Annotated in this window: 47 protein-coding genes and 1 tRNA gene (1 of these 48 running past the window's edge); 20 read left to right on the forward strand and 28 right to left on the reverse strand. The window is 44.4% G+C overall.

From position 1 onward, the window contains the following. The first annotated feature begins 79 nt into the window (after positions 1-79). Positions 80-150, forward strand: a tRNA-Cys gene (locus ACYVAA_RS04675). Positions 151-284: 134 nt separating this feature from the next. Then, on the forward strand, positions 285-1,157 hold the full coding sequence (locus ACYVAA_RS04680) for a DUF72 domain-containing protein (protein ID WP_460538945.1): 873 nt from the start codon (positions 285-287) through the stop codon (positions 1,155-1,157). A gap of 110 nt (positions 1,158-1,267) precedes the next feature. On the opposite strand, the gene rpsA is transcribed toward ACYVAA_RS04680, so the two are convergent. The 9 genes from rpsA to tsaD all read right to left on the reverse strand — a co-directional run bounded on the left by rpsA (position 1,268) and on the right by tsaD (position 10,895). Further along, positions 1,268-3,040 (reverse strand): 30S ribosomal protein S1, encoded by a 1,773-nt coding sequence (gene rpsA / locus ACYVAA_RS04685; RefSeq protein WP_460538947.1) that lies wholly within the window; start codon positions 3,038-3,040, stop codon positions 1,268-1,270. Positions 3,041-3,468: 428 nt separating this feature from the next. Next, positions 3,469-4,533: a dipeptidase gene (locus ACYVAA_RS04690; protein ID WP_460538949.1), complete on the reverse strand. Its 1,065-nt coding sequence runs from the start codon at positions 4,531-4,533 to the stop codon at positions 3,469-3,471. 214 nt (positions 4,534-4,747) lie between these two features. Next, complete coding sequence (locus tag ACYVAA_RS04695) at positions 4,748-5,866, reverse strand: D-TA family PLP-dependent enzyme (RefSeq protein WP_460538951.1); 1,119 nt, start codon at positions 5,864-5,866, stop codon at positions 4,748-4,750. 6 nt (positions 5,867-5,872) lie between these two features. Beyond that, positions 5,873-6,334, reverse strand: a complete 462-nt coding sequence (locus ACYVAA_RS04700) for a RidA family protein (protein ID WP_460538953.1) — start codon at positions 6,332-6,334, stop codon at positions 5,873-5,875. Positions 6,335-6,467: 133 nt separating this feature from the next. Beyond that, a complete protein-coding gene (locus tag ACYVAA_RS04705) occupies positions 6,468-7,784 on the reverse strand; it encodes a transporter permease (protein WP_460538955.1) in 1,317 nt (438 codons plus the stop codon). A 328-nt stretch (positions 7,785-8,112) separates the two neighbouring features. Beyond that, positions 8,113-8,628, reverse strand: coding sequence for an HNH endonuclease (locus tag ACYVAA_RS04710; protein ID WP_460538957.1), 516 nt, complete (start codon positions 8,626-8,628; stop codon positions 8,113-8,115). Positions 8,629-8,633: 5 nt separating this feature from the next. Then, a complete protein-coding gene (locus ACYVAA_RS04715) occupies positions 8,634-9,440 on the reverse strand; it encodes a C40 family peptidase (protein ID WP_460538960.1) in 807 nt (268 codons plus the stop codon). Further along, complete coding sequence (smpB, locus tag ACYVAA_RS04720; RefSeq protein WP_460538963.1) at positions 9,406-9,870, reverse strand: SsrA-binding protein; 465 nt, start codon at positions 9,868-9,870, stop codon at positions 9,406-9,408. Before smpB ends, ACYVAA_RS04715 begins: the two co-directional genes overlap by 35 nt. A gap of 14 nt (positions 9,871-9,884) precedes the next feature. Next, on the reverse strand, positions 9,885-10,895 hold the full coding sequence (gene tsaD, locus ACYVAA_RS04725) for a tRNA (adenosine(37)-N6)-threonylcarbamoyltransferase complex transferase subunit TsaD (protein WP_460538965.1): 1,011 nt from the start codon (positions 10,893-10,895) through the stop codon (positions 9,885-9,887). A gap of 57 nt (positions 10,896-10,952) precedes the next feature. Here tsaD and ACYVAA_RS04730 point away from each other — a divergent pair, with 57 nt between their 5' ends. The 4 genes from ACYVAA_RS04730 to ACYVAA_RS04745 are packed head-to-tail and all read left to right on the forward strand — an operon-like array spanning position 10,953 to position 18,658. Beyond that, complete coding sequence (locus ACYVAA_RS04730) at positions 10,953-15,527, forward strand: translocation/assembly module TamB domain-containing protein (protein WP_460538967.1); 4,575 nt, start codon at positions 10,953-10,955, stop codon at positions 15,525-15,527. Between the two features lie 33 nt (positions 15,528-15,560). Next, positions 15,561-16,856 (forward strand): cryptochrome/photolyase family protein, encoded by a 1,296-nt coding sequence (locus ACYVAA_RS04735; RefSeq protein ID WP_460538969.1) that lies wholly within the window; start codon positions 15,561-15,563, stop codon positions 16,854-16,856. Further along, complete coding sequence (locus tag ACYVAA_RS04740; RefSeq protein ID WP_460538971.1) at positions 16,853-17,812, forward strand: Smr/MutS family protein; 960 nt, start codon at positions 16,853-16,855, stop codon at positions 17,810-17,812. Before ACYVAA_RS04735 ends, ACYVAA_RS04740 begins: the two co-directional genes overlap by 4 nt. A gap of 6 nt (positions 17,813-17,818) precedes the next feature. Continuing rightward, positions 17,819-18,658, forward strand: coding sequence for a hypothetical protein (locus ACYVAA_RS04745; RefSeq protein ID WP_460538974.1), 840 nt, complete (start codon positions 17,819-17,821; stop codon positions 18,656-18,658). 34 nt (positions 18,659-18,692) lie between these two features. Here the strand turns inward: ACYVAA_RS04745 and ACYVAA_RS04750 are convergent, their stop codons facing one another. After that, complete coding sequence (locus tag ACYVAA_RS04750; protein ID WP_460538976.1) at positions 18,693-19,838, reverse strand: trans-sulfuration enzyme family protein; 1,146 nt, start codon at positions 19,836-19,838, stop codon at positions 18,693-18,695. A 183-nt stretch (positions 19,839-20,021) separates the two neighbouring features. Here ACYVAA_RS04750 and ACYVAA_RS04755 point away from each other — a divergent pair, with 183 nt between their 5' ends. Beyond that, entirely contained in the window at positions 20,022-20,723 is a 702-nt protein-coding gene (locus ACYVAA_RS04755; RefSeq protein ID WP_460538979.1) for a TVP38/TMEM64 family protein, read from the forward strand. 8 nt (positions 20,724-20,731) lie between these two features. Here the strand turns inward: ACYVAA_RS04755 and ACYVAA_RS04760 are convergent, their stop codons facing one another. From ACYVAA_RS04760 to tilS, 5 genes are all read right to left on the reverse strand, one after another. Next, complete coding sequence (locus ACYVAA_RS04760) at positions 20,732-22,393, reverse strand: mechanosensitive ion channel family protein (protein ID WP_460538981.1); 1,662 nt, start codon at positions 22,391-22,393, stop codon at positions 20,732-20,734. A 65-nt stretch (positions 22,394-22,458) separates the two neighbouring features. Then, entirely contained in the window at positions 22,459-25,182 is a 2,724-nt protein-coding gene (locus tag ACYVAA_RS04765; RefSeq protein ID WP_460538983.1) for an NHL repeat-containing protein, read from the reverse strand. A 136-nt stretch (positions 25,183-25,318) separates the two neighbouring features. Beyond that, positions 25,319-26,257: a malate dehydrogenase gene (gene mdh, locus ACYVAA_RS04770; protein ID WP_460538985.1), complete on the reverse strand. Its 939-nt coding sequence runs from the start codon at positions 26,255-26,257 to the stop codon at positions 25,319-25,321. 190 nt (positions 26,258-26,447) lie between these two features. Then, on the reverse strand, positions 26,448-26,963 hold the full coding sequence (locus ACYVAA_RS04775) for a Crp/Fnr family transcriptional regulator (protein ID WP_460538987.1): 516 nt from the start codon (positions 26,961-26,963) through the stop codon (positions 26,448-26,450). A 5-nt stretch (positions 26,964-26,968) separates the two neighbouring features. After that, the gene (gene tilS, locus ACYVAA_RS04780) at positions 26,969-28,291 is read right to left on the reverse strand and encodes a tRNA lysidine(34) synthetase TilS (protein WP_460538988.1); all 1,323 of its coding nucleotides are present in this window, start codon (positions 28,289-28,291) and stop codon (positions 26,969-26,971) included. A gap of 49 nt (positions 28,292-28,340) precedes the next feature. On the opposite strand from tilS, the gene ACYVAA_RS04785 reads away from it, so the two are divergent. The 8 genes from ACYVAA_RS04785 (at position 28,341) to ACYVAA_RS04820 (ending at position 37,055) form a co-directional block, all read left to right on the forward strand. Continuing rightward, positions 28,341-29,999, forward strand: a complete 1,659-nt coding sequence (locus ACYVAA_RS04785; protein WP_460538990.1) for an OstA-like protein — start codon at positions 28,341-28,343, stop codon at positions 29,997-29,999. A 170-nt stretch (positions 30,000-30,169) separates the two neighbouring features. Then, the gene (locus ACYVAA_RS04790; RefSeq protein WP_460538992.1) at positions 30,170-30,886 is read left to right on the forward strand and encodes a T9SS type A sorting domain-containing protein; all 717 of its coding nucleotides are present in this window, start codon (positions 30,170-30,172) and stop codon (positions 30,884-30,886) included. 70 nt (positions 30,887-30,956) lie between these two features. After that, the gene (locus ACYVAA_RS04795) at positions 30,957-31,901 is read left to right on the forward strand and encodes an outer membrane protein assembly factor BamD (RefSeq protein ID WP_460538994.1); all 945 of its coding nucleotides are present in this window, start codon (positions 30,957-30,959) and stop codon (positions 31,899-31,901) included. A gap of 30 nt (positions 31,902-31,931) precedes the next feature. Next, positions 31,932-32,249 carry a DNA-directed RNA polymerase subunit omega gene (locus tag ACYVAA_RS04800; RefSeq protein WP_460538998.1) on the forward strand — a complete coding sequence of 106 codons (318 nt, stop codon included), beginning with the start codon at positions 31,932-31,934 and terminating at the stop codon, positions 32,247-32,249. A 6-nt stretch (positions 32,250-32,255) separates the two neighbouring features. Beyond that, entirely contained in the window at positions 32,256-33,467 is a 1,212-nt protein-coding gene (gene coaBC / locus ACYVAA_RS04805) for a bifunctional phosphopantothenoylcysteine decarboxylase/phosphopantothenate synthase (RefSeq protein ID WP_460539000.1), read from the forward strand. A 43-nt stretch (positions 33,468-33,510) separates the two neighbouring features. After that, positions 33,511-34,413 (forward strand): DUF4835 family protein, encoded by a 903-nt coding sequence (gene porD, locus ACYVAA_RS04810; protein ID WP_460539002.1) that lies wholly within the window; start codon positions 33,511-33,513, stop codon positions 34,411-34,413. Positions 34,414-34,463: 50 nt separating this feature from the next. Then, positions 34,464-36,113 (forward strand): DNA repair protein RecN, encoded by a 1,650-nt coding sequence (gene recN, locus ACYVAA_RS04815; RefSeq protein ID WP_460539004.1) that lies wholly within the window; start codon positions 34,464-34,466, stop codon positions 36,111-36,113. A gap of 123 nt (positions 36,114-36,236) precedes the next feature. Beyond that, positions 36,237-37,055: an enoyl-ACP reductase FabI gene (locus ACYVAA_RS04820; RefSeq protein ID WP_460539006.1), complete on the forward strand. Its 819-nt coding sequence runs from the start codon at positions 36,237-36,239 to the stop codon at positions 37,053-37,055. A 27-nt stretch (positions 37,056-37,082) separates the two neighbouring features. Here the strand turns inward: ACYVAA_RS04820 and ACYVAA_RS04825 are convergent, their stop codons facing one another. The 9 genes from ACYVAA_RS04825 to ilvD all read right to left on the reverse strand — a co-directional run bounded on the left by ACYVAA_RS04825 (position 37,083) and on the right by ilvD (position 47,989). Further along, complete coding sequence (locus tag ACYVAA_RS04825; protein ID WP_460539008.1) at positions 37,083-37,610, reverse strand: dihydrofolate reductase family protein; 528 nt, start codon at positions 37,608-37,610, stop codon at positions 37,083-37,085. A 450-nt stretch (positions 37,611-38,060) separates the two neighbouring features. Beyond that, positions 38,061-39,143, reverse strand: a complete 1,083-nt coding sequence (gene leuB / locus ACYVAA_RS04830; protein WP_460539010.1) for a 3-isopropylmalate dehydrogenase — start codon at positions 39,141-39,143, stop codon at positions 38,061-38,063. Beyond that, complete coding sequence (locus ACYVAA_RS04835; protein WP_460539012.1) at positions 39,112-40,695, reverse strand: alpha-isopropylmalate synthase regulatory domain-containing protein; 1,584 nt, start codon at positions 40,693-40,695, stop codon at positions 39,112-39,114. Before ACYVAA_RS04835 ends, leuB begins: the two co-directional genes overlap by 32 nt. A 106-nt stretch (positions 40,696-40,801) precedes the next feature. Beyond that, on the reverse strand, positions 40,802-41,395 hold the full coding sequence (leuD, locus tag ACYVAA_RS04840; RefSeq protein ID WP_460539014.1) for a 3-isopropylmalate dehydratase small subunit: 594 nt from the start codon (positions 41,393-41,395) through the stop codon (positions 40,802-40,804). A 17-nt stretch (positions 41,396-41,412) separates the two neighbouring features. Next, entirely contained in the window at positions 41,413-42,810 is a 1,398-nt protein-coding gene (gene leuC / locus ACYVAA_RS04845) for a 3-isopropylmalate dehydratase large subunit (protein ID WP_460539016.1), read from the reverse strand. 163 nt (positions 42,811-42,973) lie between these two features. Further along, complete coding sequence (gene ilvC / locus ACYVAA_RS04850; protein ID WP_460539018.1) at positions 42,974-44,017, reverse strand: ketol-acid reductoisomerase; 1,044 nt, start codon at positions 44,015-44,017, stop codon at positions 42,974-42,976. An 11-nt stretch (positions 44,018-44,028) separates the two neighbouring features. Beyond that, complete coding sequence (gene ilvN, locus ACYVAA_RS04855; RefSeq protein WP_460539020.1) at positions 44,029-44,532, reverse strand: acetolactate synthase small subunit; 504 nt, start codon at positions 44,530-44,532, stop codon at positions 44,029-44,031. 10 nt (positions 44,533-44,542) lie between these two features. Further along, the gene (gene ilvB, locus ACYVAA_RS04860) at positions 44,543-46,237 is read right to left on the reverse strand and encodes a thiamine pyrophosphate-binding protein (RefSeq protein ID WP_460539022.1); all 1,695 of its coding nucleotides are present in this window, start codon (positions 46,235-46,237) and stop codon (positions 44,543-44,545) included. A gap of 69 nt (positions 46,238-46,306) precedes the next feature. Then, complete coding sequence (gene ilvD / locus ACYVAA_RS04865; protein WP_460539024.1) at positions 46,307-47,989, reverse strand: dihydroxy-acid dehydratase; 1,683 nt, start codon at positions 47,987-47,989, stop codon at positions 46,307-46,309. Between the two features lie 569 nt (positions 47,990-48,558). Between ilvD and ispE the strand changes: the two genes are divergently transcribed. Then, entirely contained in the window at positions 48,559-49,368 is an 810-nt protein-coding gene (ispE, locus tag ACYVAA_RS04870) for a 4-(cytidine 5'-diphospho)-2-C-methyl-D-erythritol kinase (RefSeq protein WP_460539026.1), read from the forward strand. Between the two features lie 356 nt (positions 49,369-49,724). Here ispE and ACYVAA_RS04875 read toward each other — a convergent pair whose 3' ends face one another. Genes ACYVAA_RS04875 through tgt form a run of 3 tightly spaced genes read right to left on the reverse strand, consistent with a single transcriptional unit; the run spans position 49,725 to position 52,859 of the window. Continuing rightward, positions 49,725-50,645 (reverse strand): DMT family transporter, encoded by a 921-nt coding sequence (locus tag ACYVAA_RS04875; protein ID WP_460539028.1) that lies wholly within the window; start codon positions 50,643-50,645, stop codon positions 49,725-49,727. A 5-nt stretch (positions 50,646-50,650) separates the two neighbouring features. After that, a complete protein-coding gene (locus tag ACYVAA_RS04880) occupies positions 50,651-51,724 on the reverse strand; it encodes an LptF/LptG family permease (RefSeq protein ID WP_460539030.1) in 1,074 nt (357 codons plus the stop codon). A 4-nt stretch (positions 51,725-51,728) separates the two neighbouring features. Further along, the gene (tgt, locus tag ACYVAA_RS04885; protein WP_460539032.1) at positions 51,729-52,859 is read right to left on the reverse strand and encodes a tRNA guanosine(34) transglycosylase Tgt; all 1,131 of its coding nucleotides are present in this window, start codon (positions 52,857-52,859) and stop codon (positions 51,729-51,731) included. Between the two features lie 132 nt (positions 52,860-52,991). Between tgt and ACYVAA_RS04890 the strand changes: the two genes are divergently transcribed. Together ACYVAA_RS04890 and ACYVAA_RS04895 are read left to right on the forward strand one after the other, a co-directional pair. After that, on the forward strand, positions 52,992-54,122 hold the full coding sequence (locus ACYVAA_RS04890; protein ID WP_460539034.1) for a glycosyltransferase family protein: 1,131 nt from the start codon (positions 52,992-52,994) through the stop codon (positions 54,120-54,122). Beyond that, the gene (locus ACYVAA_RS04895) at positions 54,113-54,724 is read left to right on the forward strand and encodes an RNA polymerase sigma factor (protein WP_460539036.1); all 612 of its coding nucleotides are present in this window, start codon (positions 54,113-54,115) and stop codon (positions 54,722-54,724) included. Before ACYVAA_RS04890 ends, ACYVAA_RS04895 begins: the two co-directional genes overlap by 10 nt. 192 nt (positions 54,725-54,916) lie before the next feature. On the opposite strand, the gene ACYVAA_RS04900 is transcribed toward ACYVAA_RS04895, so the two are convergent. Beyond that, positions 54,917-55,558, reverse strand: coding sequence for a hypothetical protein (locus ACYVAA_RS04900; RefSeq protein ID WP_460539038.1), 642 nt, complete (start codon positions 55,556-55,558; stop codon positions 54,917-54,919). Positions 55,559-56,140: 582 nt separating this feature from the next. Between ACYVAA_RS04900 and rsmG the strand changes: the two genes are divergently transcribed. Together rsmG and ACYVAA_RS04910 are read left to right on the forward strand one after the other, a co-directional pair. Continuing rightward, entirely contained in the window at positions 56,141-56,785 is a 645-nt protein-coding gene (gene rsmG / locus ACYVAA_RS04905; protein ID WP_460539040.1) for a 16S rRNA (guanine(527)-N(7))-methyltransferase RsmG, read from the forward strand. Between the two features lie 334 nt (positions 56,786-57,119). Next, on the forward strand, positions 57,120-57,671 hold the 5' portion of the coding sequence (locus tag ACYVAA_RS04910; RefSeq protein ID WP_460539042.1) for a glycoside hydrolase family 15 protein. Its footprint extends 1,239 nt past the window's final position; only the first 552 of its 1,791 coding nucleotides appear in the window; its start codon is at positions 57,120-57,122; the stop codon falls past the right edge of the window.

The following is a 57,671-nucleotide window of genomic DNA, read 5'->3' on the forward strand; positions in this document are numbered from 1 at the left end:
TGCGGAAAATTAAAAAATAATAAACGTAGGTTATTTTGCATAAAATAAGATAATCTATACATTTGCACTCGATTCAAATGGTCGAGTGGCCGAGTGGCTAGGCAGAGGTCTGCAAAACCTTGTACAGCGGTTCGAATCCGCTCTCGACCTCGATAAAGAAAAGCATCCAGAAATGGATGCTTTTCTTTTTTTACAATGGCGTAACTTTTCTCCCCTTTTGCCGTTTTAGTTTCTCACATTATTACGTAACTTTTATTTTTTCATAACAAGAGAAACCATATACTATGAAATTTGGAAGCGTTCCCGACCCCTCATCTGTAGACTTCACCCTACCGGAAGATCATCCCGAAACCAAGAAAGTCCTCAATAAGCAGAAGTCAGACCAGCCTTTTGAAGTCTATGTTGGCTGTGCCAAATGGAATAGATCTGACCTGAAAGGTTTTTACCCTAGGGGCACCAAAGACGAGCTCAGTTATTATTCCACCCAGTTCAACTCGATTGAGCTGAACGCCACCTTTTACAGCTCTCCAAGCATCGAACAGGTAAAAACATGGGCAGGCAAAACCCCGGAAGGCTTTAAATTCTTCCCTAAAATCCCCAATTCCGTCAGTCATTTCAAAAGATTGATCAATGTACAAGAGCCTGTAACGGCCTTCGCCGATGCTATCGCCAATTTCGAAGACAAATTGGGCATGGCCTTTCTACAAATGCATGACAATTTTAAACCCAAGGATTTTGACCGAATAGAAAAGTTCATCGAAGAATTCCCAAAAGAAATCCCTTTGGCACTGGAACTCCGCAACGAAGAGTGGTTCTCCAATGAGGAGGTACTGGACAACTACTGTAAGCTCTTGGCAGAAAACGAACGGACCAATATCATCGTAGACACTGCCGGCAGAAGAGATATGCTCCATATGCGTCTCACCAGTGACACCGCATTCATACGATATGTTGGAGCCAATGCAGAAAGTGACTATTCCAGGCTGGACGACTGGCTTGAAAGGATCATTACTTGGAGAAAGCAGGGACTGCAGAAACTCTACTTCTTTGTCCACCAAAACATTGAAAAGGAATCCCCGCTGCTTTCTGCCTATCTCATAAAAAAGCTCAACAAGGAATTTGACCTTGCCCTTAAAACACCCAATGAAGATCAATAACTATTCATGCCATGACTCAAAGTCATGGCATGAATCATCTCCTTACAAACAAAAAAAGCACCCCGATTTCTCGGGATGCTTTTTATATTTTAGTGAGATAAAGCTAACGCTTATTTCTTATCTCCACCTTCCATTTTCTCTTTCAATGCAGAAAGTGCATCCAAATCTCCTAAAGTAGATTTCTCAGGAGCATCTGTACCTGTCGCCTTCTTCTTGGCACCACCAGTTTTCTTGGCTGGTTTAGCTGGCATAGCTTCTTCTCTGAAAGTAGCTGTATGAGAAAGTACGATACGCTTGTCATCTTTAGAGAATTCAGTAACCACAAAGTCAACTGCGTCACCAACCTCTACCTGAGAACCATCTTCTTTTTCAAGGTTCTTGATGGTAGCAAATCCTTCCAATCCGTAAGGCAGCTCCAATACAGCACCTTTGTCATTTTTAGAAACAACAGTACACTTGTGAGTAGAACCTACTGGGAATACTCCTTCAAAAGTATCCCAAGGATTTTCTTCAAGTTGCTTATGACCTAGTGCCAATCTTCTGTTGTCTACATCAAGCTCAAGAACAACTACTTCTAGTTCATCCCCTACCTTCACGTACTCAGAAGGGTGCTTGATTTTCTTAGTCCAAGAAAGATCAGAAACGTGTACAAGACCGTCGATACCTTCTTCAAGTTCAAGGAACAATCCGAAGTTAGTCAAGTTTCTTACCACACCTTTATGCTTGGTACTTACAGCATATTTGGTCACCATGTCTTGCTTAGTCCATGGATCTTCAGTCAACTGCTTGATACCAAGAGACATTTTTCTGTCCTCTTTGTCCAACGTAAGTACAACTGCTTCGATTTCGTCTCCTACTTTCACGAAGTCAGCAGGGTTTCTCAAGTGCTGAGACCAAGACATCTCAGAAACGTGGATCAAACCTTCAACGCCTGGAGCCAACTCAAGGAATGCACCATAGTCAGCAACGTTAACGATTTTACCTTTCACTTTAGAACCAACTTCAAGCTCAGCAGAAAGAGAATCCCAAGGATGAGCAGTAAGCTGCTTCATACCCAAAGAGATACGTTTCTTGTCATCATCGAAGTCAAGTACCACCACCTGAACTTTGTCGTCAAGGTTAAGCACTTCTTCTGGATGGTTGATACGTCCCCAAGAGATGTCGGTGATGTGAAGTAGACCGTCTACACCACCCAAGTCGATGAATACACCGAAGTTGGTCATGTTTTTGATCACACCTTCCAATACCTGACCTTTCTCCAGGTTGTTTAGGATTTCTGCTTTTTGCTTCTCGAGGTCTTTCTCGATCAAGACTTTGTGAGAAACTACTACGTTATCGTTAGCGTGGTTGATCTTCACCACTTTCACTTCCATCTTCTTACCTACATAGACATCAAAGTCCCTGATAGGCTTCACGTCAATTTGAGAACCTGGCAAGAAGGCTTCTACACCGTAGATATCTACGATCAAACCACCTTTGGTTCTTCTCTTAACAAGACCTTCGATCACATTGTCGTACTCAAGCGCATCTTCGATGTCCTGCCATGCACGAACCATTTTGGCTTTCTTTCTAGAAAGTACCAATTGACCCAAAGCATTTTCTTGCTCTTCAATGAAAAGTTCTACTTCATCTCCGATTTTCAGATCAGGAAGGTCCCGGAACTCAGTTCTAGGCACTAGACCATCTGACTTGAATCCGATGTTGATGATTACATCTTTATCATTGATACCTACTACAGTACCTTTGATAACCTCCTTCTCACTAATTTCGGTCAAAGTCTGGTCATACAGCTTTTCCATCTCTGCTCTCTCTGCAGAAGTGTAGCCTTCACCAAAACCTTTGGTTTCGAACTTGTCCCAGTTAAAATCTTCGTTATTAGACATATTAGTAAAATGACTCTGATTTTCAACAGCCCTAGAGTCATTGGGCTGAGGTTTTTAGTTAAGATTTTTTCCTCCCTGTCTCTCAACAAGTTAGAAACCATTCACCCGAACGGACTGCAAAAGTACTGATTTTTTACCACTTTAAACAATTTCAGCCAAAAAATTAAAACCGAAACACTTGTTGACTATCAAGTATTTATAAACGGAAAAAATCAACAGGCGAAAACACTGATGAAGCCATTCGTGTTGTCTCCCCTATCATTGGTTATCAAGTTATTTGTTATTCAGTTATTGAGTTATTCAACCTCCTGCCTTCTTAGACCATTCTTATTTCGGCATTGGACATTCATCATTCTTTATTCCATTTACACTTCGCACCTTCGTACTTTGTACTTCGTACTTGCTACTTGATACTTCGTACTTCAAACTCACCTCCAAGCATTCCTCAAAAACCTGAGCCAGTTGCCGTGCATGACTTTTTCAATATCTTCTTCCAAAAAGCCTCTTTTCCTCAACAGGTCAGGAATATTTTTTAAGTCTGCAATAGTCTCTAGATCATACGGACACTGCTCCTTGCCAAAAGCCCCGTCCAGGTCTGAACCAATCCCTATATGATCCGCATTGCCCGCTATTTGACAGATATGATCCAGGTGATCAATCATTTTTTCAAGGTTACAGCCCATCTCCTTGGGAGTGGATTTACCCCTTTCCCAGTTCGGCACCATCATCCAGGCGTCTAAGGCACCGCCAATTACCGCTCCACGATCGATCAAAGCCTTGATCTGATCATCGCTGAACTGCCGGTTATGCTCCACCAGGGTCCTGCAGTTATTGTGACTTGCCCATACAGGCCCATTGAAATGATCCAATGCCTCCCAAAAACTGTCATCACAGAGATGAGTGGCATCCAGAATAATATTAAGCCGCTCCATTTCCTTAAGCAACTCGCGGCCCTTATCCCCTAGAAAACCTGTCGCATCAGTCCCTTGGGCATACCTTCCAGGACCATAATGCGCCGGACCTAAAGCGCGAAGCCCTTGCTGATAAGCTTTTTCCAAATATGATAAATTCACGATCGAATCAGCCCCTTCAAGGGAGAGAATATAACCTATGGCTTTATCGCCATTACTCCACTGCCAGTTTTCCAAATGGGTTTCCAGTCCTCCTAAATCCTTGATCTGAACCATCTCCCCGGCATCCTCCATCGCTCTGTACCACGCCAGTTGCCCTTGGGTTTGCGCCCAGGCCTGTTCTGGCGAATACCAGCCCGGCAAAGGATTATCCTGCCCCACGTATCTTGCAATCTGTGTAGCCACCACAAGGCCAATGTTCCCCTCCCGCAAAGCAGACAATGATACAGTGGCTTTTCCTCGGTCGGGCTTATCCTTCATCCCTGCCTCCCCAGCGTTTATGGCGGCAACTGACTGGGTCAAATCCCGGTTCCACTCCATGGCATTCATACTCAGGTCCAAATGGGCATCGATTGTAAACATTATTGATTTGGTTATTGGTTAATGGTTATTGGTTATTGAGACTTCGCACTTCCTACTTAGTATTCCGTTCTTTCTAAGTTCATTCGACATTCATCATTCTAAATTCCGCTTACACTTACTTCGTCCTCCGTACTTCCCACTTCGTACCTCCCACTCCGTACTTCCCACTTCCCACTTCCCACTTCGGTCTTCAAACTTCGTACTTCGAACCTCCTTAAATATTAATCTTCCTTCTCCGCGCCACGGTATTCCATTGACCGGTTATGCGGTAGTTTTCCACGGTCAACACCTTATCGTACATGGCCACAGTAGGACAGATATGATAAGGGATCACGTAGACTTCCTCCCCTACTTTCATCTCATCGGCTCCTACCTCCACAACCATGTGCTCCTCACTGTGGCTTTTCACTTTCCAATCGGGATGCTCTATAAACCAAGCTCTTTTTCCCATATCCCCTTCAGAGGCGATGGACTTATAGCCCAGATCCAGACATATCAGGTCTGGAGCCGGTTTGGAAACCACCCTGGACAATAATACCGCCCCATAATCGAATGATTGCTCGAGCAAACTGTCATGATACCCTTTGTCCCAATAGGCAAAAGTGCCCGGACTACATATTACGCCTTCTCTCATACAGTGTATTGGGAAAGTGGGTGAGCCACCTGCAATGACCTTAAAATCATTACCGAACTTTTGGCTTATTTTAGTTATCAGCTCCTGAACAGGCCTAAAGGCATCATCGCATGCTTCCTTTCGCTCTTCCAGATCATATTGCCTAAAATGTCCATCATACACGTGCAGCCCCATGGTAATCAGATGACTGGTATCCTTGCAAAAATCATACAGATCCATCGCCTCACAGTCTGGGACAATCCCTGTTCGGTCAGTGCCCACGTTCAAGTCCACAAAAACCCGCAGAAAAACATCGGCTTGATAAGTGTGATCAGAGAGGTGCTGGGCTTGCTCAGGGCAGTCCACCAAACAGGAAAACTGCGTATCTTGATAGGCCAACATCAGTTTGATCATTCTATTTACCTTGGGCCCCACCATGGGGTAGGCAATCAAAACTTCCTTTGCCCCTGCCATCGCAAGCATCTCTGCCTCTGCAATGGTAGCACATTTAAATTTATGGATTCCCTCTTCCATCAGCAGCCCTGCCACTTCCTTACACTTATAGGTCTTTATATGCGGCTGCAATAAAGACAGGTCCTTTACCATTGACTTCAGTAGCCGGATATTGACCTTCACCCTTTCAGGATACACCAGCAGGGAGGGGGAATCCACTTTCCTCACTCCCTTCACCACATACCAATCCAGTTTGTTTTTTGACATCTTACTTTAGTGTAGTTCAAACAATGCCTCCACTTCCACGGGGATATTGTCCGGCAAAGAACCGAACCCAACTGCACTCCTTACACCTATTCCATTTTCCTCACCCCACACCGCTGCAAAGAGCTCGCTACAACCATTGATGACATAGGGATGTCTTTGAAATTCCGGCACACAGTTGACCATTCCCAATACTTTGATCACTCTCTTTACTTTGTTAAGGCTGCCCAAATTGGCGCGAATGGTAGAAAGCATGGCCAAGCCTACCTGGCGAGCGGCCAGCTTCCCTTCTTCAACACCCAACTCCTGCCCTATCCGCCCGACGATTAAAGTCCCATCGTCCTTAACTGTACCATGTCCCGATAGGTATAGGTATTTCCCATCAATCAAGCAGGGCTTGTAAACACCCGCAGGCTTTGGCGCAGGGGGGAGGTTTAATTTTAGTTTGGTGAAATTCTCTTCAGCTGACATATTTTTAAATAGTTATTGAGTAATCAAGTTATTGAGTTATTTATTATTGGTTATTGGGAAACAGTTTACAGTTGGAAACTTGCTGTAGGATCATTTCCTATACACCTTCCAACATTAAAACCTTTAAACCTCCCTACCCTAAGACCCCATCCAGCACCATCACTCCCAACAAGCCCACCACTGCCACTATGGTTTCCATAACAGACCAAGACTTAATGGTGTCCCTGATGCTGACGTTGAAAAACTCTTTGTACATCCAAAACCCAGCATCGTTAAAGTGGGAAAACATCAGACTTCCGGCCCCTATGGCCAATACCACTAAATTTGGGTCCACACCTGCCCCCTCTATTAAGGGCGCTATGATCCCGGCAGTAGTCAGTCCCGCCACCGTCGCTGACCCCACGCACACCCTTATTACCGCAGTAATGGTCCAAGCCAAAATCAGTGGATGTACATTCCAGCCCTCCAAGGCGTCTGCTATTTCCAGGCTTACCCCGCTATCCAACAGTACCTGCTTTAATGCACCGGCTCCTGCGACGATCAAAATAATCATACTTACGTCCTTGACCGCCACCACATAAATCCCCATCAGCTTATCCATGGATAGCTTTCTTCCTATGCCTAGGGTAAATGTAGCCACTAGCAGGGAGAATAGCATCACCATTCCCGGATCAGCTATGAATTTCATAACACCATAGAATCCATGTTCTTCGCTAATTTGGAACGACATCATGGTCGTCCCTACCAAAAGCAACACGGGTAAGAGCGCCGAGAAAAAACTATTAAAGGTCCCCGGCAAAGCTTCAGACGGCCTGGTCTCGGCCATGAAAGTCTCCAAAGGCTTGGAGGGGATTTTTTTCAAAAACCGGGCAAACCAGGGGCCTGCTATAATTATGGTGGGCACCGCTATGATCATACCATACAGCAAGGTCAGCCCCATATTGGCCTCAAACTGGGCCACCAGTGCCGCCGGGGAGGGATGGGGAGGCAAAAAACCGTGGGTCACCGAAAGGGAGGCCAAAAGCGGGATCCCTACAAAAACCGCCGGAAGACGAAATTGATAGGCAACAGTAAACACCAGTGGAACAAGCAAAATAAAGCCTACATTATAAAATAAGGGGATTCCCACCACCAAGCCGGTTAACATCATGGCCCAGTGGATATATCTTTTCCCGAAAACCTTCATCAGGACATCGGCAATGCGCTGGGCAGCTCCGCTTTCTGCGACCAGCTTCCCCAGCATAGCCCCCATGGTAATGATTATAATCAGGTCGCCCAATAAACCCCCGATACCTGTCTGCACAGAACTGGCAAGCTGTTCGGGAGGGATTCCCAATAAAAATCCGGCAGTAATGGAGGTGAGCAGAAAAGCTAAAAAGGGGTTCAGCTTTGCCCAGACAATGAGCAGCACTAAAAGCAAAATGCTCAGCAGAACAAATAGAATGGTCATTAGGTTGGGGTTTCGTTAAAAACCTAATATAAAAATTTATCCCCAAACCTCTCTATTATCCTTTCCTTATCTAGGACATGCTAAAATTCATGGAAGCAGAAAAATCAGTGAAAAAGTGGACGTAAATGGAATGACACCTCTATGACTTGCTTAGAAATGCACCCATTGATGTGTATAGGAATCATGGTGATCTTGGACAGCTATGCTGCTTTTTATCACCTTTCTTGATCTGTAGTCACCCGCCTTCTCCATGCTTAGCTAGACGATTTCCACAGAGGGAGGAAGGCAATATCGCCTTATTCCTTCATCAACAACCTGCCCTGAAGCATCAGCTAGCCTGATAAGTCCTTAGATCCAAATAAGGGATCCACTCCTCCGCATTTCTTTCAGCATATTCAACCAAAAAATAGGACAAGGAAGGTTTAAACGGCTTCCTTTTTATCAATAAGCCTGCTTCTTCCAGCGATTTATCTCCTTTCTGCACATTGCAGCGATGACAGGCAGTGATCAGGTTTGTCCAGTTGGTCTTCCCTCCCTTGGAGCGGGGAACCACATGGTCTATGGTCAAATGTTTTTGGGAGCCACAGTATTGGCATTCATTATTATCCCTCCTAAACAAATTGGTTCGGTTTAGTAGCACACCCCGGTAAGGAACACTTTTGTATTCATCAAGCCTCACCACTGCAGGATATTTATATTCCCTGGTGACGGTACGGATACTTAAAAATTGGTAATCGGCCAACACGCTCACTTTCTCAAGGAAAGTAAGCACCATTGCCTTTTGAGCCGTTACCACGGCAATAGGCGTATGGTCTAAGTTGAGCACGAGAACCTTCTTTTCCATTACATCTATATTAAACTCCTGATTTGCAAAACACGATGCAAAGCAGAATTGTTTTTTCCTGTTCTGGTTCCATCAAGTTTCACTTGGTCCACCTTTACTTTGCCCCGGACATGAATCACCTGACTATCACCTATATATATTCCTGCATGATGGGGAATATCTTTGGAATTTCCAAATATCACGATATCGCCCAGTTGAATTTCTTGAAACGGCACTTCTTTTCCTACGTCCAAAAACTGGGAGATGAACTTTGGCGCATAATATCCGCCCATCTTATAAACCAACTGAATAAAACTCCCTGAGCCTATACCAAAAAAACCCCTTCCGCCGGACAGAAAGGGTACATCAATGAACATTTGACTCAATTCGACAAGCTCCTTGCGCTTGGCCTTATCTTTAAAATTCCTGGATTGCCCCTTAAAATCCATCGTGCCATCCATGCTAAAAAGTTCTGAAGCCCCCACATGAAGATTGCTACCGGGCAATAGATACAATAGATGATCCCTAAACTTCAGGGTAGAAAGAGGGGAAACAACTACTTGAAAGTCCTCCTCATTACAAGACTCATAATCACTCTCGGACAAGCCCTCATGTTGCGCATGCAGCATCCATCCAGTCACCCCGTCTTTGGTATTTACCTTAAGCCACTTTTCATCCGGGGTAACTTCCAAGACCACATAGGTCTCTCCAAATAGTACTTGGGTCAAAAGTCCTGCCCCAGGGCGGGCTTCCTGGTAGACACTGATTAAACTTAGCCTGCATATTCCGTATTTATGTTCAATAGGCCATCCTGTCGAGTTCTCGTTTTGCATCTTTCTTCTTTATATCCTGACGTTTGTCATGCAGTTTTTTACCTCTCCCCAGGGCAATTTCCAATTTAGCCAATCCCCTGTCGTTAATAAATATACGAACAGGAATGATAGAAAGCCCTTTCTCATTCAATTTACTTTCTAATTTATCAAGCTCTCTTCTATTAAGCAAGAGCTTCCGCTCACGGACTGCATCATGATTATAATGGGCCGCCAGGGAATAGGGGGCAATATGCATCTGTTTCACAAAAAGCTCTCCCCTTTTAAAATAACAGTAAGCCTCCTTTAGCGACACTTTCCCTTCCCGAATGGACTTGATCTCCGTTCCGGTAAGCCGGATACCCGCCACCAGCGTCTCCAAAAACTCGTATTCAAAACTTGCTTTCCTGTTTTTGATATTGATTATCTTACTAAACCTGCTTTCCTTAGCCATTGTAATTTCACTTTTTAACCTAACTTCATTTTGGCCATGGGACTGATGTCCAAGCCACAAAACTCACCCTTTAAATATTTGTAATGGGCGGCCATCGCTATCATTGCTGCATTGTCGGTGCAATATTCGAACTTCGGAACATAAACCTTCCAACGGAGTTCCTTCGCCAGTTCCTCCAGCTCCCTACGGAGACCTGAATTGGCCGATACCCCTCCAGCAATGGCTATTTCCTTGACTTTATATTCCCTTGCGGCCCTTTTGAGCTTTTGCATAAGCATCTTGATCAGCGTATGCTGAACTGAAGCACATATATCGGCCATATTTTCTTCGACAAAATTCGCATTTTGCTTTACTTGGTCCCTCAAAAAGTAAAGGACCGCAGTTTTTATCCCGCTGAATGAATAATTCAGGCCCGGCATCTCGGACAAGGGAAAGGCAAAGGCTTTTGGATCTCCCTCTCCCGCGTATTGATCGACCAAAGGTCCCCCCGGATAGGGCAAGCCCAATAATTTAGCCGTTTTGTCAAACGCTTCCCCCACAGCATCATCCAGTGTCTCTCCTATCACTTCCATATCAAGATAGTCTCTGACCAGCACCAACTGGGTATGTCCTCCACTGACAGTGAGACAGATAAAAGGGAAGTTCGGCTTAGGCTCATCTATAAAATGGGCCAGAATATGTGCCTGCATGTGATTTACATCTATCAAGGGAATACCCAGGGAATAAGCAAAGGACTTAGCAAAAGAAACCCCCACCATCAAAGATCCCATCAGGCCCGGACCTCGGGTAACCGCTACTGCCGATAGCTCCTCCTTTTTCAAACCGGAACCTTCCATCGCCTCATGAATCACGGGAATCAGGTGTTGCTGATGGGCCCTGGAAGCCAACTCAGGAACCACCCCACCATATTTTTCGTGAACGGATTGCGTGGCGACAATATTATTAAGTATTTTGCCGTCAGATATAACGGACGCTGACGTCTCGTCACACGAGGACTCTATCGCGAGTATATTAATATTCTTCATAATCCTTTGGAAAAGAAATCGAAAGTTACGGAATTTTTGCAGAAAGCTTTGAGGGGAATGCTACTAGTAGCCTCTTTTCTGCTTATCCTCTTGCTTTTGGTGGCTGTGGCCCTGCAGGTCCCTTCTGTCCAGACCGAAGCCACGCAATTCTTGGCCAAACAACTGAGTGAAAACACCAACTTTCAGACAAAAATTCAATCCGTCCATATCCGATGGTGGGATGCGGTCAGCTTAAAAGGGCTTACCGTGCGAGATCCTCAAGACAGCTTGATGGCAGATCTGGAAGTGGTGGACATCGATTTTTCCCTGTCGGGATTGCTGGACAAAACCAATCCCGGCCTGGATGAAATAAAACTCAAGGGTGGACAACTCCGCTTCCTCACCCATATTGGAGAAAGTACCCCCAACATCTCACAATTCATCAACAAAATCAATGAACTGACCAGAAAAAAGAAATCTTCGGAGAAAAAAAGCAGCAGTCAGTTCAGCATAGGCACTATTTCCTTTGAAGGAACCTCCTTGGATATTTTTGATCTGAGGAAACCCAAGATAGAAAGCGGCTTCGACTATACCCGGCTGCGTTTCCGAAAATTGAGAGGTGGCGCGGATAACCTGATCGCTCAAGGAAGCAATATTGGTTTAAATATCCACACGCTGAAGGGCATCGAAGCGACCTCCGGCATGGAATTCCAGCAGCTGAAAGCCGTTTTTTCGTATTCCCCACAAGCCATGGAGTTTGATGAGCTCTACTTCAAATCCAACGAAACCATCATCAAAAATTACCTGAAATTCACTTATGAAGATGTAAAATCCCTCAGTGACTTCAACAATCAGGTCGATATTCTGGCCCAGCTGGATGAATCCGTCCTGAACATAAAGGATTTGAAATACTTCACCAGCAAAATCCCAGATATCGAAGATAAAATATACCTGAGCGGACAAATCTCCGGCAAAGTAAGTGACCTTTACTCCCAGGAATTACTGATCAGGTTCGGTGAACGGAGTGCACTCTTCGGAAAGTTCAACATCGATGGTCTCCCAAAAGTCGACAGCACTTTCTTTCAACTCTCACTGGTCAATTCCTCTGTGAACAGTTCGGATCTTTTCCCCTACCTGGATAAAAAACAGCGAAAAGAAATCAACAAATTCAAAATCATCCATTTTGACGCTGATTTCAACGGTTACCTTAGTCGTTTCCAAACCTCCGGGGACTTCAGGACACAAATAGGCAATATCTCGGGAAAGCTCAACTACCTGACCGATAAAGGAAAACCAAGGTATTATGGACAGCTCAAAGTCGACGAACTAAATCTTGGAAAGATAACCGAGTCACCGGAAACTTTTCAGAAACTCTCATTTGAAGGAAATATCAAAGGCACCGGAACCACGGTGGAAACAGCCCTGCTGGAACTTGACGCCAATGTCCGAAAAATCGGCATCAACCGATACAATTATACCAACATCAGGACCAATGCCACCTACGGGAAAAACCTGTTCAATGGCCAGCTATCCATCAATGACCCCAACTTAAAGGCGCGTATTGACGGCACCCTGGACTTGAGGGCCCAAAAGGACTCCGCCCGTCTCATCGCCGAGTTGGACACCGCCTTTCTCAACAAGCTCAACCTTACCGACAAAGAGTTTTTTATCAGTGGGGCTTTTGAGCTGGACACCAAAGGAACCGATATTGACCGGATAGAAGGCGTCGCCAGGTTCAGAGACCTTCTCATCAGCCATCAGGGCCGCAACTTATCGGTGGACAACTTTATCTTTCAGTCAGTGTTTGCTGAGGACACTAGAATGATCTCGCTTAATTCCGACTTGCTCGTGGCCAGTATTTCCGGAAAGTTCCAAGCAAAGAAAGTATATGAGGACATACAGCTATTGCTGGAAGACTATCTGGCCATATTGACCAATACAGCATATAAAAAATCAAGGGAAGATCGTGGGATGTCCGAAGAGTACAACCTGGACATCAATATGAGCCTCAATGACGTAAATCCCATCATCCACCTTTTTGACCCTGCCTTATATATTTCCAAAAACACCCTGGTGGAAGGGGCATTCTATCGGACACCCGAAAACACCATCTTCAATTTCTATTCGGGTATAGACACTATTCAATACGGCAATAAAATATTCCTGGAAAACGACCTAGATTTCAACACCTCCAAGATGAATAATTCCAGAGAAGTTTTGGCGGCATGCTACATCAACTCCAAAGAACAGCAACTCACCCAAAGCATCGTATTCAACAACCTCAGCCTAACAGGCATATGGGATGAATCGGCAATTGACTTCACTATGGGAATTGACCAGCTGAATACCGAAAGCTATGCCAACATCCAGAGTAAGATTCAGCTGTCAAAAGACCAAACCGCCATTACCTTTGCCCCCTCAGACATAAAAATACTGGAAAACTTCTGGGAATTTGCCCCTGACAACTCCATCATCCTTTCCAGCGGGCAGATCGATGTGGACAACCTTGAACTCTCCAATAACGGCCAATTCTTAGCCCTAAATGGAAGAATCAGTGAAAATCCGGAAGAAATCCTCAGTTTCGAAGTCCATAATGTAAAGCTTGACTTTCTCAACACCTTTGACTCAAAAGATTACAAAGGAACTGCTAACGGCATCATGGCCTTCAATACCTTTGTGGACAGGGGCGGCTCCTACGGAAGCCTCAACATAGACAGCCTCAGCATCAACAATTTCCTCATCGGCAATCTGGAAGCTGCCACCTATTTCGAAAACGACAGGATGAACCTGCACCTCACCAATGAAAGGGACAACAAAAAAGTCATTGAAATAGGTGGGTTTATCAACACCAACGATGACCAGTTGGACTTGGACGGAAAGTTCCAAAACACCCAACTGGACATACTTGAACCCTTCCTGTCTGACTACCTCACCCAATTCGGAGGAACCGTATCGGGCGATCTCAAAATGACGGGGACCTTGAAACAACCACATCTAAAAGGGCAGGGAAAACTCACCGGAGGAACCGTAAGGGTCAATTACCTGAACACCTTCTATACCGTAGATGGCAATATCAACTTCAATCCCAATGAAATCAGTTTCAGGGGGCTGAATGTTACCGATGTTCAGGGCAATACAGCCAACATGAACGGAGGAATAGCCCACGATGGTTTTAAAAACTTCGTACTTGACATTTCCTCTGACCTAAACAGCTTCCAAGTACTCAACACCTCTGCCAGGGACAACGACCTTTTCTATGGTACGGCTTATGCCAGCGGCACCTTAAATATCTTTGGGGCAGCTTCCAACCTGGACATTACGGCCAATGCAACCACTCGGCCCAATACAAAAATCTATATCCCCATAGGAGAGTCCGAAGGTCAGGCCCAGGAGGAATTCATCAACATCATCAATGTACGGGACACTACCCGGGAGATGTACCTCCAGGAAACCGTAGAAAAACTGGCCATCAATAATGTCCGAATGAACTTTGTGCTGGATGTCACACCGGATGCCTACACGGAAATACAGATCGACCCAAGGACCGGTGAAAACATCCAAGGTCACGGAAGGGGGATCCTGAACCTCAACATCGATACCCAAGGTGAATTTTCCATGACCGGGGACTATGAAATTGTGGACGCCAAATACAACTTTTCCCTTTATAACATCATCAACCGGCAATTTGAAATCCTTCCCGGAGGGAGAATCTCCTGGTACGGGGATCCATATGCCGGGGTCATGAACATCAAGGCCACTTATGAGGAAAATGTATCCTTGACCAGTTTGCAGAACAGCCAAAACTCCAATCCCGATTTCCAAAACTCTCAACTGCTCCGCAGGTACCCTGTAAAAGTGATCATGGATCTGGACGGCCCACTGCTGTCCCCTGACATCAACTTTGACTTTGACTTTTCGGAATTTCCGGATGGAGAAGCCCAAACGACCATTTCTGCTTTCAAAAATAGGATCGCCAATGATGAACAGGAAAAAAACAGACAGGTTTTCTCCCTGATTATGCTGAGGAGATTTTCGCCGGAAGGCCAGTTCAACAGCGCGGGCATAGGTTTCTCCAATCTCAGCCAATTGGTCTCCTCCCAGCTAAACGCCCTTATTTCCCAAGTGGACCAAAACTTGGAGATCAATATCGACTTGGCTTCTCTAGATGAATCGGCCTTGGAAACCTTTCAGCTGAGGGTAGCCTATACCTTCTTGGACGGAAGGCTAAGGGTCACCAGGGACGGCAGTTTCACCGACCCCCAGGGGAATGCAGACCTGGGCAGCATTGCCGGGGACTGGCAGGCTGAATACTTGATCACTGATGATGGACGCTACCGCCTCCGCATCTACAACAAAAACAACTTCAACACTTTCACCTCCCTGAACATTGCCGACAGGGTCAATACTTACGGCGTTTCCGTTTCCCAAACCCTGTTGTTCAGCTCCCTAAAAGAACTCTTCCAAAATATCAGCAAAAAGAAAAAAGAACGGCTCCTCATCAATGATTCGGATGATTTCCTGAGATACGACCTTGAGGAAGAAACCAAACTCCCCCAGGCCCCGTTCCCAAAAGAACCGGCAGATTCCTTAAGGATTAATATTCTAGAAACGAGGCCCCGGGAAGAAAAGGAAGAAACGCCATCAAACAATTAACCTGCTTTTTCAATTGTATTAGTAAAACAAAACATGGAAAAGATCACGATCTGTTGGTTAAGAAGGGACCTCCGGCTGGAGGACAATACGGCACTGCATTATGCCTGCCAAAATGAAAAGCAGGTTTTACCCCTTTTTATTTTTGACACAGACATTCTTGATGAGCTGGAAGACAAAGAAGACGCCAGGGTTACCTTTATCCATGGACAATTAAAGCACCTCCAAGAAAAACTGGTCAAGAAGGGTGCTTCCTTGCTGGTAAAAAAAGGGAAACCTTTAGAAGTCTTTAAAGACCTTTCCAAGCAGTTTGACATTGAAGCGGTCTATACCAACCGTGATTATGAACCCTACGCTATCTCCAGAGACAAAGAGGTCAGCAAATTTCTTAAAGGCAAAGACATAGGCTTTTATGATTTCAAAGACCAGGTCATTTACGAGAAGGATGAAATCCTCACCGAAAGTGGAAGTCATTATAAAGTATACACCGCTTACAAAAACTCTTGGCTGGAAAAATTCAAAAAAAATCAGCCAGAGCTGCTGACAACTGATTTCAAAAAACTTTACCGGACGGATCCTTTTGAGCTTCCTTCCTTAGAAGAGATCGGTTTTGCTCCTACCTCCATCCCTCTTCCTCCCTTGGAAGTGGATAAGGAATTGATCAAAGATTATGATCAACACCGGGATTTCCCGGCCGTGGACAAAACCACCCATTTGGGCATTCACTTACGCTTTGGAACCCTCAGTGTCCGAAAACTGGCCCTGGAAGTTGCCGAATTGAACCAAACCTTTTTGAGTGAGCTGATTTGGCGCGAGTTTTTTATGATGATTTTATATCATAAACCACAAGTCGTGGATCAGGCATTTAAAAGTCAATACGACAATATCCCCTGGAGAAACAAGGAGGAGGAATTCAACAGCTGGTGCGAGGGAAAGACAGGTTACCCCATAGTGGATGCCGGTATGCGTCAACTTAACCAAACCGGCTATATGCACAACAGGGTAAGAATGGTGGTGGCAAGTTTCCTGACAAAGCACCTTTTAATTGACTGGCGTTGGGGAGAAGCGTATTTTGCGAAAAAATTGCTGGATTACGAGCTTGCCTCCAATAATGGCAACTGGCAATGGGCCGCCAGCACAGGAACTGACGCGCAGCCCTATTTTCGGATCTTCAATCCAGCATCCCAAATCAAAAAGTTTGACAAGGATTTAAAATACGTAAAAAAATGGGTGGAAGAATACGGGACTGACGAGTATCCTTCTCCCATTGTAGAACATAAAGCTGCCAGAGAAAGGGCACTCAAAACTTACAAATCTGCATTAGAATCATGAATATAGGAGATAAGGTCCGTCTATTGCACGGAAACGAGGAAGGAACCATTACCAAAATATCAAATGGCGGGAGAATAGAAATTGAAATCGAAGACGGATTTCGCATTCCAGCCATGAAAAACGAGGTCGTCGTCATCCATGAAACGGAAAAACAATATTTTGGTGAGGGCAGTAAAAAGGCAGAAAAAGAGGCTCCCCTAGAGACCGTCAAAAGCCAGAAAGCAGAACCGGGGCTCTACCTAAGTTATGTCCCCATCAACGACAAAGACCTCAGCCTGCACCTGATCAATAACAGCGAAAAAGACTATGTCTTTATGGCTTCCGAAATTTTTGGGGACAATTCAAGAACAGTTTCTTCAGGCACCCTTTCTGCCAAAAGCTCCAAAAAACTCGATGAAAAAGCGATTCCTCAGTTTGAAAACTGGCCGCCACTTTTTCTTCAGTTTATTCCGGTCAATCATAAAACAGAAAAGACCCTTCCACCCTTTGAAAAAAAGGTAAAGTTCAAGGCTTCTTCCTTCTTCAAGAGCCAGCAAACAGCCCCTGTAACCAACAAAAAGAGCTATCTTTTTGCCATTGACCAACAGACCAAAACACTTGACATCAAAGAACTCAACAAATCCCTGAACGAGGGAAGTGAAGAATCACCTCAGCACGCCCGCCAGTTTAAGCGACCTGAAAAAGAAATCGATCTGCATATCGAAAAGCTGACTGAAGACCACGCCTTTATGAGCAACACGGAAATGCTCAAGCTGCAAATGGAGGTTTTCGAAAAGAATCTTAATTACGCCATCGCTTCGGGCATGGATGAAATCACCTTTATCCACGGTCTGGGCAATGGAGTCCTGAGAAAAGAAATCCACAAATACCTGAGTCAATTGGAAAATATTAAGTATTTTCAGGATACCCAAAAGAGCCGATTTGGATATGGTGCCACCCTTGTACGTATAAACTAATCCGATATGCAAGTCCGACAAGTTTCCCCGATATTTCAGCTCTTTGATCAGCAATATGACTTGGCCAAAAGGCTCTTTATCTCCCTTTCCAAGCAGTTCAGGTCCAAAAAAGCCACTGAACTGGAAGAGAAGCTGATATTTATGGAAATCTATATCGACCTGCTCAGCAAGATCCATTTCAATGAAAAAAAACTGAAATTCCAGCTTTTCGGACCCTATAGGGAACTTTTCAAATCGCTAAAAAAAGTCCTCCACATCAAACTGATTCAGCAGGCTCTTGCAGAGGAAACCGCATCTGCGGGCATGAGCTTTGGCTCTTATGAAAAAATACTGCTTAAAGACAAAAACAAGATTTATGGAGATGCCTATGATCTGATCATGGGCACTCCTTTGGAAATCTGGGAAGCCCTTTACCGGGAAGCCTTTGAGCATAGCAGAAACATAAAACCGCTGATGATCAACACCTCCACCACTCAGATCATCAACGAAGAACTGGAATTCTTTAAATTTGACAGCGAAAAAAAGCTGGAAGCCAAAGAAATCAAAGACATCTATGAAGGCCTACAGGTCATCATTACCCTGGAAAATGTAAGGATTGTCTCCGGGCTAAATGCCACCTTTACCAGGGTAATCCATAAGCACATGAATGACCTCAGCCAGCAGCTTTATAAATGGTACCAAAACCACCTTTTCCTTCAGCACCTTACCTTTTCACTCGCCGACCAAGAGGAAGCACCTTCAAAGAAATACCTCACGCTGATCAACTCGTTAAAAAACAACAAAAAAAAGCTGACCACCAAAGTAGTCAGCCAGTGTCAGCATTTATTCTCGGACATCCTAGGTTAAAGCTGAAATAGAGCTTCCCATTAAACCATCCTCCTTAAATCTTTGACAGCGCCTGTGCAAGGTCATTTTTAAGGTCTTCCGCATCTTCTATCCCTACACTGAGGCGGATCAAAGAATCTGAAAGCCCCACTTTCTCCCTTTCGGCTTTGGGGATACTGGCATGGGTCATGGAAGCGGGATGGCCACAGAGTGATTCCACTCCACCCAAGGACTCCGCCAAAGAGAACAGATGGAAATTTTCCAGTACTTTCTGGGCATCCTCGATTTTGTCTCCCACCAACGTAAAGGAGATCATCCCACCAAAGCCTTTCATCTGGGCTTCAGCGATATCATGGTTGGGATGATCCTCGAAGCCTGGCCAATACACCTTTTCCACCTTGGGATGGTTCCTCAGGTATCCTGCAATGGTTTTTCCGTTTTGACAATGCCGTTCCATTCTCAAATGAAGGGTCTTGATTCCCCTGAGCACCAAAAAACAGTCCTGAGGTCCCGGAGTGGCACCGCAGGAGTTCTGGATAAAGGCCAGGTCTTCCGCTAGTCTATCATTGTTGACCACCAAAGCCCCCATTACCACATCCGAGTGGCCTCCCAAGTATTTGGTCACCGAATGCATGACCAAATCAGCTCCGAGATCCAATGGGGTTTGCAGATAAGGGGTGGCAAAAGTATTGTCTACCCCCAATAGGACATCATGCTTCTGGGCAATGTCTGCCAGCGCTTTGATGTCCACAATATTCATCATAGGGTTGGTAGGGGTCTCCGCCCAGATAAGCCGGGTATTTTCATTGATATACTTTTCTATGGTGGCGGCATCTCCCATGGGCACAAAGTGGAACTTGATGCCGTATTTGGCAAATACCTTGGTAAAGATCCGGTAGGTCCCACCATAGAGGTCATTGGTGCTGATCACCTCATCCCCAGGGCTCAGCAGCTTGATGACCGCATCGATGGCTCCCATACCGGAAGAAAAACACAGCCCGTGCTTCCCGTTTTCCAAGGCAGCAATGCTGCTTTGCAGGGCTGACCTGGTAGGATTGTGGGTCCTGGAATACTCGTATCCTTTATGATCGCCTGGCGACTTTTGCACATAAGTCGAAGTTTGAAAAATGGGTGTCATAATCGCCCCCGTTGAAGGATCTGGCGCTACTCCTGCATGAATTGCTTTTGTACCGAATTTCATATTTGTACTTAATTATTTCTTTCCGTTTATACTTTTGCTGGCTTAACCTAAATCAAAGTGAATAAATTTCCTACTTTCGACACAAATAAAACTGAAATTGAAAGAAAACCATCCTTCCACGCCTTTGTTTGATCAGCAAGAAGAAGATTAAACCTGGCTATTTTCGATAAAATTCTCTTAAAAATGCCCCCAAGCTCCTCTCTTTTAACAAACCTTAAGCACATCTATCAAGCTAACCCGGCCATTGCACTGGCGCTGATCTGGGTACTCCTCGTTCCTGCCCTGGGAAGTACCTTGCTGATCAGCTACCTCTATGCCGGCCCGACAGATTGGACCACCTCGCCTTCTCTGGGAGACAGCATGGTCATGGTTTTCTTGGGAGCACTACTGATGGGACTGGCATTTGTTCCTACCACCCTATTGGCTATTTCCACTGGCTTTCTTTGGAGCTGGGAGGCCCTACCCTTATTGGTACTTTCCTATACCATCGCCAGCTTGATCGGCTATTTCACCGGCAAAACCCTGGACAAAAACAGCCTTGGACTTCTCCTTCACAACTACCCCAAGGCTGCTAAACTGGTAGAGCAGAAACAATCCAAAATGGGGTCCTTGGTGTTTTTTGTACGGATCAGTCCGGTCATTCCATTTGCCTTATCCAATTTATTGTTTGCCTTGCTAGAGGCAGGCTGGAAAAAAGTCGTCCTCTTCGGCGCAATGGGCATGCTTCCCAGGACCATCATGGCTTTCAGTACCGGAGTAATGGCCTCTTCCATTGCCGAAGCCTTTGAAAAAAAAGAAGGAGGAACACAGGTCCTCCTATTTATCGGCCTCCTGGCCCTCAGTATTTTTGGAATCTGGCGCTTCTTTAAAAAATCGGCCCAATAAAATACACTTTATTTCCTTTTCATTTCCCTTTGGATGTATTCATCCAAACGCTTTTTATAGTTCGCAGTATCATCTTCATATACTGGAGAAAGGGCTTCCTTTTCAGGGAATGTCTCCATGTGTAAAGTTTGCGTAGGGAATGCAAAGCTCACCCCAAGTTCCTTGGCCAGTTTCACAATCTGGATCAACACCTCATGCCGGGCCTGTAACTCATCCCCCCAAGTGGGCACCTCAAAGAACACATAAAACATGATGTCCAAGCTGAAGGCCGACATATTGTTGAAATACACATTATAATAGTCTTTTCTGGTCTTTGGGTGATTTTTGACGATTTCCCTCAACCCCTCCACAAACACATTGATCAGCTCCGGAGGGGTATCATAGGTAATCGTGACAGTACTGTAAAATCTCCTGTATTGTCGCAGGCCATGGTTATCAATGGTAGCATCTGCTATTCGCCCGTTAGGAATATACATCAGGGAATTACGGAAGGTCCTCACCCGGGTGGAGCGGAAGCCCACTTCTTCGACCGTGCCGTCCACATCTCCACTGGTAATCCAGTCTCCCACCTGAAAAGGCTTATCGATAAAGATCATCACCGAACCAAAAAAGTTCTTAATGGTATCCTGGGCGGCCAAGGCAAAGGCCAGACCACCTATAGAAAGCCCAGTCAAAAAAGGCCAAATATCCACCTGCAGGCCTTCCTTCAAAATAAACAGCGAGCCCACCACGACGATGAAAGCCTTGAGGGTCTTCCTTGCCAAAGGCACCAGCTGATCATCCAAGTTGGAATCTGTCTTGTCGGCCTGCCGCTCAAAATAGGCAGAGAGCAAATCCGCCAGTTTATAAAAAACAATGGTGATGATAAAGGGCTTGGCGGCATTAAGCAATAAAGCGATCCAGGACACGATCTCTATGGGCAATTGCAGTACCCTGATAAAAATATCCAGAAGCAGCACAATGAAATAAATACTGACCACTCTTGCCACTGGCAGCAGGTACTTTTCTGCCACATGTCCATACCCCACCTTCATGGAAAAATGGTACATCCCCCTGTCCACAATAAAGGTGAACAGCTTATGGGCCGAGACTACAAAAAGCACCAAAATAAACAGTCCCACCAACTGCCATAAGTGCAAGCCAAAATACATTTGCTGTCCGATTTTCGGAAGCAGGCTCAATAATTTATCGGTACCATAAGGATAAGTTTCCTTATGAAGTTCATCTATTTTGGAAGCAGTGAAACGGGAAAACTTCCATTCATCGCCCACCTTCTCCAGAAAAATCTGCGGCAACCGCTGCTTGTCAAAATAATACTTTGCCTGGTAGTTGTGGGCAGAATCCGTATAGCTTGGCTCATTTGGCACCTCATCCATGTCTACATACACGCCCCTTCCATCAAACACCTGCTTCAATTTCACAATTTGCCTTATGGCAGCCTTTTCTGCTTCCGGAATGACCGCCAAAGTCTTTGCCGCTAAGGCAGGACGATAATTGCCCTCTTCCAAATTATGAAAAAAGGTGAGCGTAGTTTGATAGGGAGAAGACAAGTTGTAATAAGAAACGGTATCTGCTACTAACTCCTCATTTTCCGCCATCGCTTGTGAGAAAGCGCTATTGCTAAAGCTCAGCACTATCCCTACCAGGATAAACCTTATCCAAAAAACCATGATTGCAACTTTATTTTTGAAAACTTCACAAAACTAAACATTTACCTGTCCACTTCCTACCTCACTTAAAGAGGCATTTTGTAGGTAGCAAACCTGTTTTGGTGAATAGAGTAAATACTATATTCATTCTTACTGCCCGAATACTTGACCTCTATTTCTTGACTGCCATTGATAGGACGGGTGTTCAGCAACTCTCCTTCAAGGTTATAGAGATAAATGAACTCCTGTACTTTGTCGATGATGACAAAAATATTCTTATCCAAGCCGAAAGAGAAGAACTGGAAATCCATGGATTCTGATCCCATATTTTTTTCAAACAGAACTTTCTGTTCCGTATCCAAAACGGTAACCTTATTGAATTCGCGGACCACAAAAAGGTATTGGTCGCCTGATTGATCTTTGACCAGCTCAAAAGTGGTGTTCTTTTCAGGACGTAAAAGCTGGTTCCTGTAGGTCAGTTCTCCTTTAAAATTGACCCTGACCACTTCGCCTTCTGCTGAGATGGTAGCTAGCTGGGTATCCTCCTGGTCTCCCCGCTGTAAAAGCACATAATCCGTACTGACCCCCTCACCGAGATTTACCGGACCTCCCGTTTGTAGTTCTCCGCGCCGGTTCATAATGTACAGTTCCCCATTCCTATTCATGGCCACCATGTAATCCCCTACCCCTGAAAGGCGGTGATGTGCTGGAGGACTACTGAGCATTCCAGAAGTTACCCGTGGTGTCCAACCTTCCAGGTTATTTCCCCGCTTATCGAAGATATAAAGATCACCATTGGACAAAGCCACAAAATAACGGTAGTCCCGGCTATTGTTATAATCCACCAAGTTCATATGGGTAATTCCTCCATCCGATGGAAGCCGCAGGGGATAGCCGGGCAAAGACTCTCCCAGTCGATCAAAGGCATACACGGCATTTTCAGTGGCAAACAGCACCTGCAACTTTCCGTTTTTGTAATAATCGATCTGGAACACCTCACTTACAATTTTCCCTTCAAGTTGGCGATCAAAAATCCGCTCTCCCTCATCATTAAAAAAATGGACGGTATTCATCTCATCCTGCACCACAAAGTCGGTACTCTTATCATTAAAATTCTCAATGGCCTTTGGTCCATAGATCAGGGTCTCACTGAAACTGATCCCCAGACTTTCTGTCAGCAATATATCCTGCACGGATTTGATCGGGGCCAGGTTGTACCCCAGCTCCAAATTCACATATTGGTCATTTCCCAATTCGCTCAGCTGCAGCGCCACCAAGTCTATGGACTTCAGCTGTGGCGCATATTTCTGCAACAAAGCCTGCCAATCAGGAGTGCTGATTTCCAACAGGGAATTCCAAAAACGGGGAATGTTCATGATAAAATTGAAACCTGCGTTTTTGGAAACCCCTTCCAAAAACCGCCTTTGGTTGATTGACCGGCCCCAAGTATTGTCATTATAGATATCATCAAAGAACACCTTCATCGCTTTCATATTATTGGACATCACCAACATATTATCAAAAGCCCCGACATAGGTCCTTGGGAATCCTAAAAATTGTCCGTTAAAAAGATGTGCCGGAAATTCTGGCTGGTTGATCAGAAAAACCTCATTTTCCATATAATAATCACTCATTGACTGGGTGCTGTCCCCTTGGTTGATCGCCAGACTAAAGGTCTTCAGCAACTCCACCTGTCCTTCCAGATCGGAACTTTTCATGATCACGATTTTATCGGTTTCCATATTGGGAAGCTTTTCCAAAATCATGAAGCCGATTTCTCCTGTCAGCTTATCCAAAAAGCCCTTGTTGGCAATGTATTTATCCATTTCCCCCATCAAGGTCTTTTTTTGCTCAAAAGCATAATTGGAGATGTCTTTTATTTGATCGAGGTCATTGACATTGTACTGATAATAAATCGCCGTCCTATTGGAGATATAATTACTGAACAGCTTGCCTCCCCCTCTCTTTTCATTGGAAAAATCCACCTTTTCGCCATCTTGATAGAAGGTAAATCCGTCCAGAAAAACCTTGTTTTCGGCAAACTTAAGCTCCAAATTGGCGGACAACTGATGTTGGGAAAAGTTGTTTACAAACTCCAAGCCCTCCTCTTTGCCTATTCCTTTGACAAAAGAGGCCAGCCCCCTACTCCCCATCCGGAACACGCCCAAACCATCTCCTGTACCGGGCTGCGCTTTGTACAGCTCCTTATAGCGATCCCTGAAACTATCCAGCTTATCGGACTGAACATAGCGGATAGCTTCCTCTATCAGAAAGGAATTGTAGCTGGCAACCACCACATTTTCCAGCAAGGCATAGGAAAGCGTCGTCTGTTGCTCTGGATCCGAATATTCAAAAATCCGCTCCCCACTGTAGATCCTTTCCTGAATATTGTTTGCCTGCACCCTTTGCCGAATAGACTGAATAAATCTTTCCTGGGTTTTATCTTTAAAGGCTATCAGGAATAAAAAATCAAATTCTGATTTTGCCGTTTGATGGAGCGATACCACAAATTGGTTTCCTTTCAGTGTATTCTCCAAGTTCCCCTTTCGGCCCGTCAGACTGTCCAGCACCACCAGTTGCTTCTCTACTGCTTTAAGAGAAGGAACGTCAGAGAGCCTTTTCCAAATGGGCTGGCTGACCAACTGGTTCCAGGCCCTGACAGGCTCTTCGGTTTCAAAAACGAATATCGCCTCATCAGAGACCAAATCCACTGCATCCAACTCATCAGTAAACACTTCCGAACGATAAAAGAGGTAACCCGCCAATCCCAATACTATAACCAGCAAAATCACCAACAAGCGCTTCAACATACTCTTCCAGGCAATTAGTAATATTCTTAAAGTGGTAAATTAAGGACTCCCCTCTATACAATCAAAATATCCAAGGCTCAAAAAACAAAAATCCCGACCAAAGGCCGGGATTCTTAACCAATTCATCAATGCTGTATTATTTGGCTGCAATGTTTTCCAAAACGGCCATTACCTCTTTCACGTGAGTTCTGGAAGTTTCCAAAAGGGCTTTTTCTTCCTCGTTCAGATCAAGTTCGATCACTTTTTCAATACCGTTTCTGCCCAAGATAACCGGTACCCCTAAGTAACAATCGTCGATACCATATTCTCCGTCCAGCTTCACGCAAACAGGGAATACTCTTCTTTGGTTTTTAAGGATGGACTCTACCATCTGTGCAGCAGCAGATCCTGGCGCGTACCAAGCTGAAGTGCCCATCAGTTTCACCAACTCACCACCACCAAACTTAGTTCTCTCGATGATCGCATCCAACTTATCCTTATCAATCAACTCAGTCACAGGAATCCCCGCTACAGTTGTATACCTAGGAAGAGGCACCATGGTATCTCCATGGCCACCCATCAAGATCGCCTGGATTTCTTTTGGAGACACATTTAACGCTTCAGCCAAGAAAGCACGGTACCTGGCGGTATCCAAAATACCCGCCATACCCATTACTTTTGTTCGTGGCAGTTTGGAAGTAATATGAGCCTGGAAAGTCATTACATCAAGTGGATTGGATACGATGATCACAATCGCATTTGGAGAATGCTTGATCACGTTTTCCGTAACAGACTTTACTATACCAGCATTGGTCTCGATCAAATCGTCACGGGTCATGCCTGGCTTACGTGGCAAACCTGAAGTAATCACTACCACATCAGAGTCAGCAGTTTTTGAATAATCATTGGTGCTTCCTACCGTTCTGCTATCGTAAGCATTGATAGGGGCTTTCTGCCAAATATCCAAGGCTTTGCCCTCTGCTACACCTTCCTTGATATCAACTAGAACAATCTCTTCGGCGATTTCTCTGTATGCCAACACATCGGCGCAGGTAGCACCCACGTTACCGGCTCCAACTACGGTTACTTTAGTCATGATTTATGATTTGTTTGTTTTATTGAACTTTTTGAAAAGCTCCGCTAAGATATTAAAGAAACCCTATTAATTAAAGTATTCCATTGATTAGTTAATCACCTAACCCTTACTTTCTTTGTCATATTTTCATAGGGAGATATCCCCTCTGTATCTTGGCCCACCGGGTCAAAAGGGACGCCTACAACAAATATCATTCAAACATTTCACCAAGTTTAAAAAAGCCAAAGGAACTCTTGTAAGACGAGAACAGGCGGTGATTGTTGGCATTGTAATATTCCGCCAGGGAAGTTAGCATTTTCGCTTTGATTTTGGGGCTGCTGTCAAAAACCTCCTGGATGGCATAATTTGGAACTACCATCAGCTCAGCGACTTCAGAGGCTACCATTGCGGTGTAAATCCTCTTGGAATTGCTCAAGAGGGAATTTTCACCAAAAGCCACGCCTTTCCTAACCTGTAGTACGGTTTCAAAATCCTCCTTGATATCCACATTGAGCGTGACGAGCCCAGATTTTACAATATAAAGGGCTTGGCTGGGATCATTCCTGAAAAAGACCACCTCATCCTTTTGATATTTTCTATAATGGATGGCGGACAAAAAACGGTACATTTCAGCATGCTTCAGATAATTGAAAATTTTTGTGTTGGCCAAAAACTCAAAAACCTCCAATTCCCCTTCTGAATATGTTCTCTTAAAAGGATTAAGCATATACCTTATTTTAGTTTAATATACATGATCTCCTTGGTAGCCGCGGAAACCTTAAACCGGTCATCCACCCGAAAGCCTTGCACCCAAACCACCTCTCCTTCATCATCACACAACACTTTCACCTCCTTTTTGGCAATGACAGGCACCTTCAAATCTATCAAAAAATCACTGATTTTTTTAAACTTTTTCATGCCTAGCGGCCTAAACCTATCCCCTTCCTGCCAATACCTTAGACTCAGTGGAAACTTCAGCGCCCCCCTGTCCAACATTGCATTTTTGGAAGATCTATCCAGTTCATTTCCCTCCTCCAACACCATTATATCGTAGCTCTCCTCTCCACACTGAAGTTCCACATCGTTTTTTGACACGGAAACTTCCCGGAAATCACTTTTGGCCTTGCCCAGATAAATATAGCTCCTGTCAATATTGACCATATATCCCTCTGCATCGAACCGGCGCCCCACCTCTCCAGACTCCAAAACAGCCAACATATCATCAATTTGGCTTGGGTTAAAACCGTAATCCCGGAGCCAATAATATAGAAATGACTTACAGCCTGGCAAATGCTGTAAATCTTCCTTTTTCAGGTAGGCCATCTCACCATCCCTGCCAACATGCTCCTTTTTCCAGTGGCTGTACAAATGAAAAAATGCCCTTCCCGTATCCTTCAGCCGCTCGAAACTTTGATGCAGCTTTTCCTCCACTTGGCTGTCCTGCTGCTTCAAAAGGGGCAGCACTTCATTTCTCAAAAAATTCCGCTTATAGTCACTTTCCCTATTGGAACTGTCTTCCCGCCAGGTGATCCCCGACTCCGCGGCATATTTGGACAGTTCCTCTCTGCTAAAAGGCAGCAATGGCCTAATCACCTGATCACGAATTTCAGACATCCCATACACCCCTTCCACACCGGTACCGCGCATAAGGTTCAGCAGAATGGTCTCCAGTTGATCATTGTGGTGATGGGCAACGACTATCCCTTCACAACCCCTTGCCTTCATCACCTCATCAAACCATTCATAACGTAAATCCCTGGCTGCCATCTGCGTGGAAATCCCAAGACTCTCAGCGTACTCCTTGGTCTTAAAATGCTTCACCTCTATATCCACCCCAAGCTCCGAAGCCAAGGACCTTACAAACAGCTCATCCCCATCACTTTCCTTTCCCCTAAGCCCAAAATTACAATGGCCCATAACAAAAGGAACCCCTGATTGCCTCAGCAAATGGGCCAAACAAACACTGTCCATTCCACCGCTGATGGCCAAAAGGTACTGCTTTCCGGTATCCAAAAGGTTTTTTCCCCGTATATGACTGATAAACTGTTCAAGCATAAACCAAAAATACCATTTTTGATTAATTTTGCCCTTGATAAAAAACAGAATGCTAAAAAAGAATTTCACATATCTCCTCTCTTTGCTGTTTTTGATGCTCAGCTTCACGGCTGCCAAAGCACAAAACCAAAGCAACTCCAGATCACTGAAGATAGAGCGGTCCAAAACACTGAACATCGTCGACAACATGCGAAAAGCCATCGGGGATGTGCTGATGGTCCATCAAGGAACGAAGATCTATTGTGATTCCGCCTATTTTTTCAGCCTGGAGAACAAAGCAGAACTGTACGGGCATGTGCGGATAGAAAACCCCAAGGACACGGTCACCACCACCAGCCGGTATGCCGACTATAATGGCAATACCAATATCGCGCGATTGCGCAATAATGTGGTCTTTAAAAAAAGCAATTCGACCACGCTGTACACCGACTTTCTCGACTATAACCGTCAAACCGGCGTGGCGGATTATTTCAACTTCGGCAAAGTAGTGGACTCCACTAACGTGCTGACCAGCCAAAAGGGAAAATACGAAACCCAAGCGGAAAAAATCACTTTTACGGACAATGTCATTCTCGTTAACCCGGAATACACGCTGAAATCCAACATCCTTTATTACCACACCATTCCCAAAACCGCCGAGACAGAGGGGCTCACCAACATCCGTTCTCCGGAAGGGGATGAACTCAACGCATTCAAGGGAAGCTTTTACGATACCCAGAACAGGCTCTTCAAATTTTATGATGGTACAGTGGAAAATGAAACCAGCCGGGTTTCTGGAGAAACACTGTTCTATGACGAGAATAAAAAGTACTATGAAGCAGAAGAAAATGTAAGTATTTTCAACAAAGAGCGGAATTTAGAAGTCTTTGGTGATAAAGGTAAATATTGGGAAGAAAGAAAATACTCTGAAGTGTTTGGCAATGCCTTGGTCCAAAAATACTTCGAGTCCGACACCCTATACATGGCAGCGGACACCCTTATCAGCCAGGATAGCGAGACGGCACAAGAAAGGCACATGCTGGCCTTTCCCAACACAAAGATGATCAAAAGTGACCTTTCCGGAAGAGCTGATTCGGTAGTATATGCCTATGCAGACTCTACCATTTTTCTCTACAGAGACCCCTTGCTTTGGAACAATAAAAGTCAAATTTCCGCAGACAGTATCCGCTTTCTGATTGCCAACGAAGAAATAGACAGGGCCTTTTTGAAAGACAATGCCTTCGCCATCACGGCCGACACAGTGGCTAATTTCAACCAAATAAAGGGAAGGGAAATGACCGGCTTTTTTACAGATGGGGACATGACCAAGCTCGACGTGGAAGGCAATGGTGAGTCATTGTATTTTGCCCTCGAAAATGACACCACCGTACAGGGGATCAACACCTTGCTGTGCGGGAAGATCATCATGTACTTTGAAGAAGGCAATGTAAGCAGCATCAACCACACCATTAATCCAGAGGCCTCTTTTATCCCTCCCCATCTCATCGAAGAGGAGAACACCAAGCTGCAAGGCTTCGAATGGAGGTTTGATGAAAAACCTACCTTGGCCACGATCATGAGCTGGAGAAAACCCAAAGAAAAAGACCCCAACCCGGCCAATCTTTTTAACGAACCCGACATAAGAATCCCCTTCCCGGATGAAGATGAAATAGAGCAAATCATCAAAGAATGGCTTGATAGCAAAAACAAACAGGCAAAAAAGCCCTAATCTCCCCTATTAAATTCCGTCCGAACGCTACCGCTTAAAAAAAATTTTACCAAGGTTAACATTTTTTAACCCAGATTACTTTAAAAGAACGAATCTAATCGGTATTTTTATACGTATAAGATTCAGGATAACAACCAATTAAACGAACATCATATTGACATAAACTCTACATGAAAAACTTTTTATCGCTCTTCGCCTTGTTTTACCTCTTTTTTCAGCTTGGTTCAGCTGAGGCGAGACAAGTGCGTCTGCTAAGCGATAAGGCCGAATTCGCTGGAAAAATCAACACTACTCAGAGAAAATCAGTCATCCTTCAAAATGATGCTGATGAGAAAAAAGAATACGTCTTGAAATTCATGAGGGGGAATATTGGCTCCTCCCAAGACATCAAAGTATGTATCGGGGAGCAATGCTTTGACCCCAGAAAAGACTTGGCAAAAATCAAACTGTCCTTGGCTCCCGGAGAAGTTTTCACTGACCTGTATATAGAGTTCAGCATGGGAATCACCGAAACCAAGGGAACCTTTGACCTTCACTTTTCCAACACTTCAAACCTTAGGGATGTCTTCATCATAGAAGGGGTTTACGAAGTCTTTGCGCCGAACGAAAGCGAAGAAGTAAACCATCGGGATATTTCTATCGGAAGCATCTATCCTAACCCCAGTAACCGTATCGCCCAAATAGATTACCAAATAAAAAACCCTAATGCCAACATTAAACTGGTCATTAACAGCTTCATCGGCAACCCCATCGAAGAACTCACCCTATCACCCCAGCAAAAGACCTTGCTCATTAATGTAAGCGATTTTAATCCGGGTGTATATTTTTACACATTAATTGTGGACGGCAAAAATATTGTCACCAAGAAGCTCGTTGTCAAAAAATAACCTGTCCCAGATACCCACTTAGTAACTTTGATACAGAATCAATTTCCCCTATATTTGCAGATTGAAAATTATGAAGACATTTATTAAGCATACTTTACTTCTAGTAGTCCTCATTTCCTTGGGTGCCTGCGGCAAATTCTACAAGCTGGAAAAAAGCACCAATTGGGATGACGTATACACGGCGGCCAATGATTACTACCAAGAAGGCGAATACAACAAGGCAATCATTCTTTATGACAAAGTGTTGCCTGTGATTCGTGGTAGCGAAAAATCAGAGTTGGCGCAGTTCAACTATGCTTATGCCCACTTCAGAATGAAAAGGTACATTGAGGCAGCCAGCTACTTCAATACTTTCTACCAAAGCTATAGCCGGAGTCCATTGGCAGAAGAAGCCTTGTTCATGCATGCCTATTCCCTTTACATGGATGCTCCCGACTATAACCTGGACCAGAAAAGCAGCAAAGAAGCCGTTACCGCTATCCAGCAGTTCATCAATCGCTTCCCGCAATCTGACTCCTACGAAAGGGCCATGGGAATGATCAACGACCTCCAGCAGCGGTTCGAGAAAAAAGCTTACGAGGAATCCCAAATGTACTACAGGCTTACCGAAGGGCTTTTCCCAGGGCAGTTCTATTTGGCCTGTATCGTCAACTTCCAAAATTTTGCAAAAAGATATCCCAACAGCGAACACAACGAAGAATTGGCTTTCAAACTGGTGGAGGTGAGTTCTGCCTATGCTGAAAGAAGTGTGTTTACCAAGAAAGAAGAACGGCTAAACGAAGCCCTGGATTTCGGAGAAGACTTTAAAAGAAAGTATCCTCAAAGCAACTTTAACAACGATGTCAATTCCCTGATCGAAAAGACCAAATCCGAACTGACGGCTCACCTGAAGCTCAAAAAGCAATACGAAGAGCTAAGGGCCAAGGATATGGAAGCCCGAAAGGAAAAAGAAGCAGAAGAAAAAGAGGAGCAGGAACAAGCAGTAACGCCTACTGAGGCAGGCAACACCAAATAAATTCAATAGAAAATAAATTAATACAATCATATGGCAGTTAATCCTTCAATCATCACAAGAGACTTGGACAAGGTCGCCGAGAAGTCAGGAAACCTCTATGAGTCCCTCCATGTGGTCTCCCAAAGAGCCAAGCAAATTTCTTTGGCCACCAAGGAAGAACTAAACAACAAACTATCCGAGTTTGCCTCTACAGTGGACAACTTGGAAGAAGTTTTTGAAAACAAAGAACAAATAGAAATCTCCAAGTTTTACGAGAGAATGCCTAAGCCTACTACCTTGGCCATGGAAGAATTCTTGGAAGACAAAGTACACTTCCGTAACCCACAGGCTGAAGCGGAAGAAGAATAAGATTCTATGCAGCTGCAAGGCAAAAAGATCCTACTTGGCATTACAGGCAGCATCGCCGCCTATAAAGCAGCTCACTTGACCAGATTATTGGTCAAAGAGGGAGCAGAAGTACAAATTATCATGAGTACTTCTGCTCTTGACTTTATTACCCCCCTGACCCTTTCCACGCTTTCCAAAAAACCGGTATACCACCAATTCCACAAAAATGAAACCGGTGAATGGAACAACCACGTGGAACTAGGCCTTTGGGCCGACCTCTTCCTCATTGCCCCTTTAAGCGCCAGCACTTTATCCAAACTGGCATTAGGCAACTCTGACAATCTATTGACGGCCACCTACCTATCGGCAAGATGCCCGGTAATGCTGGCTCCTGCCATGGACTTGGACATGTACCAACACCCTTCGGTGAAAAACAACCTGCAAACGGTCCAGAATTACGGCAACATCGTTTTGGATGCAGAAAGCGGCGAGCTTGCCAGTGGGCTGAGCGGACAAGGCAGGATGATGGAACCGGAACATATCCTTGACAGCATCATCCACCACTTTTCCTCTTCCCGGGATTTTTTGGGAAAGCAGGTCATGATCACTGCAGGCCCCACCCATGAGCCTATCGATCCCGTGAGGTTTATCGGCAACCACTCCAGCGGAAAAATGGGAGTAGCCTTGGCTGAAGAACTTGCAAACAGAGGGGCCACGGTCCATCTGATACTCGGCCCTAGCCAAGTCAAGGCCAAGCATCCCAATATTAAAACCATTGCTGTTGGCAGTGCTCAGGAGATGTACGAGGCAGCCCAGCAAAAACACGCAAGCACCGACATCTGCATTTTTGCTGCTGCTGTGGCAGACTACGCCCCAGCTAAGCCCGCACAGGAAAAAATCAAAAAGTCCGATGATCAAATGAGCCTTGTACTGAAGAAAAACGTGGACATCGCCGCTTGCCTTGGAGAAAAAAAAGCGGGCAAGCAATTCCATGTCGGTTTCGCCCTCGAGACGAACCAAGAGGAAGAAAATGCCCTGGCCAAATTAAAAAAGAAGAATTTTGATTTCATCGTACTGAACTCCATGCGGGATGAGGGGGCAGGCTTCAAGCATGACACCAATAAGGTCACGATTTATCACCATTCCGGGGACAAAATACAATCCGGCCTGCTGCAGAAAAAAGCCGTAGCCTCCCTGATCATAGACACCATTAAATCCCACTTGAAAGAAAAAAATTGAATCCAACTTTATTTTTTATATTTAACGGCAACATCAAGTGAACATGAGGATCCAACTAATCTTACTCCTTTTATTTTTAACTTCCCTAAAATTGCCTGCCCAGGAGCTCAATTTCACCGTAACCATCAACAGCGACCGAGCAAGGACCCAAAACAAAGACATCTTTGACCAGATGAAAAACTCCTTCGAGCAGTTTCTCAATGGCCGTAGTTGGACAGACGACCAGTATGCCCAAGAAGAAAAGATCAAAGGGAACATGCTCATCACCATTAATGACATGCCCCAAGTCGGCTATTTTGAAGCCACCGTCCAGATTCAGGTCGTCCGACCGGTATACGGGTCAAGTTATGAAAGCCTGACCTTCAATTTTGTAGACCGTAACTGGAGTTTTGATTTTCTGGAATCCCAGCCGATGGAATTCAACCGGTATTCTCACCTAAACGAGATCACTTCATTATTGGCCTATTATGCCAATATCGCCATTGGCATTGATTACGACACCTTTGCTCCCGAAGGAGGAGAGCCCTATTTTGAAGTGGCCAATAATATCGTTTCCAACGCGCAGCAATCCTCCCGTCAGGGCTGGGACCAAAACCCCAGCAACCGTCGGAACAGGTATTGGCTGATATATGAGCTGTACAGTGCCCAGGTAACCCGACCGATCCGCGAGGCCTATTATCTCTATCACCGGATGGGACTGGACCAACTGACCCAAGCGCCTCAAAAGGCCTATGAAAAAATCCTGGAGGCCCTGCAAAAACTGGAGGAAGTCAATAGGACACAGCCCAACAGCATCCTTACCATATCCTTCATGGATGCCAAATCCGATGAAATCAGCAAGCTCCTAAAAAATGCCCCTGAAGAAATCAAAGAACAGGCTGTGGAAATCCTGCTAAAAGTGGATCCCAATAATGCCAGAAAATACAATGATATCCTGAAGGGATAGCTGGTTTTTGATTACTTTTACCCTCGATCAAATCACAAAAAAATTACTGTATGCTGAAAAACCTGAGCATATCAAATTACGCGTTAATTGAAAACTTGGAGATGGCCCCTTCCCCTGCGCTGAACATGATCACCGGGGAAACCGGAGCGGGTAAATCCATCATGCTTGGAGCGATGGGCTTGCTGCTGGGAAACAGGGCAGACACCAAATCATTGTTTGATGACTCCAAAAAATGCATCATTGAGGGCATATTTGAAATCGGAAGCTACGGCCTGCAAGCTTATTTTGACCAGGAAGACCTGGATTATGACCCACAATGCATTATCCGCAGGGAAATAGCTCCCTCGGGCAAATCGCGGGCCTTTGTCAATGACTCACCTGTCAAATTAGACATCCTAAAAAATTTGGGCAAGGCCCTTATGGACATCCATTCCCAGCACGACAACCTCCTGCTTGGCGCCGGTGAATACCAGCTGAGCCTGATAGATGCCTTTGCTGGCACCCAAAAAGAAAAAAACCTTTATACCACTACTTACCAAAACTACAAAAAGGCCCAAAAGGCATTTGAAAAGCTTTCCTTAGAAGCTGCTGAGTTAAGAAAAGAAGCTGATTTCAACCAATTTCAACTGGAAGAATTGTCTGTGCTCCAACTTAAAGAAGGAGAACAGGAAGAACTGGAAAATGAACAGGAAATCCTGGACAATGCAGAAGAGATTAAATCCAAGATCAACGACACCCTCCAAATGCTCAATGGTGATGAAATGGGGGCTTCCACCCTGCTCATGCAGATCAACCAAGGCATCCAGCAGCTTGGAAGATACAGCAACCGCTTCGATGAACTCAAAGAACGGTTTGGAAGTGTCTGCATAGAAGTCAGTGATATTGCCGCCACTTTGGAGGATGAGGACGGTAAAATAGAAGTGGATTTTGAAAAACTAGAGGAAACACGCGAAAGGTTGAGCAAGATTTATCTGCTTCAAAAAAAACACGGGGTACAAACCGTTGAAGAACTGATAGCTCTTGAAAAAGAATTGGCGGACAAAGCTTTTCAAATCGACCATCTGGACGAAGAGCTCGAGCGCTTGAAAACGGAGGCCGACAAAACCTGGAAGAACTTAAGCGATGCAGGTCAAGCCTTGTCCCAGAAGCGACAAAAAAGTTTTAAAGATTTTGCCAATAAAATCACTGGCTTGCTGGCACAGCTGGGCATGGAAAACTCCTCCATTGAGTTTTCGATCCAGAAAACAGCTCCTACTTCTTCAGGTATTGATGAGGTAGAAATCCTGTTTTCTGCCAATAAGGGTGTAAAGCCACAGCCCATCGGCCAGGTGGCTTCAGGGGGTGAATTCTCTAGGTTGATGTTTGCCATCAAATACATCATGGCCGATAAAATCGCCCTTCCTACGCTGATATTTGATGAGATAGATACAGGCATATCCGGGGAAGTAGCTTTGCAAATGGTCACCATGATGCAGCAAATTGCCCAAAACCATCAAGTAATCTGCATCAGCCACCTTCCGCAGGTAGCTGCCAAAGGAGACAAGCACTATTTTGTATTTAAAGACAACAGCACCCACAGAACCATCAGTAAAATACGGGCCTTAACTACGGATGAAAGAATCACCGAAATCGCCAAGATGATTGCTGGGGCCAACCCTTCTGAAAGTGCTGTTAAAAGTGCCATCGACCTCCTAAAGTAATCGTTTGTGGAATTGGTCTATTTGCACGGTTTTATTTTATCTATAGAACCACCTATGTTTGGGTAAAATTTTAATTATTTTTACCGCTTAATTAAGTGACGCAATCAAAAATAAAAACATACCATGCCTGAGAATCTACTGAAAGGAAAAAAAGGAATTATCACGGGTGCTTTGGATGAGAATTCCATTGCCTGGAAAACCGCCCTTAAGGCAAAAGAGCAGGGAGCGAAATTTGTCCTGACCAATGCTCCAATAGCCATGAGAATGGGAGCCATCAATGAATTGGCCAAGGAATGTGACACCATTGTCATCCCAGCTGATGCCACTTCTGTAGAAGACATCGAAAAGCTCTATGCTGAAGCCAAGGAATACTTGGGCGGTAACTTTGACTTCCTGCTGCACTCCATCGGCATGTCTCCCAATATCAGAAAAGGACGTGAATACGGTGACCTTAACTATGATTGGGCCATGAAGTCTTACGATATTTCTGCACTTTCTTTCCACAAAATGATGCAAGTGGCAGAGAAACAAGATGTGATGAACGAATGGGGGTCTATCGTTGGACTTTCCTATATCGCAGCCCAAAGGGTATATCCTTTTTACACCGATATGGCCGATGCCAAAGCCCTATTGGAAAGCATTGCCAGAGGTTTTGGATACCGCTTTGGTAAAAACAAAAAAGTCAGGGTCAATACCATTTCCCAGTCACCTACTGTGACCACTGCAGGTTCTGGTATTGGAGGGTTCAATTCATTCTTCAATTTCGCTGAATCCTTATCCCCGCTTGGAAATGCCTCAGCAGAAGCCTGCGCGGAATATATCGTAACCATGTTCTCTGACTATACCAGAATGGTCACCATGCAAAACCTTTACCATGACGGAGGATATTCCTGCACAGGTATTTCCGAAGAGATTATGGAAAAACTTGCAGATTCAAAATAACAAAAAGGGCTCCTCGAGGAGCTCTTTTTATTTTACCTCATACCATAACTGAACCAGTCCAGATGGGTAGCTTGTACTTTTGGTCAGTTCAATATCCTGCTCTGGCCGACCATCCTTAAACAGCCTCACCCCTTGCCCCACCAGATAAGGAATCACAGAAACCACCATTTCATCAATCAACTTATCCTTTAATAGGCCAAAAACCACTTCTCCTCCCACATCACAGTAAATATGCTTTCCTTCTTTCTTTTTTAATCCGGCAATCAATTCTTTTAGGTCGCCACCATAAAACTCCACATCTTCATTTGTACCCTTAAGGCTTCGGGAAAGCACATAGCATTTCTTGTCTTTATGCGGAAAGGGCAGCCCGAAGGACAGCAGTTTATCATAGGTCTTTCTGCCCCAGATGATGGTATCTACATGATTGGTAAAATCGGCGTACCCGTAATCCTCTCCAGGCACATCTACTTTGGATAAAAAATCGATATTGTCTTCGTCTTTGGCAATATAGCCATCCAGACTCATGGCAATGTAAAGGATTACTTTTCTACTCATCAGGGTCTCAGTTTTGTAAGGAGTACAATTTAGTCTTTTTAATGAGTTGGAGATTCAAGAACAAAGAAAAAAAGAGCAAGGACATACTTGCCTTGCACATGCAACTAACAGAAAACTAAAAATCAGCATGGCTTAGGTGTAGCAGTTCTTCCATCAGAACACTTCCTTTCGAATAGTGAATGAATCTAATAAAAACCATTTGGTTCAGGATAAGTAATGTTACCATGAAAAACACGGCTTAATGGAGGGTAAGCAAGTCCATAAAAATCCAAGAATTCATCTTCCCGACCAAGTGGTCTGCTTGGAAATAGTTTGATTATAGTAGCTAATCACTTTTGAGGGACGGAAAAAGTCCTTTTTGGGGGAGATATTAAAAGTATAAAAAGGACTAAGCTAAATAAATAGCACAAGAAAAAAACGGAGTCTATTCAGACTCCGTTTCAGTTATTGTTATCCAACCTTGGCTTTGGCCAGGATTTGCTCAGCCAACCAGTCTCCAACTTCTGAAGTCTTGTAAGCTTTTTCACCTTCAGCAATGTCTTCAGTAACCACTCCTTTTTCCAAAGATAAGTTGACCACGTCAGAAATAGCTTTTGCCTCATCCTGCAGACCAAATGCATATTCAAACATCATGGCAGCAGAAAGAACGGTTGCCAACGGGTTAGCGATATCTTTACCGGCAGCTTGTGGGTAAGAACCATGGATAGGTTCAAACAATTTCACGTTGGTACCCAAAGAGGCTGAAGGCATCAAGCCCATAGACCCACTGATTACACTGGCCTCATCAGTCAAGATATCACCAAAAAGATTCTCTGTAATCAACACGTCATAAGCCTTAGGCCACTGGATCAACCTCATGGCTACGGCATCCACAAATTCATATTCCACCTTCACATCAGGATATTCTGCTTCCAGCTCCTGTACGGTTTCTCTCCAAAGCCTCGAAGTAGCCATTACGTTGGCCTTGTCCACACAGGTAAGCAGTTTTCTTCTCTTCTGCGCAAACTCAAAGCCCATTCTGGCCAATCTTTCCACTTCCTCTTTGGAGTAAACATTGGTATCAAAGGCTTTGGTACCTTGCTCGTTTCTACCTCTTGGCTCACCGAAGTATACACCACCGGTAAGCTCTCTCAAGAACACCAGGTCGGTTCCTTCAATCCTGTCTTTCTTCAAAGGAGACTTATGGATCAAAGAGGGGAAAGTAAAGGTAGGCCTCACATTAGAGAAAAGACCAAGCTTTTTTCTCATTTCCAAAAGTCCTTGCTCTGGTCGAACTTTTGCTTTCGGATCATTATCATACTTAGGATCTCCGATTGCACCAAAAAGCACGGCATCTGACTGCAAACAAATTTCATGTGTAGCATCCGGGTAAGGATTTCCGGTAGCATCAATTGCAGTAGCACCTACTAATGCTTCTTTAAAAGTAATGGTATGGCCAAATTTCTGACCTACGGCTTTAACAACTTTTACTGCCTGGTCGATTACCTCTGGACCAATTCCGTCACCTGGTAACAGGGCTAGATTCATTTCCATATAAGTTCGTATTTTCTGTTTGTCCGCTATTTATTTGTTCGATAATATTCAGCATTTTCTCTGTGGCCATCATCGCTGCCACAGTTTGGTCACTGTCCAGACCTTTGGTCTTGATCACCCTGCCAAAATCCCAAGTGATCACGGTCTCCACAAAAGCATCCGTTTTCCCACCTGGAGGGATGCTTACGCTAAAATCGGTAAGTTTGGGAAGCTTCTTGTCCAGTGATTTATAAATTTTGTGCAATGCCAGCATAAAGGAATCAAACTGCCCATTTCCTGAAGCATGTGCCTCATAAAACTGGTCCTTGATCTTTAGCCTGAGCTGCACGGTAGGCTTCAACCCCTTGGAGTGGGTCATATGGTACCCTTCGATACTGATGTCCTTTCTGATGGAATTGTTCTGCAATACATCAGAAATGATATAAGGAAGGTCCTCGGTGGTCACCCGCTCCTTGCGGTCACCAAGCTCTATAATCTTCTGGGTAACTTTGGTAAGCTCTTCAGGTTCCAAGGAAATCCCAAGTTCCATCAGGTTCTTGAGGATATTGGCTTTTCCGGAGGTTTTGCCCAAAGCGTATTTCCGCGTTCTGCCAAAACGCTCGGGAAGCAGGTCATTATAATAAAGGTTTTTCTTATTATCTCCATCTGCATGGATGCCTGCTGTTTGGGTGAAGACATTTTCACCCACTACTGGTTTGTTTGAGGGGATATGAAGTCCGGAAAACTGCTCTACCAGCTTACTGATGCGGTAGATTTTATTTTCCTGAACACTCAATTCAAGGTCTGTAAAATCGGTAATGGTGGCTACAATACTCTCCAAGGGAGCATTGCCCGCCCTTTCCCCCAGGCCATTGATGGTGGAGTGCACACCAGAGATTCCATTGTTTACGGCCTCCAATACATTGGCGACAGAAAGGTCATAATCATTGTGGGCGTGGAAATCAAAATGAACATCAGGATAAATCGCTGTCACCTCTGCTACAAATTTGGCCACCTCTGCAGGCTTCAATAAACCAAGTGTATCAGGCAACATGACCCTATTGACATTTTGTTCTTTCAAAAAGTCAATAAGGCTCAAGGTATATTCCTTGGAATTGCGCATGCCGCTGCTCCAATCCTCCAAGTATACATTGACCGCTATTCCTTTCTCCCCAGCATAGTCGATGCACTTTTTGATATCTGCAAAATGCTGTTCGGGAGTTTTCTTCAGCTGATAGGTCAGGTGATTCAGTGACCCCTTGGTGAGCAGGTTGAGCACCTTGGCTCCTGCCTCAGTCAACCAGTCCACAGACGCCGGCGTATCCACAAAGCCCAACACTTCCACCCGGTCCAAATAGCCTTTCTCCGAAGCCCAATGCGTGATTTTCTTCACCCCTTCCAGCTCCCCCTCAGAAACCCTTGCGGATGCCACTTCTATCCTGTCCACCTTCAGTTCTTCCAATAGCAGCTTGGCTATCTGAAGTTTCTCAGAAGGCAGAAAAGATACGCCCGAGGTCTGTTCTCCATCCCTCAGCGTGGTATCCATGATCTCTATTTTCTTATGAAGACGCATGCGTTAATTTTAGTATTGAGTAGCTAGTATCTAGTATTGAGAAGTTAGAAATTCATGCCATGACTTTAAGTCATGGCATGAATTTCAAATTTATTGCTACTGTCTATTATTTCTTCGCTGCCTCAAAAGCAACGATTTCCTCCTTCATGTTCAACAGGTAGTCAATATCATCAAAACCATTTTTCATATTCCCTTTTTTGTAGGTATTGATGTCAAATGATTCAAATTTACCTGTGCTGAGAAGCGTGATGGTCTGCTTGTCGATATCCACCTCCACTTCTGTAGTCGGATCCTTTTCCACTTCTGCGAAAATGGCATCCAAAAACTCAGGAGAAACAGTTACCGGTAGAATCCCTACATTCAGGGCATTGTTTTTGAAAATATCAGCAAAGAAACTGGAAACCACGCATCGGAAGCCATAGTCATAAATGGCCCAGGCAGCGTGCTCTCTACTGGAACCAGAACCGAAGTTTTTGCCAGCTACCAACACCTTACCGGAGTAAGTAGGGTCATTTAGCACAAAACCAGGCTTTGGATTTCCTTCACTGTCGTATCTCCAGTCCATGAACAAGCTTTCGCCGAAACCTTTTCTTTCGGTAGCTTTCAGGAATCTGGCCGGGATGATCTGGTCCGTATCCACGTTTTCAGTAGGCATGGGGACCACGGTACTTTTTAATATATTAAACTTGTCGTAAGCCATTTTTTGATCGATTTAAATTATACTTCACGGGGATCAGTCACTTCACCGGTGATGGCTACTGCTGCCACCGTCAACGGAGAAGCCAAAAGCGTTCTGGCACCTGGCCCTTGACGTCCTTCAAAATTCCTGTTGGAGGTAGATACGGCGTATTTACCTGCAGGGATCTTATCGTCATTCATGGCCAGACAAGCAGAACATCCGGGCTGTCTCAATTTAAATCCAGCTTCTTCCAAGATATCCACCAATCCTTCTTCAATCGCCAACTTCTCCACTTCTCTTGAACCGGGTACGATCCAAGCGGTGATGTTTTCGGCCTTTTTCTTTCCTTTCACAAACTGTGCGACGGTGCGGATATCTTCGATACGACCGTTGGTACAGCTACCCACAAACACATAATCGATCTTTTTACCTTTGATAGGCTCTCCAGGATGGAAGCCCATATAGTCCAAAGACTTCAGGTAGGTGGTCTTGTTACTACCTTCCATTCCGTCGGTAGTAGGGATGATATCCTTGATCTTGATCCCCATACCAGGGTTGGTACCATAAGTTATCATCGGCTCGATGTCCTCAGCATCATAGGTATATTCCAGATCAAATTCAGCTCCTTCGTCTGTTTTCAAGGTCTTCCAGTATTCCAGCGCCTTGTCCCAGTCTTCACCCTTAGGAGCTTGTTCCTTACCTTTTAGGTAGTTGAATGTCGTTTCATCAGGAGCAATCAAACCTCCACGAGCACCCATTTCGATACTCATGTTACAGATGGTCATCCTGGCTTCCATGCTTAAGCTTTGAATAGCAGAACCTGCATATTCGATAAAATAACCAGTACCGCCACTGGCTGAGATTTTAGAGATGATGTAAAGAATGATATCCTTTGACGTAACCCCTTTTCCCAATTCACCATTTACGGTAATCCTCATGCGCTTAGGCTTGGACTGCATAATACACTGAGAGGCAAACACCATCTCCACTTCACTGGTACCGATACCGAAGGCAATTGCTCCGAAAGCACCGTGGGTGGAAGTGTGACTGTCACCACAAACAATGGTCATACCTGGCTGGGTAATACCCAGCTCAGGACCGATCACGTGCACAATACCGTGATGGTCAGTACCCAGGTCATGCAGTTCTACTCCGTGATTCTTACAGTTTTCACGCAATTTCTCAACCTGCATACGTGAAAGTTTGTCTTTTATGGTTTTGTCCTGATCAATGGTGGGTACGTTGTGGTCAGGAGTGGCTACGGTACGCTCCGGGAAGAGCACTTTGTTTCCTCTTTTTTCAAGGTTAAGGAATGCCACTGGGCTGGTTACTTCATGGATAAAGTGTTTATCTATGAAAAACACATCAGGTCCGTCTGGGACAGACTTCACTACGTGTGCGTCCCATACTTTGTCAAATAATGTTTTCTTTTCCATCGCTTCTGTTGTCAATCGTCATAAAGTTTAGAAGGAATAGGGTAAAAAGTTGGCTAACTTTCCCCTATTCCTCCCAAAAGTCTACTTTTGGGAAAGTCTATCTATATCAACACCGCTCATCCTCTTTTTAATTCCCATATCCAGACTTCCCTTCAAGTTTTAATTAGTTATTCTCTGGTCTCAACTTGCGGACAGTAGCACCTGCTTGCCACATTTCAGACTCTCTCAATTCTTTCAACTCTTCTTCCAACTTCTCTCTGTAATCATTCTTACTGTTGGACTCAATAGACTTAGCAGCCTCTTTACCGTCTTTCACACTCTTATAAAGCGCTTCAAAAACTGGCTTAGATGCATCTCTGAATGGCTTCCACCAGTCCAAAGCACCTCTTTGGGCAGTAGTTGAACAGTTGGCATACATCCAGTCCATACCGTTTTCAGCTACCAATGGCATCAAACTCTGAGTCAACTCTTCTACCGTTTCGTTGAAAGCTTCAGAAGGAGAGTGACCATTAGCTCTCAATACTTCGTACTGAGCAGCAAAAATACCTTGGATAGCTCCCATCAAGGTTCCTCTCTCACCGGTAAGGTCAGAAGTCACCTCTCTGTAGAAGTCAGTTTCGAACAAATATCCTGAACCAACACCGATACCCAAAGCGATCACTCTTTCTCTCGCTTTACCTGTAGCATCTTGATAGATGGCAAAAGAAGAGTTCAAGCCTCTGCCTTCTACAAACATTCTTCTCAAAGAAGTACCGGAACCTTTAGGAGCAACCAAAATAACGTCAACATCCTTAGGAGGAACAATACCAGTTTGGTCATTGTACGTCACCCCGAAACCGTGAGAGAAATACAATGCCTTACCTGGAGTAAGGTGTTTCTTTACAGTTGGCCAAAGTGCGATCTGACCTGCATCAGAAAGCAAGAACTGAAGGATAGTACCTTTTTCACAGGCTTCTTCCAATTCAAAAAGCGTTTCGCCAGGAACCCATCCGTCAGCTACTGCTTTGTCCCAAGTTTTAGAACCTTTACGCTGACCGACGATTACATTAAAACCATTGTCTTTCAGGTTAAGCGCCTGACCAGGACCTTGTACACCATAACCTAATACGGCAATTACTTCGTCTTTAAGTACTTCTCTGGCTTTCTCAAGAGGAAATTCTTCTCTTGTTACTACATCTTCTTCAACTGTTCCGAATTTCAGTTTCATTGTTTCTAATTTTAATTATTCAAATATTGTTCAATTGTTCCCATTGGTTTGGCCACTGCCACCCTGCCGGAGCGGGCAAACTCAAGAATATTAAAGTCTTTTAGAATTTCCAACAAGGCTTTAGTATCCTCTTTATGGCCGGTCATTTCAATCACCACAAATTCCTTTTCCGCAGAAATAATTCGGGCGTTGTATTGGCGGATCACTTTCTCAAGTCCAGGATCCAAGCTCCCTATCGGAATCTTGTAGAGGGCGATCTCCTGATACACCACTTCATCATCCCGATAATGAAACGACTTGATCACGTCAATGATCTTCTCGGTCTGTTTCATGATCTGGATCACTTGATCTTCCGTGGTGGTCACCTCAATCGTGATCCTGTGTACTCCGTCTTCCTTACTTTCCGAAGCAGTAAGGGCGTCTATATTTATTCCCCTTCTTGTAAATATCAAGGTAACTCTGTTCAGGATACCAATGAAGTTTTCGGTAAATAGGGATATCGTATATCGATTCATAAATTACGGCTTAGCTTAATCTAACTTCTTCTACTGAACATCCGGTTGGGATCATTGGGAACACGTTATCTTCCTTCTCTACAACCACCTCCAAGAAGGATGGGCCGTCATGGACCATCATCTCGGCCACTGCATCACGAAGATTTTCCCTTTCCGTCACTTTAGTTGCCTTCATATTATAAGCTTCCGCAATCTTGATAAAGTCAGGATTGTCGAGCTCTGTAAAAGAGTAGCGCTTATCAAAGAACAACTGCTGCCACTGCCTTACCATCCCCAGGAAGTTATTGTTCAGCAATACCACTTTCACCGGGCTCTGGGTTTGCATGATGGTTCCCAGTTCCTGAATGGTCATCTGAATGCCTCCGTCACCTACGACACAAACGACCTGACGATCCAAATCCGCCAACTGTGCTCCCAAGGCTGCAGGCAAACTGAAGCCCATGGTACCCAGTCCTCCAGAGGTCACTTGGGTCCTGGTGGTCTTGTACTTGAAGTACCTCCAGGCGACCATTTGGTGCTGTCCCACATCCGTCACCAATATCGCATCATCTTTCTTGAAGTCGTTGATATATCGGATAACTTCTCCCATGGTCAGCCCTGCTTTGGTAGGCAATAAGTCCTGAGAGACAACGGCACTTTTCTCCTTTTCCTCAAGCTTCCTGAATTCTGCCAACCACTCTCTGTGCGAACTTTCGTTTACCTTGGCCGTCAACATAGGAAGGCTTTCCTTACAGTTGCCCAATACCGCTACCTCACACTTTACATTCTTGTCGATCTCGGCATTGTCCAACTCCAGGTGAACCACCTTTGCCTGCTTGGCATAGCGCTTCAGGTCACCGGTTACCCGGTCATCAAAGCGCATTCCTACCGCAATAAGCACGTCACACTGGTTGGTCAGCAAATTAGGTGCATAGTTACCATGCATACCAAGCTTGCCCACGTATTGTGGATGATCTTCATCCAGGGCGCCAGACCCCAAGAGGGTACAGGCTGCTGGAATTCCTGTTTTGTCCAAGAATGCCTTCAGCTCCTCCTCTGCCTTACCGATGACCACACCTTGGCCGAAAAGCACATAAGGCTTTTTGGCTTCATTGATCACCTGAGCCGCTTGGGAAATGGCCTCATCATCTACTTTCGGATAAGGTCTGTAGGACCTGATTCCTAGACATGGGATATAATTAAATTCTCCCATATCCACCTGAGCATCCTTGGTAATATCAATCAACACGGGACCTGGTCTACCAGATCGGGCGATGTGAAAGCCTTTGGCAATGGCTGGAGCAATATCCTCCACCCTTCTGACCTGTATATTCCACTTGGTGCCAGGCATGGAAAAGCCTACCACGTCTGTTTCCTGAAAAGCATCCGTTCCCAAAAGCGGAGAGGCCACCTGTCCGGTGATGCAGACCAGAGGAGTGCTATCTATCATGGCATCTGCTATACCTGTAATCAGGTTAGTAGCGCCCGGCCCTGAAGTAGCCATACAGACCCCGACCTTTCCAGAGACTCGCGCATATCCCTGCGCAGCGTGGATGGCTCCTTGCTCATGTCTTGTCAGTACATGCTTGATTTGGTCCGCGTAATCGTAAAGTGCATCATACACCGGCATGATGGCACCACCAGGATAACCGAAAATATACTCTGCATTCTCAGCCACCAAAGATTTGATCACGATCTCAGCTCCTCTGATTCTCGAATCTTTCATGTGTAATTAATTATTATATTTGAGGTTTCTCTGTCGCTACCTTTTGGTATCTCTTACCGTCTACAACGCTTAAGCCTGATCTGTTACACAGCCTTCAGAAGCAGTAGACACTAATTGACTGTATTTCTTTAATGTTCCTTGAAGATGGCTTAAATCTTTGTTTTTCCAGCTCTTCTTTCTTTCAGCAAATTCCTCTTCGCTGACCTCTACGTTAATTTCTAATGTTTCAGCATCGATGGTCACCTTGTCCCCATTCTGGATCAAAGCGATCGGCCCACCCGCATATGCCTCAGGAGTAACGTGCCCAACCACAAATCCATGTGTACCACCTGAGAACCTACCGTCTGTAACCATGGCCACCTCTGCTCCAAGCCCTGCACCAATAATGATGGATGTAGGCTTTAACATTTCCGGCATGCCCGGCCCGCCTTTAGGTCCCACGTAGCGGATCACCACCACATCTCCTTTTTGAACTTCTTTATTTTTCATGGCCTCGTTTGCCTCCACTTCACTATTATAAACCCTTGCTGTGCCCGTAAAGGATTTTCCTTCCTTACCGGAAATCTTTGCAACGGCACCTTCTGGAGCCAGGTTGCCATGAAGCACACACAAATGGCCTGTTTCCTTGATCGGATTATCCAACGGATGAATCACGCTTTCCTTGGAGACTTTCACCGGCTCTATATCTGCCAGGTTCTCAGCCATGGTCTTTCCTGTAACCGTCATGCAGTCTCCGTGGAGCAATCCTTCATTAAGGAAATACTTCAAGAAGGCAGGAAGCCCTCCGATTTCATAAAGGTCTTCCATCATGAATTTACCGCTTGGCTTAAAGTCACCCAATACCGGAGTCTCCGAATTGATGCGCTTGAAGTCCTCCAAGGTGAAATCCACCCCTGCAGTTCTGGCTATTGCCAGTAGGTGAAGCGCCGCATTGGTACTTCCTCCTAGAGCTACCGTCACCCTGACGGCATTCTCCAGGCTTTTGCGGGTAATGATATCTTTTGGCTTGATGTCCAAAGCAAGCAACTGCTTGATATACTTACCGATGTTCTTACACTCTTCACGCTTTTCTTTGGAAGTAGCGGGATAAGAAGAACTGAAAGGCAAGGACAGCCCCATGGTTTCAATAGCTGAAGACATTGTGTTGGCAGTATACATACCGCCACAAGCCCCTGCACCCGGGCAGGCGTTTTTGATCACGCCCATATAATCTTCATCGGAAATCTGACCGTTGATCTTCTTCCCATAGGCTTCAAATGCTGAAACAATGTTCAACTTTTCTCCCTTATAATGACCTGAGCGAATAGTACCGCCAAAAACCATTATCCCGGGACGGTTTATTCGGAGCATGCCCATAACCACGCCCGGCATGTTTTTATCACAACCAGGGATGGTCACTACGCCATCAAATGAGTGACCAAGGATAAAGGACTCTATGGAATCAGCGATCACTTCTCTGGAAGGAAGGCTGTACTTCATCCCTGAAGTCCCCATGGACTGACCGTCAGAAATCCCTATAGTGTTAAAAATAAAGCCAGAAAGATCCTCGCTGTCGGTAGACTTTTTGATATCCTCCGCAAAGCTGTTCAAGTGCATATTACAAGGGTTACTTTCATAACCACAACTGGCCACCCCTACAAAGGGTTGTTTCATCTTTTTATCACTGATACCGGTGGCATATAACATGGCCATCGCCGCAGGATTTTCCTGATTATCACTAATTTCCCAACTATATTTCTTCAAATCGCTCATAAGATATACAATCTTCTGTTATTGACTTATAAAAAAAAGTGCCTCATGGTATGAGGCACTTTATTGCTTTATGGATGTTTTACAATAGTCTAGCGCCTCATTTCAGTTGAAAATGAGAATGACAACAAGGCTAATGACGCTGACTATTCTTAACATGCTTTTTGTGTGTTTAGTGGTATCGAGTTATTAATTTTTTCAATTGCCTAACAAAAGTAAAACCCTAATTTGAGACTTACAATATTTTATTTCTTTTTTTAAAATGAACTAAAAATTAAACTATTGCATATCTGAAAAACCGCCTCAGTTTTTCATGAATTTTTTCTGCATTACGCTCGTTTATGTTTCATATGAATAACATTTTACATATTTTCGAAATTTTCTTCTGATTTCCTCTTTTTTTAAATTTTTGTTAAAAAATCCACCCTAATTAAAGTTCAAAACCAATTTTTACGGCTTTTTTTAACACCATCAACAAACATATTTAAAACTCTTTAAAAGAAGCACCAATATTAATACGCCTTTTTTAATAGTTTTGCGTCGATACTTCTTTTACCATCAAGATTGTCCACATGGTACAGTTTCCCAACGCTAAAATCAATTTAGGCCTCTACATCACTAAAAAGAGAAAGGACGGCTATCACGATATCATTACCTGCATGGTCCCCATTCCACTGGCTGAAGCCCTGGAAATCACCATAGCAGAAAAAACCACCTTCCATTCCACGGGATTAACTATTCCCGGAAAGGAGAAAGACAATCTTATTCTTAAAGCGCTCAAATTATTGCGAAAGGATTTTAACGAGCTTCCCCATATCCAGGTCCACCTGCACAAAACCATCCCCATGGGAGCAGGCTTAGGCGGAGGTTCTGCAGATGCTGCCTTTGCATTAAAAATCATGAACCGCCTGTTTGACCTCCACCTGGAAGACTGGTTTTTGGAAGATTATGCTGCTGAACTGGGCAGTGACTGCCCTTTCTTTATTGAAAACACCCCCAAAATAGCTACCGGAAGAGGAGAGATACTTGAAGAGGTAAAGGTCGATTTATCTGGATGCTGGATCGTACTCATCAATCCTCAAGTACATATTGGCACCAAAGAAGCCTATGCAGGCATTACACCCCAGCAACCGGAACATGACCTCAGGGAGACCTTAAAGGACAGGACCCTTTGGAAAGAACAATTAAAAAACGACTTCGAAGCAAGTATATTCCCCAAACATCCCGAAATCGGCGAGATCAAAGAAAAACTCTACGATAAGGGGGCTTTTTATGCGGCCATGTCCGGCTCAGGCTCCACTGTCTTTGGCCTGTTTGAACATGAACCGACGATCGGTGAATGGCCCAAGGAATACTTCACCTTTAAAGGAGAGCTGAAATAGTACCAAGGTAATTGGATCAAGAATATAGACGCTTTCACTCCTCTAAACTGGATGACCCTAATGAGTGATTAGTATTAATTGCCATAGTTGGCTTGATCTATATTTAATACCGCACAGGGTCGGAATTACAGATTCCGACCAACATCAAAATCGCTTTTAACAACCTGAATTGGAGAAACCCTTTGAGGACTAATGATTAAGAACAATACATCTATTTCGGATTTGTACATTTGCCCCCTTACTGAAGCCCTCAAAGGGTTTTCATCCTAAAGGCGATTTCCTGCCAGCCCAATTTCGCAATCTTCGTAGTTCATACTTAGTACTTCCTACTTCGTACTTTGTACTTGCCTCTCCATTCACTGCATTCTCAACAGCTGCTTATTCTTCCTTCTCTTATAAAAGAAATTGAATACAGGGTACATAAACACAGAGGCCAGTATGATCAAGGTCCCCAAATAAAAGCCCGGAGTCATCTGCTCCTTCTCCCCAAAAATCAACACCGCTAAAATAATCCCATACACCGGCTCCAGGTTCACAGTAAGGTTGATGGAAAAAACGCTGAGCCTTTTCATCAGCTCCACGGAAACAGAAAACGCATAAACAGTACAAACCCCGCTCAGCAGGAAAAACCAAAAATAATCCATGGGGCTCAAAGCCAGTTGAATGCCTTCCTCCCCTGTGAAATAAGCTGCGTAAAAGGGCATAAACAATAAAGTGAACAGACATGCCCCCATCATTTCATAAAAAGTGATGATGTAGGGAGAATGCTTTTTGGTCAACTGCCCGTTACTTACAGAAAAACAAGCTCCCAAAAAAGCCGACCCTAAGGCCATCAACAGTCCTTCCCAATACCTGAATTCAAACTTGAAAATAACATACAGCCCAAAGAGCACAATGACTCCCAGCATTACCTCGTACCATTTTATTTTTTGCTTATTCACCCAAGGCTCGACAAATGCCGTCCATAATGAGCAAGTGGCCATTCCTGCCAAGCACACCGAGGCTGTGGAGATTCTTGCCGCACCAAAAAACAAAACCCAATGCATGCCAATCAAGCCCCCCGTCCCCAAAATCTTAGCCAACTCCCTACTTTCAAGTTTAACCGCTCTTTTCCTTAGCATAAAAAGCCCTCCTAAAAAAACGGTCGCAAGCAAGGTTCTAAAAAAGACAATCTCTACGGCAGGTATGCTGATCAACAATCCGAGAATAGCGGTGAAGCCCCATATCAGTACAATAATATGGAGCATCAGGTAATCCTTAAAAGAAGGCCCTTCCATGGGGTCTAACGGGGAATCGTTTTATACATCACCAAGCCCGTCGCTGCAAAAACGATATTGGGAATCCATACCGCCAGCACGGGATACGCCGTCCCTGCCTCCGCAAAGGTCCTTGACAACAGAAACAGGATGATATAGATAAAGGCCAGCAAAAAGCCTAAGGCAATCTTAAATCCGGAACCTCCTCGGGTCTTTTTGGAAGACACGATCACCCCTATAAAAGTCAGTATGATGGCTGCAAAAGGGGACATGAAACGCACATACCATTCGATTTTGTAAAAGCTGACATTTTCAGCTCCACGGTCTTCCAATACCTCAATCTGCTTGTTCAGGTCCGGAAGGTTCAAGGTCTCATGGTGATTGATAGGAAGGTCAAAATCCTCCGGAGTAACGGAAAGGACCGTGTCCATTTCCTCCCCGACGGAATACTCCTCTTTCATATCCTTCAGCTCCCGCAGCCTCCATTTGCTCACCTTCCAGGCATTGGTCGTGGTATCCCAAGTAATCCTATCTGCGGAAAGCTTGGACAACAACCTTCCATCCTCTATACGCTCCAGTGTAAACGTATATCCCCGCTTGGGACCGGTATAATACCTATTGATATAAGCGTATACATCCGGCGCCACCTTGACATGGAGGTTTTGGTAACTGTACTGACTGTCATCTTCCAGGTACTCCATTTTAAAATTATACATCCCAGCAGTGGCACCAGGCAATACCCAGCCATTCAGCACAAAACTCACGATGGCAATCAGTGAAGCCCCTATCAAAAAAGGCTTGAGCATCCTTAAAAAACTCACTCCGCTGCTCAAAATAGCCACAATCTCAGTACGACCGGCCATTCGGGAGGTAATGAAGATCACCGAGATAAACACTGTGATCGGGGTCAGCAGATTGTTAAGGTACAATCCGTAATTGAACATGTACTTCATGATCTCTGCTGAAGGCACTTTATTCCTGATAAACTCATCGTTCTTCTCGGTAAAGTCCAATACCAGGACGATCAAGATCAACATCAAAACCACAAACAGATAGGTTTTGAGGAAATCCTTTATGATAAGCTTATCGATTAATTTCATGCCTTTACAATCTTCTGCTGACTTTTTTCACCATCATTTCTTTCCAAGCGGCAAACTCCCCTGCTTTGATTTTCTCCCTGGCCTCTCCTACCAACCAAAGATAAAAGCTTAAATTATGAATACTCGCAATCTGGGCCGCTAATATCTCCTTGCTGATGGTCAAATGTCTCAAATAAGCCCTGGAATAGAAGCTACTGACATAACTGTTGATATTCGGGTCGATCGGCGAAAAATCATCCTTCCACTTTTCATTCCGCATATTCATAATCCCTTCGGAAGTAAAAATCATTCCATTTCGGGCATTCCTGGTAGGCATCACGCAGTCAAACATATCCACTCCCAAGGCGATGCACTCCAGAATATTGGCCGGCGTGCCTACTCCCATCAGGTACCTTGGCTTGTCCTGGGGGAGAATATCTGTCACCAGCTCCGTCATTTCGTACATCATTTCCGCCGGCTCCCCTACCGAGAGTCCTCCTATTGCATTGCCATCCCTGCCACAAGAAGCCACAAACTCGGCAGACTGCTTACGCAAATCCTTGTAGACACTTCCCTGAACGATGGGGAACAAAGTCTGCTCGTACCCATATTTTCCTTCGGTGCTGTCCACCCGATCGATGCAGCGCTTCAGCCAACGGTGTGTCATCTCCATGGACTCCCTGGCATACCCAAATTCGCAAGGGTACGGAGTACATTCATCAAAGGCCATGATGATATCCGCCCCAATGCTTCTTTGAATGTCCATCACATTCTCAGGATTAAACTTATGCTTGGAACCATCAATGTGGGACTTAAACAGCACCCCTTCCTCAGTGATTTTTCGGGTACCGGCCAATGAAAACACCTGGTACCCTCCGCTATCGGTAAGAATGGGCTTTTCCCATCCATTAAATTTATGCAAGCCACCGGCCTTTTCCAGGATATCCAATCCCGGCCTAAGGTACAGGTGATAGGTATTCCCTAAAATAATCTGCGCTTTGACATCATTGGTAAGCTCTCGCTGATGTACCGCCTTCACGGATCCTGCAGTCCCCACCGGCATAAAGATCGGTGTCTGTATATCGCCATGGTCTGTGGTGACCACTCCTGCACGGGCATTACTCTTTGTGTCTTGGTTTTCGAGAATAAACTTCATTAATCGTCAATTTCAAACAAGATAAAACGACCTTGTTATGATTTAGTTATCAAATCCGGCACAAAAATATAAGCTTATCCTTAAAAGAGTTGCTGTTTTTGATTTTATCTTTACTGCGAAATCAAACTGCACATGATCATCAATTTGCTGTGGCTCATCTTAGGTACTGCTACTTTAGTCCAACTTATCTACCTGATTATCATTTTCGGAAGACTGAGCTTCTTTTATGCCCAAAACAAAACTGCTGACTATTCGCAAAACCAGGAGGGAGTCAGCATTATCATTGCTGCCAGGAATGAAATGGAAAACCTCAGAAAGCTCATCCCGGTACTAATCCAGCAAAACTACCCCAAATTTGAGGTATTGGTCATCAATGACCGCTCCAATGACGACTCCCGTTTTTTGCTGGAAAAGATGATGACCGCCTACCCACAGCTCAGAACCGTCACGGTCAATTATACCCCTGATCATGTGACCCCAAAAAAATACGCCCTGACCCTCGGAATTAAAGTGGCCAAGTACGATGTCCTTCTCCTTACCGATGCGGACTGTGTCCCGGTGTCTGACAACTGGATACAGCAGATGACGCAGCCCATCCGGAATGAAGGCAAGACCTTTGCCTTGGGCTATGGTGGATATGAAAAAACCAAAGGTTTTCTCAATAGGCTAATCCAGTATGAAACTTGGTTTACGGCCATACAATATTTTTCGTTTGCACTTTGGAAGGCACCTTTCATGGGGGTGGGCAGAAACCTGGCTTACCGAAAACAGTTCTTTATGGACAAGAAAGCCTTCAAGGACCTTTGGCAGATTTTAGGGGGCGATGACGATCTCTACGTCAACAGGCACGCCAGAAAAAGTAATACGGCTGTAGTGATCCATCCTGACAGCATTACCCGCTCCATCCCAAAGGGCACGTTCAAAGAATATTACATCCAAAAGAAACGGCACTTTCAGACCGGAAAATACTATAGAACCGTTGATAAAATTAAAATCGGCCTTTATGCCATCAGCCATTTGTTTTTTTGGGCTTCAGCCATAGCTTTGCTGAGCATTGTGCAAAATTGGGAACCAATCGTTATAATTATTAGTATTATAGTTATACGGGGATTGCTTCAATTTTCCACAATTAATAAGGCGATTCATAAAATCGAAGGCCATAGGAAAGTGTTCTGGACGATGTTTTTCGATTTAATGTATTTAAGTTATTTTTGGATTATTGGGGCTAAAGGTTACCTATCAAAAACAGTTAGATGGAAATAAACGAAAGAGGGTTCTCAGACAAAGCGCTAGAAGATTTTGACTTAATAGACAAGGCAGTAGATCAAAAAGACCAGCAGGCTTATGCCACTTTGATGAAACGGTACAAGAAAGCCGTCTACTTCATGATCCTGAAAATGATCCGTGATGCAGACGATGCTGAAGACCTGACCATGGAAGCCTTTGCCAAAGCTTTTAGGAACCTACATAAATTTAAAAAGGATTATACCTTTAGTACCTGGCTTTTTAGAATAGCCACCAATAACACCATTGACTTTATCCGGAAGAAAAAGCTCAAAACCATGAGCCTGAACAACACCCTCACCGATGACAGTGGCAACTCGGTCAATATCGATGTGGAAGATGATGAAAACAACCCACAGGATGAGTTCATCAAAAGCCAACGGATCGAGATGGTAAGGATTTTTGTGGACAAGCTGCCTGCCAAATACAGAAAACTGGTAAAGCTGAGGTACTTCGATGAACTTTCCTATGACGAAATTGCCAAGGAACTGGACAAACCGCTGGGAACGGTCAAAGCACAGCTGCACCGTTCAAGAGAGCTTCTTTACGAAATCGCCCAAGGCAAGGAGAGACATATTTAGATGCTAGGAATTAGACGCTAGATATTAGATGCTAGACACTAGACAGCAGACTTTAGACACTCGTAACTGTTCCGGATTTGCAATCCGGAACTTTTATTTCATTCCCTCTTTAAAATCCTCATTAATTGCAGAGTCCTTTAAGACATTAGTCTTAATAAAAAATTTGGGCATCAAACACCCCACTATCTTAACTTATAAATTATAAGTAATCGGGATAGTAAGACCGTAGAATATAAAGCTTGTATTGTCTCCTCCAGAAAATATTGCATTCAAATTTGGGTTGATTCCAAAATCTCCAAATTTCACATAAAACCCAACAGAACTTAATGCCCCAAGTCCATGGGAATTCCTTTTGTCATATATATCAATTGGAGGGGAAGCACCATCATCAAAAGCTACTATTGTTTCTTTATAACTAAATACCCCAAGGGCAAATTCAGAAGTTAGCCCAAAGTGTTTTCCTTTTAATTTTGGACTTACCCCGGCATAAACCCCACCTCCATTTATTTTGTAATCAAAAGAAGTACGCGAACTAAATCGATTCACAGTTGACGCCCCCCACTCTAATATAGTCCCAAACACTAAATCCATATATTCCTTTTTCGTTGAGATGGAAAATTTCAGGTTGACTCCTTCCAATATTTCACTTTCAGGCCTGATGGATTCACTAGGAAGTTTAAAATCATAGTAGTAGTCTTCATTCATACCGTTTGAATGAAACGTTGGTCCCATTGAAACTTCTATCTTTTTCGATTTCCCTAACACTTGGGCATTTAATTGGTAAACCGACATGATGCCAATCAATGCTACTAACAAAAAGCTTATCTTATTCATTTGATTAGATTCCCTCCAATTTTATACTAATTTCTATGAGTGATTTGGTTTCGATTGGTCTAGGGTAGAACAACTAAAATTATTAGTTGTAACAATAAAAACACGGCTAAAAACCCTAAGGATCCTTGCAAGAATAATAACAAACATAGCCAACAATATAATATTTGAAAAACCTAAAACACTTTTTCTGGTTTCTTACATTCTCACCTTCACCCCAAAAAGTCCCCACTTTAACGTCCTAAGCCCCTTATCTTTGTCCCTATTCCAAAATCACGCTGTTCCGGGTTTGCAACCCGGAACTTATATTTCATTCCTCTTTAATGGCTATAGCTCTCTTATCTTTGCCAGTTTTACCGCTGTTCCGGATTTGCAATCCGGAACCTTCATTTCTTCCCTTTTCACAATCATTTTTAATAGTTAAGAGCCTTTTATCTTGCCTAATTTCCTGTCACCCCTCAGACACGTTAAGAATCACCTATGTTCATCCTTTCCATCTGTGCCCACAACTTTTCCTCTTGTTCCAAAAAGGAATGAATCTAAAACTGTATCTTTGGGGGTTTTTATGGCCAAATCACGTACAGCATGAACCAGGAACTTGACCTGATCCTCTCCTATTTCCCCGATATTACCGAAAAGCAAAAAGAGCAGTTTGCCGCTTTGGGCGGGCTTTACCGCGACTGGAACCAAAAAATCAATGTCATCAGCCGAAAGGACATGGATGCTTTTTATATCCACCATGTTCTCCATTCCCTGGGCATAGCCAAGGTCATGCAGTTTGAACCGGGCACCTGGGTGCTGGACATCGGCACCGGAGGGGGCTTCCCGGGAATACCTTTGGCCATTATGTTTCCGGAAACCAACTTTCACCTGGTAGATTCCATTGGCAAGAAAATCACCGTGGTCAAGGACATTGCCAAAATCCTAAAACTGAGTAATGTGGAAGCCCAGCAGGTGCGTGCGGAGTCCCTCAAAAGAAAATACGACTTTGTGGTCAGCAGGGCCGTTACCCGCATGATCAATTTTTATCCTTGGGTAAAAGGCAAATTCAAAAAAGAAGATTTCAATGAATTCCAAAACGGCATCCTTTACCTGAAAGGAGGGGATGTGGACGAGGAAATGGAAGAACTGGACATCTCCTATGTCACCTATCACTTGGAAGACTATTTCAAAGAAGATTTCTTCGAAACCAAAAAGGTGGTTTATGTGCCTTTTGAGGGGAAAAGATAGTAATCAAGTTTGGAGCTGGTATTTTTTATTGAGTATCTAGTATTGAGTATTGAGTATTGAGTATTGAGAAAAAAAAATGGTGTCGATCCGGGGTTGGCGGCATGCTTAAAGTAAAACTTTTACTCTATTGTCAATTTGAACAGCGCTGGATGCGCTACTTTAGGAGTTCCGCGGCACAGCCGAGGGAACAACTGCACAATACTGATCAGGGCCAACTTTCAATCCTTACAACATTTCAACCTTTCAACCTTCTTACCTTTTCATTTTTTTATTATATTCAACGCTTACCCAAAAAGCCGCTCATTATTTTTGGTACCATTCAACCTGATTATAAATGACAAAAAGACATCTTTATGGCACTGGGCTTATTGGCAACTGTGCTTATATCGCCCACATTGAGCAAAACACGAATATCAGTTGGCTATGTTTCCCCAGGTTTGACAGTGACTTCACTTTTGGAAGTATGCTTGACCCCGAAAAAGGCGGGGAGTTCAGCATATTGCCCGAAAACAAGGCGTTCTCTTCCGAGCAGGAATACCTGGAAAACACCAACATCCTCAAAACTACCATCACTTTGGACAATGAAGAGGAAGCCTATTCGGTGACTGACTTCGCTCCCCGCTTCCATAACTTTGACCGGTACCATAAACCCCTGATGGTGGTCAGAAAAATCGTCCCTCTCAAAGGGGAACCAAAGATCAAAATCAACTGCAAACCGGTCACCAACCGGGGCAAAAAGCTGCTAAAGCCCTCCATGAGCAGCAACCACATCGATTACCTTGGCGCTGAGCAAGAGGTCCGACTGACGACAAACTGCTCTGTCAACTATATCATGGAGGATATGGCTTTCCGATTACAACGGCCGATTTACTTGTTTTTCACCTAT

It is taken from the genome of Echinicola sediminis (genome assembly GCF_054777495.1).

Coding starts and splice junctions, on each gene's coding strand:
- ACYVAA_RS04875 (WP_460539028.1), bottom strand. CDS start 50,645: ATGGAAGGGCCTTCTTTTAAGGATTACCTGATGCTCCATATTATTGTA.
- ACYVAA_RS04880 (WP_460539030.1), bottom strand. CDS start 51,724: ATGAAATTAATCGATAAGCTTATCATAAAGGATTTCCTCAAAACCTAT.
- ACYVAA_RS04790 (WP_460538992.1), top strand. CDS start 30,170: ATGAAAAACTTTTTATCGCTCTTCGCCTTGTTTTACCTCTTTTTTCAG.
- ACYVAA_RS04825 (WP_460539008.1), bottom strand. CDS start 37,610: ATGAGTAGAAAAGTAATCCTTTACATTGCCATGAGTCTGGATGGCTAT.
- ispE (WP_460539026.1), top strand. CDS start 48,559: ATGGTACAGTTTCCCAACGCTAAAATCAATTTAGGCCTCTACATCACT.
- ACYVAA_RS04765 (WP_460538983.1), bottom strand. CDS start 25,182: ATGTTGAAGCGCTTGTTGGTGATTTTGCTGGTTATAGTATTGGGATTG.
- ACYVAA_RS04800 (WP_460538998.1), top strand. CDS start 31,932: ATGGCAGTTAATCCTTCAATCATCACAAGAGACTTGGACAAGGTCGCC.
- ACYVAA_RS04820 (WP_460539006.1), top strand. CDS start 36,237: ATGCCTGAGAATCTACTGAAAGGAAAAAAAGGAATTATCACGGGTGCT.
- ACYVAA_RS04755 (WP_460538979.1), top strand. CDS start 20,022: ATGCCCCCAAGCTCCTCTCTTTTAACAAACCTTAAGCACATCTATCAA.
- leuD (WP_460539014.1), bottom strand. CDS start 41,395: ATGGCTTACGACAAGTTTAATATATTAAAAAGTACCGTGGTCCCCATG.
- rsmG (WP_460539040.1), top strand. CDS start 56,141: ATGAACCAGGAACTTGACCTGATCCTCTCCTATTTCCCCGATATTACC.
- ACYVAA_RS04835 (WP_460539012.1), bottom strand. CDS start 40,695: ATGCGTCTTCATAAGAAAATAGAGATCATGGATACCACGCTGAGGGAT.
- tilS (WP_460538988.1), bottom strand. CDS start 28,291: ATGCTTGAACAGTTTATCAGTCATATACGGGGAAAAAACCTTTTGGAT.
- ACYVAA_RS04760 (WP_460538981.1), bottom strand. CDS start 22,393: ATGGTTTTTTGGATAAGGTTTATCCTGGTAGGGATAGTGCTGAGCTTT.
- ACYVAA_RS04705 (WP_460538955.1), bottom strand. CDS start 7,784: ATGACCATTCTATTTGTTCTGCTGAGCATTTTGCTTTTAGTGCTGCTC.
- ACYVAA_RS04735 (WP_460538969.1), top strand. CDS start 15,561: ATGGAAAAGATCACGATCTGTTGGTTAAGAAGGGACCTCCGGCTGGAG.
- ACYVAA_RS04715 (WP_460538960.1), bottom strand. CDS start 9,440: ATGCAAAACGAGAACTCGACAGGATGGCCTATTGAACATAAATACGGA.
- ACYVAA_RS04710 (WP_460538957.1), bottom strand. CDS start 8,628: ATGGAAAAGAAGGTTCTCGTGCTCAACTTAGACCATACGCCTATTGCC.
- ACYVAA_RS04730 (WP_460538967.1), top strand. CDS start 10,953: ATGCTACTAGTAGCCTCTTTTCTGCTTATCCTCTTGCTTTTGGTGGCT.
- ACYVAA_RS04890 (WP_460539034.1), top strand. CDS start 52,992: ATGATCATCAATTTGCTGTGGCTCATCTTAGGTACTGCTACTTTAGTC.
- ACYVAA_RS04695 (WP_460538951.1), bottom strand. CDS start 5,866: ATGTCAAAAAACAAACTGGATTGGTATGTGGTGAAGGGAGTGAGGAAA.
- ilvC (WP_460539018.1), bottom strand. CDS start 44,017: ATGAAACTGAAATTCGGAACAGTTGAAGAAGATGTAGTAACAAGAGAA.
- ACYVAA_RS04895 (WP_460539036.1), top strand. CDS start 54,113: ATGGAAATAAACGAAAGAGGGTTCTCAGACAAAGCGCTAGAAGATTTT.
- tsaD (WP_460538965.1), bottom strand. CDS start 10,895: ATGAAGAATATTAATATACTCGCGATAGAGTCCTCGTGTGACGAGACG.
- leuC (WP_460539016.1), bottom strand. CDS start 42,810: ATGGAAAAGAAAACATTATTTGACAAAGTATGGGACGCACACGTAGTG.
- ACYVAA_RS04795 (WP_460538994.1), top strand. CDS start 30,957: ATGAAGACATTTATTAAGCATACTTTACTTCTAGTAGTCCTCATTTCC.
- ilvB (WP_460539022.1), bottom strand. CDS start 46,237: ATGAAAGATTCGAGAATCAGAGGAGCTGAGATCGTGATCAAATCTTTG.
- ACYVAA_RS04700 (WP_460538953.1), bottom strand. CDS start 6,334: ATGTCAGCTGAAGAGAATTTCACCAAACTAAAATTAAACCTCCCCCCT.
- leuB (WP_460539010.1), bottom strand. CDS start 39,143: ATGGAAATGAATCTAGCCCTGTTACCAGGTGACGGAATTGGTCCAGAG.
- ACYVAA_RS04775 (WP_460538987.1), bottom strand. CDS start 26,963: ATGCTTAATCCTTTTAAGAGAACATATTCAGAAGGGGAATTGGAGGTT.
- ACYVAA_RS04745 (WP_460538974.1), top strand. CDS start 17,819: ATGCAAGTCCGACAAGTTTCCCCGATATTTCAGCTCTTTGATCAGCAA.
- recN (WP_460539004.1), top strand. CDS start 34,464: ATGCTGAAAAACCTGAGCATATCAAATTACGCGTTAATTGAAAACTTG.
- ACYVAA_RS04680 (WP_460538945.1), top strand. CDS start 285: ATGAAATTTGGAAGCGTTCCCGACCCCTCATCTGTAGACTTCACCCTA.
- tgt (WP_460539032.1), bottom strand. CDS start 52,859: ATGAAGTTTATTCTCGAAAACCAAGACACAAAGAGTAATGCCCGTGCA.
- coaBC (WP_460539000.1), top strand. CDS start 32,256: ATGCAGCTGCAAGGCAAAAAGATCCTACTTGGCATTACAGGCAGCATC.
- ACYVAA_RS04690 (WP_460538949.1), bottom strand. CDS start 4,533: ATGTTTACAATCGATGCCCATTTGGACCTGAGTATGAATGCCATGGAG.
- ilvN (WP_460539020.1), bottom strand. CDS start 44,532: ATGAATCGATATACGATATCCCTATTTACCGAAAACTTCATTGGTATC.
- mdh (WP_460538985.1), bottom strand. CDS start 26,257: ATGACTAAAGTAACCGTAGTTGGAGCCGGTAACGTGGGTGCTACCTGC.
- smpB (WP_460538963.1), bottom strand. CDS start 9,870: ATGGCTAAGGAAAGCAGGTTTAGTAAGATAATCAATATCAAAAACAGG.
- ACYVAA_RS04740 (WP_460538971.1), top strand. CDS start 16,853: ATGAATATAGGAGATAAGGTCCGTCTATTGCACGGAAACGAGGAAGGA.
- ACYVAA_RS04785 (WP_460538990.1), top strand. CDS start 28,341: ATGCTAAAAAAGAATTTCACATATCTCCTCTCTTTGCTGTTTTTGATG.
- rpsA (WP_460538947.1), bottom strand. CDS start 3,040: ATGTCTAATAACGAAGATTTTAACTGGGACAAGTTCGAAACCAAAGGT.
- ilvD (WP_460539024.1), bottom strand. CDS start 47,989: ATGAGCGATTTGAAGAAATATAGTTGGGAAATTAGTGATAATCAGGAA.
- ACYVAA_RS04900 (WP_460539038.1), bottom strand. CDS start 55,558: ATGAATAAGATAAGCTTTTTGTTAGTAGCATTGATTGGCATCATGTCG.
- porD (WP_460539002.1), top strand. CDS start 33,511: ATGAGGATCCAACTAATCTTACTCCTTTTATTTTTAACTTCCCTAAAA.
- ACYVAA_RS04750 (WP_460538976.1), bottom strand. CDS start 19,838: ATGAAATTCGGTACAAAAGCAATTCATGCAGGAGTAGCGCCAGATCCT.